Source organism: Siculibacillus lacustris (genome assembly GCF_004328075.1).
Taxonomy (GTDB): Bacteria; Pseudomonadota; Alphaproteobacteria; order Rhizobiales; family Ancalomicrobiaceae; genus Siculibacillus; species Siculibacillus lacustris.
Genome location: NZ_SJFN01000015.1, coordinates 1 through 57,057 on the forward strand (window position 1 = coordinate 1; position 57,057 = coordinate 57,057).

The 57,057-nt window shown below is 69.8% G+C and carries 48 protein-coding genes, 1 tRNA gene and 1 pseudogene (1 of these 50 only partly in view); 36 read left to right on the forward strand and 14 right to left on the reverse strand.

Going from position 1 to position 57,057, the window contains the following annotated elements; all coding sequences use genetic code 11:
- A pseudogene (locus EYW49_RS23605) lies at positions 1-3,063 on the reverse strand (hypothetical protein); the annotation flags it as partial.
- Between the two features lie 410 nt (positions 3,064-3,473).
- Here EYW49_RS23605 and EYW49_RS11275 point away from each other — a divergent pair.
- The 7 genes from EYW49_RS11275 to EYW49_RS11305 all read left to right on the forward strand — a co-directional run bounded on the left by EYW49_RS11275 (position 3,474) and on the right by EYW49_RS11305 (position 11,032).
- The gene (locus tag EYW49_RS11275; RefSeq protein WP_131309658.1) at positions 3,474-3,857 is read left to right on the forward strand and encodes a phasin; all 384 of its coding nucleotides are present in this window, start codon (positions 3,474-3,476) and stop codon (positions 3,855-3,857) included.
- Between the two features lie 345 nt (positions 3,858-4,202).
- A complete protein-coding gene (locus tag EYW49_RS11280; RefSeq protein WP_131309660.1) occupies positions 4,203-4,955 on the forward strand; it encodes a phasin in 753 nt (250 codons plus the stop codon).
- A 427-nt stretch (positions 4,956-5,382) separates the two neighbouring features.
- Positions 5,383-5,459 (forward strand) — tRNA-His (locus tag EYW49_RS11285).
- Between the two features lie 814 nt (positions 5,460-6,273).
- Positions 6,274-7,056 (forward strand): 3-hydroxybutyrate dehydrogenase, encoded by a 783-nt coding sequence (locus EYW49_RS11290; protein WP_165498215.1) that lies wholly within the window; start codon positions 6,274-6,276, stop codon positions 7,054-7,056.
- A gap of 101 nt (positions 7,057-7,157) precedes the next feature.
- Positions 7,158-8,555: a GntP family permease gene (locus EYW49_RS11295; RefSeq protein WP_131309662.1), complete on the forward strand. Its 1,398-nt coding sequence runs from the start codon at positions 7,158-7,160 to the stop codon at positions 8,553-8,555.
- 43 nt (positions 8,556-8,598) lie between these two features.
- Positions 8,599-9,537: a BKACE family enzyme gene (locus tag EYW49_RS11300; RefSeq protein WP_131309664.1), complete on the forward strand. Its 939-nt coding sequence runs from the start codon at positions 8,599-8,601 to the stop codon at positions 9,535-9,537.
- 757 nt (positions 9,538-10,294) lie between these two features.
- Entirely contained in the window at positions 10,295-11,032 is a 738-nt protein-coding gene (locus EYW49_RS11305; RefSeq protein ID WP_131309666.1) for a GntR family transcriptional regulator, read from the forward strand.
- Here EYW49_RS11305 and EYW49_RS11310 read toward each other — a convergent pair.
- Positions 10,982-11,944, reverse strand: coding sequence for a LysR family transcriptional regulator (locus EYW49_RS11310; protein WP_131309668.1), 963 nt, complete (start codon positions 11,942-11,944; stop codon positions 10,982-10,984). The two genes, EYW49_RS11305 and EYW49_RS11310, sit on opposite strands and share 51 nt — an antisense overlap.
- A 189-nt stretch (positions 11,945-12,133) precedes the next feature.
- Here EYW49_RS11310 and EYW49_RS11315 point away from each other — a divergent pair, with 189 nt between their 5' ends.
- From EYW49_RS11315 to atzF, 8 genes are all read left to right on the forward strand, one after another.
- The gene (locus EYW49_RS11315; protein ID WP_131309769.1) at positions 12,134-13,435 is read left to right on the forward strand and encodes an MFS transporter; all 1,302 of its coding nucleotides are present in this window, start codon (positions 12,134-12,136) and stop codon (positions 13,433-13,435) included.
- A 351-nt stretch (positions 13,436-13,786) separates the two neighbouring features.
- Positions 13,787-14,989: an amidase gene (locus tag EYW49_RS11320; RefSeq protein WP_265937395.1), complete on the forward strand. Its 1,203-nt coding sequence runs from the start codon at positions 13,787-13,789 to the stop codon at positions 14,987-14,989.
- Positions 14,986-16,584, forward strand: a complete 1,599-nt coding sequence (locus tag EYW49_RS11325; protein ID WP_131309671.1) for an ABC transporter substrate-binding protein — start codon at positions 14,986-14,988, stop codon at positions 16,582-16,584. Before EYW49_RS11320 ends, EYW49_RS11325 begins: the two co-directional genes overlap by 4 nt.
- Before the next feature lie 88 nt (positions 16,585-16,672).
- Positions 16,673-17,620 carry an ABC transporter permease gene (locus EYW49_RS11330; protein ID WP_131309673.1) on the forward strand — a complete coding sequence of 316 codons (948 nt, stop codon included), beginning with the start codon at positions 16,673-16,675 and terminating at the stop codon, positions 17,618-17,620.
- 23 nt (positions 17,621-17,643) lie between these two features.
- On the forward strand, positions 17,644-18,537 hold the full coding sequence (locus EYW49_RS11335; RefSeq protein WP_165498216.1) for an ABC transporter permease: 894 nt from the start codon (positions 17,644-17,646) through the stop codon (positions 18,535-18,537).
- Positions 18,534-19,577, forward strand: a complete 1,044-nt coding sequence (locus tag EYW49_RS11340) for an ABC transporter ATP-binding protein (protein ID WP_131309675.1) — start codon at positions 18,534-18,536, stop codon at positions 19,575-19,577. The genes EYW49_RS11335 and EYW49_RS11340 overlap by 4 nt, the downstream gene beginning before the upstream one ends.
- Positions 19,570-20,550, forward strand: a complete 981-nt coding sequence (locus EYW49_RS11345) for an ABC transporter ATP-binding protein (RefSeq protein WP_131309677.1) — start codon at positions 19,570-19,572, stop codon at positions 20,548-20,550. Before EYW49_RS11340 ends, EYW49_RS11345 begins: the two co-directional genes overlap by 8 nt.
- Positions 20,551-20,827: 277 nt before the next feature.
- Positions 20,828-22,642, forward strand: a complete 1,815-nt coding sequence (atzF, locus tag EYW49_RS11350; protein ID WP_131309679.1) for an allophanate hydrolase — start codon at positions 20,828-20,830, stop codon at positions 22,640-22,642.
- 7 nt (positions 22,643-22,649) lie between these two features.
- Here atzF and EYW49_RS11355 read toward each other — a convergent pair whose 3' ends face one another.
- The gene (locus tag EYW49_RS11355; RefSeq protein ID WP_131309681.1) at positions 22,650-23,375 is read right to left on the reverse strand and encodes a GntR family transcriptional regulator; all 726 of its coding nucleotides are present in this window, start codon (positions 23,373-23,375) and stop codon (positions 22,650-22,652) included.
- Between the two features lie 144 nt (positions 23,376-23,519).
- Here EYW49_RS11355 and EYW49_RS11360 point away from each other — a divergent pair, with 144 nt between their 5' ends.
- The 12 genes from EYW49_RS11360 to EYW49_RS11415 all read left to right on the forward strand — a co-directional run bounded on the left by EYW49_RS11360 (position 23,520) and on the right by EYW49_RS11415 (position 34,814).
- Complete coding sequence (locus EYW49_RS11360; protein WP_131309683.1) at positions 23,520-24,470, forward strand: isopenicillin N synthase family dioxygenase; 951 nt, start codon at positions 23,520-23,522, stop codon at positions 24,468-24,470.
- A 282-nt stretch (positions 24,471-24,752) separates the two neighbouring features.
- Positions 24,753-25,865, forward strand: coding sequence for a BMP family ABC transporter substrate-binding protein (locus EYW49_RS11365; RefSeq protein ID WP_131309685.1), 1,113 nt, complete (start codon positions 24,753-24,755; stop codon positions 25,863-25,865).
- A 97-nt stretch (positions 25,866-25,962) separates the two neighbouring features.
- The gene (locus EYW49_RS11370) at positions 25,963-27,057 is read left to right on the forward strand and encodes an ABC transporter permease (RefSeq protein WP_228259582.1); all 1,095 of its coding nucleotides are present in this window, start codon (positions 25,963-25,965) and stop codon (positions 27,055-27,057) included.
- Complete coding sequence (locus tag EYW49_RS11375) at positions 27,054-27,974, forward strand: ABC transporter permease (protein ID WP_131309689.1); 921 nt, start codon at positions 27,054-27,056, stop codon at positions 27,972-27,974. The genes EYW49_RS11370 and EYW49_RS11375 overlap by 4 nt, the downstream gene beginning before the upstream one ends.
- Before the next feature lie 10 nt (positions 27,975-27,984).
- On the forward strand, positions 27,985-28,674 hold the full coding sequence (gene biuH / locus EYW49_RS11380; RefSeq protein ID WP_131309691.1) for a biuret amidohydrolase: 690 nt from the start codon (positions 27,985-27,987) through the stop codon (positions 28,672-28,674).
- A complete protein-coding gene (gene atzD, locus EYW49_RS11385; protein WP_131309693.1) occupies positions 28,671-29,777 on the forward strand; it encodes a cyanuric acid amidohydrolase in 1,107 nt (368 codons plus the stop codon). The genes biuH and atzD overlap by 4 nt, the downstream gene beginning before the upstream one ends.
- Positions 29,774-31,318, forward strand: a complete 1,545-nt coding sequence (locus tag EYW49_RS11390; protein ID WP_206365449.1) for an ABC transporter ATP-binding protein — start codon at positions 29,774-29,776, stop codon at positions 31,316-31,318. Before atzD ends, EYW49_RS11390 begins: the two co-directional genes overlap by 4 nt.
- Positions 31,318-31,989: a cysteine hydrolase family protein gene (locus EYW49_RS11395; protein ID WP_131309695.1), complete on the forward strand. Its 672-nt coding sequence runs from the start codon at positions 31,318-31,320 to the stop codon at positions 31,987-31,989. Before EYW49_RS11390 ends, EYW49_RS11395 begins: the two co-directional genes overlap by 1 nt.
- Positions 31,986-32,180 carry a DUF4089 domain-containing protein gene (locus EYW49_RS11400; protein WP_131309697.1) on the forward strand — a complete coding sequence of 65 codons (195 nt, stop codon included), beginning with the start codon at positions 31,986-31,988 and terminating at the stop codon, positions 32,178-32,180. The genes EYW49_RS11395 and EYW49_RS11400 overlap by 4 nt, the downstream gene beginning before the upstream one ends.
- Positions 32,177-33,589 (forward strand): AtzE family amidohydrolase, encoded by a 1,413-nt coding sequence (locus EYW49_RS11405; protein ID WP_131309699.1) that lies wholly within the window; start codon positions 32,177-32,179, stop codon positions 33,587-33,589. Before EYW49_RS11400 ends, EYW49_RS11405 begins: the two co-directional genes overlap by 4 nt.
- 5 nt (positions 33,590-33,594) lie before the next feature.
- Positions 33,595-33,984 carry an oxalurate catabolism protein HpxZ gene (gene hpxZ, locus EYW49_RS11410; RefSeq protein WP_131309772.1) on the forward strand — a complete coding sequence of 130 codons (390 nt, stop codon included), beginning with the start codon at positions 33,595-33,597 and terminating at the stop codon, positions 33,982-33,984.
- Between the two features lie 29 nt (positions 33,985-34,013).
- Entirely contained in the window at positions 34,014-34,814 is an 801-nt protein-coding gene (locus tag EYW49_RS11415; RefSeq protein ID WP_131309701.1) for a 5-formyltetrahydrofolate cyclo-ligase, read from the forward strand.
- On the opposite strand, the gene EYW49_RS11420 is transcribed toward EYW49_RS11415, so the two are convergent.
- The 10 genes from EYW49_RS11420 to EYW49_RS11465 all read right to left on the reverse strand — a co-directional run bounded on the left by EYW49_RS11420 (position 34,804) and on the right by EYW49_RS11465 (position 45,830).
- A complete protein-coding gene (locus tag EYW49_RS11420; protein WP_131309702.1) occupies positions 34,804-36,045 on the reverse strand; it encodes an ABC transporter permease in 1,242 nt (413 codons plus the stop codon). The genes EYW49_RS11415 and EYW49_RS11420 overlap by 11 nt on opposite strands.
- Positions 36,042-36,779 (reverse strand): ABC transporter ATP-binding protein, encoded by a 738-nt coding sequence (locus EYW49_RS11425; protein WP_131309703.1) that lies wholly within the window; start codon positions 36,777-36,779, stop codon positions 36,042-36,044. Before EYW49_RS11425 ends, EYW49_RS11420 begins: the two co-directional genes overlap by 4 nt.
- Complete coding sequence (locus EYW49_RS11430) at positions 36,754-37,245, reverse strand: hypothetical protein (protein WP_131309704.1); 492 nt, start codon at positions 37,243-37,245, stop codon at positions 36,754-36,756. Before EYW49_RS11430 ends, EYW49_RS11425 begins: the two co-directional genes overlap by 26 nt.
- 8 nt (positions 37,246-37,253) lie before the next feature.
- The gene (locus EYW49_RS11435; RefSeq protein ID WP_131309705.1) at positions 37,254-38,993 is read right to left on the reverse strand and encodes an alkaline phosphatase; all 1,740 of its coding nucleotides are present in this window, start codon (positions 38,991-38,993) and stop codon (positions 37,254-37,256) included.
- 165 nt (positions 38,994-39,158) lie between these two features.
- The gene (locus EYW49_RS11440; protein ID WP_131309706.1) at positions 39,159-40,166 is read right to left on the reverse strand and encodes a dipeptide ABC transporter ATP-binding protein; all 1,008 of its coding nucleotides are present in this window, start codon (positions 40,164-40,166) and stop codon (positions 39,159-39,161) included.
- On the reverse strand, positions 40,163-41,170 hold the full coding sequence (locus EYW49_RS11445; RefSeq protein ID WP_131309707.1) for an ABC transporter ATP-binding protein: 1,008 nt from the start codon (positions 41,168-41,170) through the stop codon (positions 40,163-40,165). The genes EYW49_RS11440 and EYW49_RS11445 overlap by 4 nt, the downstream gene beginning before the upstream one ends.
- A gap of 3 nt (positions 41,171-41,173) precedes the next feature.
- Positions 41,174-42,070: an ABC transporter permease subunit gene (locus tag EYW49_RS11450; RefSeq protein ID WP_131309708.1), complete on the reverse strand. Its 897-nt coding sequence runs from the start codon at positions 42,068-42,070 to the stop codon at positions 41,174-41,176.
- A complete protein-coding gene (locus EYW49_RS11455) occupies positions 42,060-43,070 on the reverse strand; it encodes an ABC transporter permease subunit (protein WP_131309709.1) in 1,011 nt (336 codons plus the stop codon). Before EYW49_RS11455 ends, EYW49_RS11450 begins: the two co-directional genes overlap by 11 nt.
- A gap of 184 nt (positions 43,071-43,254) precedes the next feature.
- The gene (locus EYW49_RS11460; RefSeq protein ID WP_131309710.1) at positions 43,255-44,853 is read right to left on the reverse strand and encodes an ABC transporter substrate-binding protein; all 1,599 of its coding nucleotides are present in this window, start codon (positions 44,851-44,853) and stop codon (positions 43,255-43,257) included.
- 308 nt (positions 44,854-45,161) lie between these two features.
- Positions 45,162-45,830 carry a YHS domain-containing (seleno)protein gene (locus tag EYW49_RS11465; RefSeq protein ID WP_131309711.1) on the reverse strand — a complete coding sequence of 223 codons (669 nt, stop codon included), beginning with the start codon at positions 45,828-45,830 and terminating at the stop codon, positions 45,162-45,164.
- A gap of 157 nt (positions 45,831-45,987) precedes the next feature.
- On the opposite strand from EYW49_RS11465, the gene EYW49_RS11470 reads away from it, so the two are divergent.
- From EYW49_RS11470 to EYW49_RS11505, 8 genes are all read left to right on the forward strand, one after another.
- Entirely contained in the window at positions 45,988-46,602 is a 615-nt protein-coding gene (locus EYW49_RS11470; RefSeq protein ID WP_131309712.1) for a DUF1134 domain-containing protein, read from the forward strand.
- A 93-nt stretch (positions 46,603-46,695) separates the two neighbouring features.
- The gene (locus tag EYW49_RS11475; protein ID WP_131309713.1) at positions 46,696-47,877 is read left to right on the forward strand and encodes a coiled-coil domain-containing protein; all 1,182 of its coding nucleotides are present in this window, start codon (positions 46,696-46,698) and stop codon (positions 47,875-47,877) included.
- Between the two features lie 198 nt (positions 47,878-48,075).
- The gene (gene chpT, locus EYW49_RS11480; protein ID WP_131309714.1) at positions 48,076-48,756 is read left to right on the forward strand and encodes a histidine phosphotransferase ChpT; all 681 of its coding nucleotides are present in this window, start codon (positions 48,076-48,078) and stop codon (positions 48,754-48,756) included.
- A 397-nt stretch (positions 48,757-49,153) separates the two neighbouring features.
- On the forward strand, positions 49,154-51,850 hold the full coding sequence (locus EYW49_RS11485) for a hybrid sensor histidine kinase/response regulator (protein ID WP_131309715.1): 2,697 nt from the start codon (positions 49,154-49,156) through the stop codon (positions 51,848-51,850).
- A complete protein-coding gene (locus EYW49_RS11490) occupies positions 51,847-52,314 on the forward strand; it encodes a chemotaxis protein CheW (RefSeq protein WP_131309716.1) in 468 nt (155 codons plus the stop codon). The genes EYW49_RS11485 and EYW49_RS11490 overlap by 4 nt, the downstream gene beginning before the upstream one ends.
- Positions 52,315-52,341: 27 nt before the next feature.
- Positions 52,342-52,707 (forward strand): response regulator, encoded by a 366-nt coding sequence (locus tag EYW49_RS11495; protein ID WP_131309717.1) that lies wholly within the window; start codon positions 52,342-52,344, stop codon positions 52,705-52,707.
- 13 nt (positions 52,708-52,720) lie between these two features.
- Complete coding sequence (locus tag EYW49_RS11500) at positions 52,721-53,929, forward strand: protein-glutamate methylesterase/protein-glutamine glutaminase (RefSeq protein ID WP_206365450.1); 1,209 nt, start codon at positions 52,721-52,723, stop codon at positions 53,927-53,929.
- Positions 53,926-54,834 carry a CheR family methyltransferase gene (locus EYW49_RS11505; RefSeq protein WP_131309718.1) on the forward strand — a complete coding sequence of 303 codons (909 nt, stop codon included), beginning with the start codon at positions 53,926-53,928 and terminating at the stop codon, positions 54,832-54,834. Before EYW49_RS11500 ends, EYW49_RS11505 begins: the two co-directional genes overlap by 4 nt.
- Before the next feature lie 201 nt (positions 54,835-55,035).
- On the opposite strand, the gene ctrA is transcribed toward EYW49_RS11505, so the two are convergent.
- Complete coding sequence (gene ctrA / locus EYW49_RS11510; RefSeq protein ID WP_131309719.1) at positions 55,036-55,740, reverse strand: response regulator transcription factor CtrA; 705 nt, start codon at positions 55,738-55,740, stop codon at positions 55,036-55,038.
- Between the two features lie 386 nt (positions 55,741-56,126).
- On the opposite strand from ctrA, the gene fliI reads away from it, so the two are divergent.
- Positions 56,127-57,057 carry the 5' portion of a flagellar protein export ATPase FliI gene (gene fliI, locus EYW49_RS11515; protein ID WP_131309774.1) on the forward strand. It continues 383 nt past the right edge of the window, so only the first 931 of its 1,314 coding nucleotides appear in the window; its start codon is at positions 56,127-56,129; its stop codon lies off the right edge, out of view.

The following is a 57,057-nucleotide window of genomic DNA, read 5'->3' on the forward strand; positions in this document are numbered from 1 at the left end:
GGCGTCGGCGGCATCGCTCGACGGGGTCGGCGGCGCGGCGGTGGTCTCGGGCCCGAGCCGGGCGGCCAGCGCCGCGGCAATGGCGGACACCGCGGCGGGGCCGGCGGCGGACGGCAGCGGCGGCGGGGCGGCGGGCACGTTCGGGCTCAATGTGGCGTGCGGCGGCTCAGTGATCGGGTGCGGCTCCGAAGGGGCGAGCGAGGTTGCGGGAAGTGGGGCCGTTGCCTGCACCTCGGCCGCGCGTTCCGGCGGACGCTCGTTGAGTGTCGGAGCGGCGGTCGCGATCGGCGCCGCAGCCGGCGCTTCCACGGACGTCGATTCGTCCGTCGGCGTCCGGCCGGCAATTTCGGGTGCGTCGGGAGCGCGGGTGACGGGCTCGCCGGTCTCGCCGCCGAAGGCGCCGTCGCCACCATCACCGCCGTCGGGGCGGGCGGGCTCGTGCGGGTGGGCGACACCGGCGGATTCGCCGTCGCCCGGCCAGGCCGGCGGCTCGGAGCGATCGATCGCCGGGGCGTCGCCTGCCGGCTGTTCGGGGGCGGGGACCGGCGCCGGCGCGGCGTCGGGGTCGGCGGAGGCGAGGGGCGCGATCTCGGCGACGGGTGCGGCGGCGGTGGCGAGGGGCGCGATCTCGGCGAGGCGCTCGACGGTGTCGATCTCTGCCGGGACGACGGAGGCGGCCGGGGTCTCAGGCATCGCCGGGGCGATCGGCGCGGGCCGATCGTCGGCGGGTGCGGCCGGGGCGTCGACGGTGGGGGTGACGCGGGCGGCTTCGGCGGCGAGGCGCCGGCCGGTGGCGGTCGGATCGGGGACGATCTCTTCGGCGCGGCAGGTGCCGAAGCCGCGGAAACCGGCGAAGACGCGGCCGCGGTCGAAGGCGGGGAGCGCGGCGAGATCGATCGGCAGGCGCAGCGCCTCGCCCTCGATCGGCCACAGCACGGTGCGGCCGCTCCAGGTGTCGCGGCGATCGAGCGCCGCAGCGACGCGGCCATCGCCATCGAGGCCCCAGCGGCGCGCGACCTCGCTCCAGGTCAGGCCGACGACGGCTGCCGCGGCCGGGCCGACCGCCGCCGCCAGTTCCTCGGAGACCAGGGTGAAACGCCGGTCGGCGTCCATCTGCCAGACGAACTTGACCGCCCGGTCGAGCGGCGCGAAGGCGAAGGTCGAAGCCTCGGAGGCGTCCTCGGCGGTGGTGTTCGCGGCGTCCTCCTTGATCGCGGTCGCAGCGTCGTCGGACGGGTTGCCCGTCCCCACCGGGGTCGGGTGGACGTCGGCGTCTGCAACGGTGGTTGGGGCGGTGTGGGCCTCGGACGGACCCGCGACCGGGGCGGCGGGCTCGTCGGGAGTTGCGATCGCGACCGGGGCCGAAGGCTCGGCCGTTGCCGCGATCTCTTCCGGGGCGTCGACGGGGGCGGGAACCGCGACCGGCGGTGCGTGGTCGAGGGTGGTGGGCACGCGGTCGGTCGGCGCCGCGGCGGCGATGGTGGAGACCGCGGCGTCGATGTCGGCGATCGTCGCCCCGGGGGCGACGTGGACGGTGGTCGGCGTGATGACGGCGCGCACGACCTCGGGGGCCACGGTCGCGACCGCGGCGATCGGTGCGACGTCCGACCCGAGGGGGAGCGCGGGCGCCGAAAGCGGGGCGGTCGAGCGGTCGACGGCGACCGAGGACTCGACGCGCTGTGCCGGCGCGGCAACGGCAGTGGTGGCGGTCACGAGATCGGCGACGGCGATGTCGGACGCCGGCGACGTGGCCTCGGGGGTCGGGGTGACGACCAGCGTCGCGACGGGGGCGGGACGGGCGGCGAGCGGCGTCGCGGCTTCGGCGTCGATCGCCGACGGCAGGGCCGCGGCTTCCGCGACGAGGGGCGCCGCGGTCGCGGCGGCAGCCGGGATCGACCCGGCGAGATCGTCGAATTCGTGGTCTTCGGCGCCCGGCGACATCGGCGCGAACAACAGTACCGCCTCGACATCGTCGAACGGATCTTCGCCGAACGAGGCGGCGTCGCTCGGGGCGGCGACGATCGCCGCGGGGGCCGCGGTCGCGGTCGCCGTGATCGCCAGGGCGCCGGCCAGGGCCGGGATCTCGCCGATCGGGGCGGCCGGAATCGCTTCGGGTTCGGCCATGGCGCTCTCGGCGGTCGCCACGGCTTCGGCCGGGGCGGCGGTGGGAGCGGTTTGCGCGAGGGGGGGCGCGGTCTGCGCTTCGGCCTCCGGATGCGCCGGCGCTTCGGCCAGAGGCTCGGCCGGGCCGGCCTCGGGTGCGATCCCGGCGATTTCCGCGGCGCGCGTCGCTTCGGTCTCGATCGGTGCGGGGGGCGTCGGCGGGAGCGCTGCGATCGGGGCGTGCGGGTGCTGCGCCGGGGCCTCGGCGAGCGGGGTCGCCGGCTCGGCTTCGACGGCGACGGGTTCGGCCGCGACCTCGTCGGCGACCGGGCGGACGACGAGCAGGCGGCGGGCGTCGGCGGCGACGCCGAGGCGCACCAATACGACGTCGCGGCGCCGGCCGGGGGCGCCGAATCGACGTTCGATCGGCGCGGAATCGTCTTCGTCGAACAGCGCTTCGATGGAGTCGTGCAGATCGTCGAGGGCGGCATGATCGCCGATCGCCGCGGCGACGTCGCCGTCGGCGTCGAAGATCACCGCGAGGCCGGCCGGGCCGGCGAGCGGGGCGAGGCTGTCGGCGAGCGTCGGCGCGGCGGCGTCGGCGCGCGGCTCGTCGATCTCGACGCGGACCAGCGCCGGTTCGCCGAGCGGGCGGCGGACGACCATCGACAGGAGGCGCGGGCGCAGGCCGTCGGGCAGGCGCAGCAGTTCGCGAGCTTCTTCGCCGGGGGCGGCCCGGGCGGCGAAGCGGGCCAGCCGGTCGGCGACGCGCGAATCGAGCGCCCCGGCGGTGCCGAAGGCCTCGGCGCCGGTGCCGAGGAAACGCAGGCCGGCGGCGTTGGCGAAGATCAGGGTCCGGCCGTCGGCGGCGACGACGAATCCCGGCTTGGACGAGCCGACCAACTCGCCGATACCGTCGCGGGGCAATGTCCGCCAGATCGACTGCAGCTTCTCGTCCATCGCCGGTACGGGCCTCCAACTCAGCTACTGACCGCGGCGCCGTCCCGCGTCGTCGCGGGAAGTCGTGCGGGGGGCGACGGCGAACGAGGACTCCGGGACGACCTCCGGATTGTCCCGCCACCGGCGGCGATCATGAAGAGACGATCATGATCGTGTCATTAACACTCTGTTAATATAGGTGAACCCTCGGTGGGGTCCACTGCTCAGACGCATCCCCCGGCGGCGATCGTCGGGCAGGGTTAATCCCGGACCGCCTGACGCTACGTTTTATGTTGCACTGCAACATAGATTCTGCTATCAAGATCCTGCCTCGCGACGCCATCCGCGGTCGATCCGACCGGGGCCGGCGGGTCCCTCGACGAGGTCCCGACTTTTCGCGGCGCCCGGCGCCGCTCCCAAGGAGACGTCCCATGGCCACCGACAAGACCTTCGAGATTCCCGAGCAGATCCGCACCTTCGCCGAGAAGAGCGTCGAGCAGGCCAAGAAGGCCGTCGACGACTTCATCGCCGCGACCCACGAGGCCGTGGCCAAGGTCGAATCGTCCTCGGCCACCGTCCAGAACGGCGCCCTCGACCTCAACAAGAAGGTCCTGTCGCTCGCCGAACAGAACCTCACCTCGGCCTTCGAACACGCCCAGAAGCTGATCCACGCCAAGGATCCCCAGGAGCTGCTGGCGCTGCAGAGCGAGTTCCTGAAGGCCCAGGCCGCCTCGTTCGGCGAGCAGGTCCGCCAGATCGGCGACGCCGCCGCCAAGACCGTCGCCTCGATCACCGAGAAGGCGACCAAGGGCTGATCCTCGCCCGCGGTCGTCCACCGAGCCGAACACGCGGGCGGGGTCGTCGAAAGACGGCTCCGCCCGAGTTGTGACAGGGGGGCGTCGTCGCCTCCGCGACCTTCCGAGACCCGACGCCGATCCTCGCGGAGGGCGTCGCGAAGCCGAGGTCGACTATTGTGCAATGCAATATAATATTGCGATGCAGCAGAAGCAGCGCTATGGTTCGCAAGGGCGATCCGAACGGGGGTCGCCGGGCGTGAACTCTGCCGAGCGGAGGCTGCGCCGGGGGAGGCGCCGGTCGTCTCCGAGGCCGGAAGGGCCGCCGAGAGGCGTCGGCCGGAACGACAACCAGGAGAGAACAGCATGACCCAGGCGAAGACCCCGACCAAGCGCACCGCCAAGGCGCCGAGCGCGCGGGCGATCCCGTCGCAGCCGGCGGCGACCGAAACGCCGGCCGCCGTGTCCGCGCCGATCGCGGCCGCACCGGTCGAGCCCGCGCCGGTCGAAGCGCCGGTCGCTCCGGCACCGGTGGTCGAAGCTCCGGCGGTCGCCGCCGCGCCGGTGGTGCCGCCGAAGCCGGCCGCCGCGCCCGCGCCGAAGCCGGCCGCGGCGCCGGTGGAGACCGCGGCCTTCGCCCTGCCGACGTTCGAACTGCCCAAATTCGATCTGCCGGCCTTCGACCTGCCCAAGGTCGATCTCGGCGCGCTCAACCAGGCGCAGGTTCCGGCGGCGTTCCGCGATTTCGCCGAAAAGGCGGTGGCTCAGGCCAAGGCCAATTTCGAGAAGCTGCGCGATGCCGCCGAAGAGGCGACCGACACCATCGAGGACGTCTGCGAGACGGCGCGGGCCGGGCTCTCCGAGCTCAACAGCCGGTCGATCGACGCGATCAAGGCCAACAGCGATGCGGCTTATGCCCACGCCAAGGACCTGTTGGCGGTGAAGACGGTGGCCGAGGCGATCGAGCTGCAGGCGTCGTTCCTGCGCCAGCAGTTCGAAGCGGTGGCGGCCCAGGCCAAGGGCCTGCAGGCGACCGCGACCAAGCTCGCCGGCGAGGCGGCCCAGCCGACCAAGGACGCCTTCGACAAGGCGATCCAGGCGCTGAAGCCCGAGCGCTGAGCGCGATTCGCGGCCGGCGGTGCCTCGCGCGCCCCCCGTTGGGGGCGGCTTTGGCCGGCGGGCTGCGGAGGTGGTGACGGCCGGGCGGCCGTCGTGGAGGTGGGGGGCCCAGGGCCGGTTGGTCCCATGGGAGGTCCGTCGACTCTGGCGAGCGCGGTGGCGGCGGCACCAGGCGGCGGCAAGCAACGGCCGGGCGGCTCGTGGAGGCGCGGGCCCCGGGCTTCACCGGCCCGATGGGGGCGTCCAGAGGCTCTGTCGAGCGCGGAGGTGGCGGCGGGCTGCGGCGACGGTCGAGCGGCGGGCGGAGGCGCGATTTCGCCCGAGGCGGCGGCGAGAGGGCACCGTACGACATGGGGATGACAGATCGCCGGCATCGGCCCTTGCCAAGCCGGGCGTCATATCCTATCAGGAGCGCGTTCGAAGGTGAGCAGCTGTAGCTCAGTTGGTTAGAGCGTCGGATTGTGGCTCCGAAGGTCGGTGGTTCGAGCCCACCCAGCTGTACCATCGAACCCTCTGAAAACATTGAAACTTCGAAGCCGCCGCAAGGCGGCTTTCGTCGTTCTGGGGGGCACGGAACCCCCGGGCAATCCCGGGCGAGGGGTTCCGTCCGCGGCCGGCCGACCGGTGCCGCCCGAGCGCTCGGCCGGCCAACCGCCGTCGGCGCCTTCCCTTCGCCCTCGCGCCAGAGTTCCCCGACGCGCCGCCCGAAGGCGACCCGGAAGCGCCGGATCGACTTCGCCGAGGGCGGATCTCGACCGCTCGCCCGATCTTCTGTTCGTCAGTTCCTCCGCTCTTCCGAACTTCGCGACCCCATCGGGTCGAGGGTCTCGGCGCGAATGCCGGAGGGCCGCACTTTCCTCGCGTAGCGAGTCGCCGTGCCCGCCGTCCCGCCGCTGCCGGCCGATCGACCGACCGCCGACCGAATCCTCGGGGTAGGGGGCAGCGGGCACCCCGTTTCTCGGGTGACCGCCGCGGGTGATCGACCTGGGCAGACACCGCGGGCGGGCATCGCTCGGGCGGGATCCAGGCGATCGGTGCAGCTGATCTACGCAGGCGGACCCCGCGTGCGGATGTCACGGGCGGCAGAGCGGGCGTTCGCCGCAAGCGTTCGGCACGAGCGGTCGCGACCGGAGCTGCCGTCGGCCTCGGAGCCGACCTTTTCGCGCGCAGACCGCCCTGGTGGTCCCCTGGGGGCTGCCCCGGACGGCTGTCCTCATCTCATCCTAAGTGTGATCACAGATCACAGATCATAGATCTTGAATCCCGATTCGGACGGTGAGAGAGTGCGCCGCGGTCGGAAACGCCGGAGGACAAGAAAATGTTGAAGAATCGAAATGCAATCGTCACGGGTGCCACCAGTGGCATCGGGCTCGGCATCGCCCAGGCGCTCGCCGCGCAGGGCTGCAATCTGATGATCGGGGGATTCGCGCCGGCCGGTGTGCCCGAGCGGCTGTGCCGCGAGATCGCCGAGGAATTCGGCGTCAAGGTGATCTACTCCGGCGCCGATCTCAGCAAGCCGGCGGAGACGCGCGGGCTCGCGGCGCAGGCCCTCGAGGCCTTCGGCAACATCGACATCCTGGTCAACGACGCCGGGCTGCAATACGTCGCCCCGATCGTCGATTTCCCCGACGAGAAGTGGGAGCTCCTGCAGGCGGTGTTGCTCGACGCGCCGTTCCACCTGACCAAGGCGGTGCTGCCCGGCATGCTCGAACGCAAATGGGGCCGCATCGTCAACGTCTCGTCGGTGATGGGTATGATCGCCGCGCCGCACAAGCCCGCCTATGTGGCGGCCAAGCACGGCCTCGCCGGTCTGACCAAGTCGGTGGCGCTGGAAGTCGCCGAGCACGGCATCACCTGCAATGCGATCATGCCGGCCACCGTACTGACCAATGTGATCCTCAGTCAGCTGCCCAACCAGGCCAAGGTGCTCGGCTGCACCGAAGAAGAGGCGATGGACCGCGTGTTCACCCAGAACATGCCGACCCATCGGCTGATCGATCCGTGGGAGATCGGCGCGACCGCGGTGTTCCTGTGCAGCGAAGGCGCCAAGTCGATCACCGGCGTTCTGCTCCCGGTCGACGGCGGCTATACGGCCCGCTGAGTCGAAGACGATAAAATCAACCCGAAGCGACTGCTCGACGGAGACGTGCCGCACGGCACTCTCCGAGCGGCTGGTCGTGTGCTCCGCTGACGGAGGGCATGATGAGTTTCCTGGTCTGCATCCTATCGCTCGCTCTGCTGATGTTCGTCGCCTATCGCGGCTTCAGCGTCATTCTGTTCGCACCTCTGTGCGCTCTCGGCGCGGTGTTCATCACCGAGCCGACCTTGGTCATGCCGGTCTACAGCGGCCTGTTCATGAGCAAGATGGTCGTCTTCGTCGAAAACTACTTCCCGCTGTTCCTGCTCGGGGCGGTGTTCGGCAAAGTGATCGAAATGTCGGGCTTCGCCCAGTCGATCGTCGCCGCGGTGGTGAAGATCATCGGCGCCCAGCGGGCGATCCTGGCGATCATCCTCGTCGGTGCGATCCTGACCTACGGCGGCGTGTCGCTGTTCGTGGTGGTGTTCGCGGTCTATCCGTTCGCCGCCGAACTGTTCAAGCGCTGCGACATCCCGAAGAACATCATTCCGGCGGTGGTCATCGTCGGTGGTGCGACCTTCACCATGGACGCGCTGCCCGGCACGCCGGCGATCCAGAACGTCATCCCGACCACCTTCTTCAAGACCACCATCTATGCCGCGCCGATCCTCGGCATCATCGGCGCGATCTTCATCTTCGCCTCGAGCTACGCCTATCTCGAATGGGTCCGGCGGCGCGCCGTGGCCAAGGGGCTCGGCTATTCCGGCGCCTGCCAGCTGCGCGAAGAGCCCGCGACGCTCGCCAACGACAGCCTGGTCAATCCGTGGGTGGCGGTCAGCCCGCTGGTTCTGGTCGGCGTGCTCAACTACGTCTTCACCAAGATGCTGCCGGTCTGGTATCCGGCGGAAATCAACGTGACGATGAACGCCATCACCAAGCCGTTCGTGGTCAAGCTGAGCAGCATGCTCGGCCTGTGGTCGGTCGAAATCTCGCTGACCATCGCGATCATCCTGGTCTGCATCATCTCCTTCAAGACCATCAAGGAGAAGTTCGCCGGCGGCAGCTACGCCGCGGTGCAGGGGGCGCTGCTCGCCACCATGAACACCGCGACCGAGTACGGTTACGGCGCGGTGATCGCCGCGCTGCCGGGCTTCATCGTGATCCGCGACGCGCTGACCTCGATCCCCAACCCGCTGCTCAACGAAGCGATCACCATCAACGTGCTGGCCGGCATCGTCGGTTCGGCTTCGGGCGGCATGGGCATCGCGCTCGCCGCCATGGCCGACAGCTTCGTCGCCGCCGCCAACGCCGCCCACATCCCGCTCGAAGTGCTGCACCGCGTCGCCTCGATGGCCAGCGGCGGCATGGATTCGCTCCCGCACAACGGCGCCGTGATCACCATCATGATGGCCTGCGGCCTCACCCATCGGGAAGCCTATCCGCACATCTTCGCGGTCGTCTGCTGCAAGACGGTCGCCGCCTTCGCGATCATCGCCGTCTACTACATGACCGGTCTGGTCTGAGACGAGCGAATACTCCTCCAAAACTCTAGTTGGACATGAAGCCATGAGCAAACTCGTCATCACTGCCGCGATCACCGGGGGCGTCCACGTTCCCAGTCTGTCGCCCCACTTCCCCTACCTGCCCGACATGGTGATCGAGCAGGCCGTGGGGGCCGCCGAGGCCGGCGCCGCCGTCCTCCACATCCATGCCCGCAATCCGGTCGACGGCCGTCCGTCGAGCGACATCGGGGTGTTCCGCGACATCGCCGCGGCGATCCAGTCCCGGTGCGACGCGGCGCTGTGCATCACCACCGGCGGCGGCCTCGGCATGACCCCCGAGGAGCGCGTCAGGCCGATCGGCATCCTGCGGCCGGAACTCGCCTCGCTCAACGCCGGCTCGATGAACTTCGCGATCCATCGCCTCGCCGACAAGATCACCGCGCCGAAGTTCGATTGGGAACTGCCCTATCTGCGCTCCACCGAAGACCTGATCTTCCCGAACACCTTCCGCAGCATGGGGGCCTTCACCGAGGCGATGCAGGCGGTCGGCACCAAGCCGGAGCTCGAGATCTACGACGTCGGCATGATCAACAACGTCAAGTATCTGATCGATACCGGCGTGCTCAAGGCGCCGGTCTATCTGCAGTTCGTGATGGGCATCCTCGGCGGCATCCCGGCGGCGCCCGAGAATCTGCTGTTCATGGTCGAGACGGCGCGCAAGCAGATCGGTCCCGAGAACTTCGTGTGGTCGTGTTGTGCGGCCGGCAAGGCGCAGATGGCGACCGTGCTGCTCGCCATGACCATGGGCGGCAACGTCCGGGTCGGGCTCGAAGACAACCTCTACATGGGTCCCGGCCGGCTCGCCAAGAGCAGCGCCGAGCAGGTCGAAAAGGTGGTCCGCATCGCCCACGAGCTCAGCTACGAGATCGCCACACCGGACGAGGCGCGGGCGATCCTCGGCCTGAAGGGAAACACGAAGGTCGGTTGGGCCGAAGCGGCCTGACGCCGGCCGGCGACACGTTCGGGCCGTGCCCCTTCCCTTCGGTTCGGACGTGTCGCCGTCTTTTTCGGTCGGCGACCGCGAAGAAGAGCCCGTTCGCGCCCCCGCGAGCGGGCCTCGGCGGATGTGCCGTTCGTCGTCGGGCCCTGGGGGAGCTGGTCGGCGGATCTCGATCCGGTGCTCCGCCTGGTGATCGCCGGCCGCACCGTCGCGAGCGCGCCGTGGCTCGCCGATCCCTCGATCGCATTCGGGATGTCGATGGGCCTCGCCGGGGTGACGTCGATGACGCCCCGCACGGGCGATCGTCCGCGGCGGTGATCCTCGGTCGTGATCTGCGGGCGCCGAGGCCCTCGCGAGGGCCGAGCCCGAACGCCGCGTGCCGATGGCTGCGGCCGACGCCGTCCCGCCGCGTGCCGATCAGGCGCTTTCGACGCGCTGCGGAGCTCGCGACCTCCGGCCTCCGCATCGCCCGCCGGCGTCGTCCCGCGCGGGGCCGTTGGCATCAGCCCACCGGCGGCCGAACCCGAGGCCCGGCGCGCCTCCCACGCGCCCACCGTCGGACAGCTCCGCCGACGCGGCACCTCTGCACTGCCGGCCGGGGCGGCTTCGGTTCTTGAACACACGACTTCAAAGACATACATGGGGAGGGCATCACCTCGACGCGAGGACGTGAATTCGCTCGCATTCCCGCTTTTTCGTGAAGGCGCCGCCGACCGTGGCAGATCGACCGCGAGCCGCCGGCCCCCCGGACCCTCAGCCCATGTACGATTCCCTCCCTTCGGTCGACGTCTCCAGCCTCCAGGAGAGGGTCTATCAGAGCTTGCGCCAAGCCCTGCTGAGCGGACATTTCAAGCCCGGCGACATTCTGTCGATCCGCAAGCTCGCCGAATCGCTCGGCACCAGTGCGATGCCGGTGCGCGAAGCGTTGAAGCGCCTGATGGCCGAGAAGGTCCTCGTCCAGTCGCCCAACCGCCAGATCCGAGTGACGCCGTTCGACCCGCGGCTGCACGAGGAATTCGTGCGGATCCGCATGCGGCTCGAGGGCTATGCCGCCGAACGGGCGGCGCTGATGCGCGACCCCGTGGTGATCCCCCGCCTCGAGGTGCTGAACGTCGAGATGATCGAGGCCGCCCTGGCCTCTCAGAGCGACGCGGCGCTGGAAGCCAATCAGAAGTTCCACTTCGAGATCTACCGGGCCACCGGCTATCCGCAGCTGGTCGACATCCTGGAGAACCTGTGGTTGCGGACCGGTCCGTTCCTGGCGACGATCGGCGAGCGGCCGGCCAATCTCCCGAAGTTCTTCGAAAACGGTTTCCAGTGTCACAAGCGGGCGATCGCCGCGATCCTGGCGCGCGACGGCAAGGCGGCGCGGCACGCCATCGCCCTCGACATCCGCGCCGGGACGCTGTTCCTGCGCAAGAACTACGATCCGCTCAGGCCGTCGCGCTCACCGGTCGGCAGTCCCTTCGAGTCGTTCGAGGGATCCCGATCGCTCTGAGCCGCGGATCGCGGCCGGCGGCGACCGGAAGGACTCGAAGATCAGCCCGCGCAGCCAGCGATGGCCGAAATCGGCGTCCATGCGCGGATGCCAGATCTGCGAGACGACGATCTCGGGGGTGGCCACCGGCAGTTCGAACAGGGCGATGCGCCCGCCGAGATCGGCCGGGCTGAACGAGCGCGGCACCATGCCGATCAGATCGGACTCCGCTGCCACCGCCACCACAGCCGGAAAACTCGGCACCACGACACGAACCACCCGCGAAAGCCCGAGTGCGGCGAGCGCCGGGTCGACGCCGCCGACGAACTGCCGGCGCCGCGAGGCGACCACGTGCCCCCAGGCCACGAAGTGCTCGGCGGTGAGGGGATCGGCCGTCAACAACGGATGCCCCGCCCGCACGATCCCGACGAACCGGTCGCGAAACAGCGTCTGGGCGCGCAACTCCGCGCCGTCGCCGGCGACGACCCCGATGTCGAGGTCGATCGTCCCGTCGCGCAGCGACTGGATCTCCTTGTCCGGCTTGGCGACGAAGCGCAGCCGCACGCCGGGTGCGGCGGCCATCACCGCGGCCGCGAGGCGCGCCGCATGCAGTTGCACGAAGGCCTCGTTGGTGCGGAGGGTGAAGTCGCGCTTCAAGGTGCGGATGTCGAGTTGCGGCGGTGGCGAGAGGACGGCGCGGACGGCGATGGTCAGCGATCGCACCTCCTCGGCGATCGCCTCGGCCCGGGGCGTCGCCACCAGGGCGCGTCCGGCCGGAACCAGCAGGGGATCGCCGGTCGCCGCGCGCAGCCGTGCCAGGGTGCGGCTCATCGCCGAAGTGCTCAGCCCGAGTTTGCGCGCCGCCGCCGACACGGAGCGGTCGCGCAGCAGCGCGTCGAGGGCGACCAGCAGGTTGAGGTCGAGATCGGGCATGCGTTCTCCCTAACGAGGAGAGGCGTTCGGTGCAATGGTGATTTGATTTCGTTGCGTCTGGCGCGGGGTTCGGGGCCCGGCTATCGATGAACCACGCCAACTCGCGAGGTCTCCCCGATGTCCGTCCCGTCCGCCCCGATCCCGTCCGACGACGGTCTGCCGACCCCGCGACGATACCTGGCGATCGGCGTGCTGCTGATGTCGCTGGTGCTCGTCGTGCTCGACGGGGCGATCGCCAACATCGCACTCCCCACCATCGCCGCCTCTTACGGGGCCGCGGCCGGCGACACCGTATGGGTGGTGTCGAGCTATCAGCTCGCGGTGCTCGTGGCGCTGCTGCCCTGCGGGGCGCTCGGCGAGATGTTCGGCCCGCGGCGGGTGTTTCTGACCGGGGTCGCGGTGTTCACCCTGGGTTCGGCGGCCTGTGCCTTCGCCGGCAGCCTGCCGGTTCTGGTGGCGGCGCGGTTCGCGCAAGGGCTCGGCGGCGGCGCGATCATGGGGCTGGTGGCGATGAATCTGCGCTCCGCCGTGCCGCAACGGCTGCTCGGCACCATCATCGGCTTCAACGCCATGGCGATCGCGATCTCGTCGGCCGCCGGCCCGGGTCTCGCCGGGGCGATCCTGGCGGTGGCGTCCTGGCCCTGGCTGTTCGCGGTCAACATCCCGATCGGCATCGCGATCCTCGCCGGTGGCCGCCTGCTCGCGCGGATGCCGGGCGTGAAACGGCCCTTCAGTCTCGTGGTGCTGGTCGCCAATACGCTGATGTTCGTCCTGTTCTTTTCGGGTGCCGAGCGGATGGCGAGCGATCCGGGGATCGGCGCGGTGCTGATCGGCGCCTCGGGCCTGTGCCTCGTCACGCTGCTCCGCCTCGAACGCCGCAGCGCCACGCCCTTGATCCCGACCGATCTCCTCGCCGAACCGGCCTTCCGGGTGGCGGTGATCGCCTCGATCGCCTGTTTCACCGGCCAGATGCTGAGCTATGTCGCGCTGCCCTTCTATCTGCAGCACAACCTCGACATGACCCCGGTGCGGGCCGGGCTCTACATGATGCCGTGGCCGGCGGCGGTGATCGTCGTGGCGCCGATCGCCGGACGGTTGGCCGATCGGGTCAAGACGGCGTGGCTGTGCGCCGCCGGCGGCGGCCTCTTGGCCCTCGGTCTGGCGATCGTCGCCCTGTGCCCACGCGATCCGAGCGGCGTGACCTTCGTGATCGGCGCGGTGATCGCCGGCAGCGGTTTCGGCCTGTTCCAGACCCCCAACAATCGCCTGCTGCTGCTCTCCGCGCCCAAGGCGCGCAGCGGTGCGGCGGGGGCGATGCAGGGCACGGCGCGTCTGCTCGGCCAGACCTTCGGGGCGATCTCGATGTCGATCCTGTTCGCGATCGTACCGGCGGCCGCGGCGCCCGAGATCGCGCTGCTGCTGGCCGGTGCCTGCGCGGTGGTCGCCAGCCTCGTCAGCCTCCGCCGGGCGCGCTGGGAAGTGGTGGGGTAGCGCCCTGACGGGGCCTTCGCCGGCCGCGGTCGGCAGGGGCGGTTTCTCCCGGCCCCGTTCCGACGGCGAGGATCGAGGCCGCGAGGAGCGGAACGGCGGCGCTGCGAAGCGGCGCGATGGTGGAAATCCATGCTCGAGAATTCATCAGGCGATCGTCCGTGAGGCACGGCGGCGCATTTGTCGCGCCGTCGCATGCGAGCCTTCGTCCGCGAATTCGCCCGATCGCCAGGGATCCGCCGCGGCGGCGGCGATTGGCGCGGCAGTTGCACAGACGGCGAAGGTCTCGACGATCCCTCGGATCCGGGGAGGGGACCGGCGGGATGTCGGATGATCGATCGGTACGGAGCCTTCGTGGATCCAGAGTTCCGCCTCGCCGGGTCCGGCGAGGGCGCGCTGGTGGGATCGACCTTCGCCGTCAAGGATCTCTATGACATCGCCGGCCGCGTCACCGGCGCGGGCAACCCCGATTGGCGGCGCACGCACGCCCCCGCTTCCCTGACCGCGACGGCGGTCGAGACCCTGCGCACGGCCGGCGCGACGCTCACCGGCATCACCCACACCGACGAACTGGCCTTCAGCCTCAACGGCTGCAACCATCACTATGGAACGCCGATCAATCCGGCGGCGCCCGAGCGCATCCCCGGCGGCTCGTCGAGCGGTTCGGCGGTGGCGGTCGCCGGCGGGTTGGTCGATTTCGCGCTCGGCACCGATACCGGCGGCTCGGTGCGCGTGCCGGCGAGCCATTGCGGCATCTGGGGCATCCGCACCACGCATGGGCGGATCGACAAGGGCGGGCTGGTGCCGCTCGCCCCGAGCTTCGACACCATCGGCTGGTTCGCCCGTTCGCCGGCGCTGCTGGCGGCGGTCGGCGAGGTGCTGCTCTCCGCCGATAGCGAGGTGACCCCTGCCGCCAGCGGCTTCTTCGTCGCCGAGGACTGCCTCGCCGAGGCCGATCCGGCGGTGCGGGCCGCCTTCGAGGCCTGCGTCGCGACGCTCGCCGCGACCGTCGGGCCGATCGAGCGGGCGCCGCTGCTGCCGCTGTCGGTCGACGCGGCGTTCGATGCCAACCGGGTGCTGATGGTCGCCGAAGCGGCGCACACCCATCGCGCTTGGATCGAGGCGACCCGGCCGACCTTCGGTCCCGGGGTGGCGGAGCGTTTCGCCGCGGCGCTGGCTCGGTCCGACGACGACGTGCCGGCGGCGACCGAGCGGCGCGCCGCGATCGCCGCGCATCTGCGAAGGCTGCTCGCGGGCGGCCGGGTCGCTCTTCTGCCGACCGTTCCGGCGCCGCCGCCGCGCCGCGATGCCGCGGTCGCCGACCTCGAAGCCTATCGTTTCCGCGCCCAACGGCTGACCGCGCCCGCCGGACTGGCCGGGGCGCCGCAGATCAGCGTGCCGGCGCTGGCCGTCGACGGTGTGCCGATCGCCCTCGGTCTCCTCGCCGCGCCGGGCGCGGACCGCCTGCTGCTGGCGACCGCCGCGCGCGTCGCCGCCGCCCTTTCGCTCACCCCCTTCACCGACACCCACCCTCGACTGGACAGGAGCCCCCGATGAAGCTCGGAATTCCCACGAAGCTGGTTCTCGCCGCCGCACTGATGTCGGCCGCCACCGCCGTCCAGGCGCAGGGCATCCTGCGCATCGGCATGACGGCCACCGACATTCCGCTGACCCACGGGTCGCCCGACAACGGCTTCGAAGGCTTCCGTTTCTCCGGCTACACGATGTACGACGCGCTGGTGAACTGGGACCTGTCGTCGGCGGACAAGCCGTCGGTGATCAAGCCCGGCCTGGCGCTCGGCTGGACCGCCGACCCGGCCGATCCGACCAAGTGGACCTTCAAGCTGCGCGGCGACGCCAAGTTCCATGACGGCTCGGCGTTCAATGCCGATGCGGTGGTGTGGAACTTCGACAAGCTCCTGAACAAGGACGCGCCGCAGTTCGATGCCCGTCAGGCCTCGCTGGTTGGCTTCCGCATCGCCTCGGTCGCCTCCTACAAGGCGGTCGATGCCGAGACCGTCGAGATCAAGACCAAGGCGCCGGATTCGTTCCTGCCCTATCAGCTGTCGTTCATTCTGTTGGCCAGCCCCGCGCAGTTCGAGAAGGTCGGCCGCGACTGGTCGAAGTTCGCGGCGCAGCCCTCGGGTACCGGGCCGTTCAAGCTCGACAAGCTGGTGCCGCACGAGCGGGCGGTTCTGATCCCCAACAAGGACTATTGGGACAAGACCCGGGTCGCCAAGCTCGATCGGCTGGAACTGATCCCGATGCCGGAAGCCAACACCCGCACCGCGGCGCTGCTGTCCGGTCAGGTCGACTTCATCGAAGCGCCGCCGCCGGACACCATTCCGCGGCTGAAGTCTTCGGGCATGACGATCACCGCCAACCCCTATCCGCACATCTGGTCGTACCATCTGAGCCGGCTGCCCGACAGCCCGTGGAACGACATCCGGGTGCGCAAGGCGGCCAATCTGGCGGTCGATCGCGAGGGCATCAAGGAGTTGCTCGGCGGCTACGCCGTGCCGGCGTCCGGCCATCTGCTGCCGAGCAGCCCGTGGACCGGCAAGTCAAGCTTCGTGGTCAAATACGACCTCGAAGCGGCCAAGAAGCTGATGGCGGAAGCCGGCTACGGCCCGACCAAGCGGATCAAGACCAAGATCCTGATCTCGGCCTCCGGCTCCGGCCAGATGCAGCCCCTGCCGATGAACGAGTTCATTCAGGAGAACCTGAAGGAGATCGGCATCGACATCGAGTTCGACGTGGTCGACTTCACCACCCTGACCAACCGCTGGCGGGCCGGGGCCAAGGCCGACCAGAACGTCGGGATCACCGGCCTGAACTATTCCTACGCGATCGTCGATCCGTTCAACGCGCTGGTCCGCTACGTCAAGAGCGACCTGCACGCCCCCAACGGCGTCAACTGGGGCTTCTACTCGTCGCCGGAGATGGATGCGCTGGTCGCCAAGGCCCAGAACACCTTCGATCCCGCCGGGCAGAACGAGATCCTCGGCCAGATCCACGCCAAGATGGTCGACGAAGCGCTGTTCCTGTGGGTGGTCCACGACGTGGCGCCGCGCGCCATGACCGCCAAGGTCAAGGGCTTCGTCCAGCCGCAGAACTGGTTCCTCGACCTGACCACCGTCAGCGTCCAGTAACCGCGACCGGATCTCGGCCGGGGTCGCGGGCTCGTGCCCGACCCCGGCCGGGGTCGACCGGGGCGTCGCATCGGGGGGCGGAGACAGCATGCTCAGTTACATCGTCCGACGGGTTCTCTACGCCGTCCCGATCGCCGTGGGCGTGACGCTCCTGGTGTTCGCGCTGCTGCACATGGCGCCGGGCGATCCGGTCAATGCGGTCGCCGGCCCCGACGCGCCGGCCGACGTGGTCGAAGCGCTGCGGCGGGCCTACGGCTTCGACAAGCCGCTGCCCTATCAATATCTGCTCTATCTCGGCCGGGTGGTCGGCGGCGATCTCGGCGTATCGGTGGCCACCGGCCGGGCGGTCGCCGGCGAACTGGCGCAGGCCTTCGCCAATACGCTGGTGCTGGCGCTCGGCGCGGCGGTGGTCGGCTTCGTCGCCGGCATCGCGCTCGGCGGCGTCGCCGGCTGGCACAAGGGCACGGTGGTCGACCACCTCGCCACCGTCGTCTCGCTGATCGGCGTCAGCGTGCCCCATTACTGGCTCGGCATGGTGATGGTCATCCTGATGGCGGTCGAGCTGAACTGGCTGCCGGCGATGGGCATGGCCTCGGGCGACGCGCCGCTGTTCGGGCTCGAGCAGGTCCGCCACATGCTGCTGCCGGTGCTGACCATGGCGGTGATCCCGACCGGCATCGTCGCCCGCTCGGTCCGAGCGGCGGTCGGGGAGACGCTCGAGCGCGAATTCGTCCAGGCGCTGAAGGCCAAGGGGATGCGCCGCGGCGCGGTGATGCGGCACGTGGTGCGCAACGTCTCGCCGACGATCATCGCCGTGCTCGGCCTGCAGTTCGGCTACCTGCTCGGCGGATCGATCCTGATCGAGACGGTGTTCTCCTGGCCGGGCACCGGCTTTCTGCTCAACGAAGCGATCTTCAAGCGCGATCTGCCGGTGCTCCAGGGCATCATCCTGATGCTCGCGCTGTTCTTCGTCCTTCTGAACCTGGTGGTCGACGTCGCCCAGGCGGCGCTCGATCCGCGCATGCGGCGCACCTGACCGCGCGGCCCCGGAGCGAACCCTTGGACACCACGGCCCTTCCCCGGATCCCTCCGGACCAAGTCAAAGTCAGCCGCTCGCCGGGCTATTGGGCCACGGTCGGGCGGCGGATCCTCGCCGATCGGGTGACCCTGGTCTGCCTCGTGCTCCTGGCGACGATCGCGCTGGCCGCGGTGTTCGCCGATGTCCTGGCGCCGCTCGATCCCTTGAAGACCAGCATGGCCAAGCGCTTGCGGCCGATCGGCACGCCGGGCTTTCCCCTCGGCACCGACGAGCTCGGCCGGGACATCCTGTCGCGCCTGCTCTATGGCGGCCGCATGTCGCTGCTGATGGGGTCGTGGCCGGTGGCCAATGCCCTGGTGATCGGCGGCACGCTGGGGATCGTCGCCGGCTTCTTCGGCGGGCGCCTCAACATGGTGATCATGCGCACCGTCGACGTGTTCTACGCCTTCCCCTCGGTGCTGCTCGCCGTGGCGATCTCCGGGGCGCTCGGCTCGGGCATGAAGAACGCCATCGTGGCGCTGACCATCGTCTTCGTGCCGCCCCTGGTGCGCATCGCCGAGACCGTCACCACCCAGGTCCGCAACCTCGATTTCGTCGAGGCGGCGCGGGCCTCCGGCGCCGGCAGCCCGACGATCATAAGGGTGCACCTGCTGCCCAACGTGATGGGGGCGATCGTCGTCTATGCCTCGGGCCTGTTCAGCGTCAGCATCATCCTCGCCTCGGGGCTCAGCTTCCTCGGCCTCGGGGTCGAGCCGCCGCAGGCCGAATGGGGGTTGATGCTCAACACCTTGCGTCAGGCGATCTATGTCCAGCCGTGGGTGGCGATCCTGCCGGGGATGATGATCTTCGTCACCTCGATCTGCTGCAATCTGGCGAGCGACGGGCTGCGCGCGGCGATGGAGATCAAGCAATGACCGTCGTCCACACCCTGCCGCCGGCGCCCGACGTCGGCGGGCCGGCCGAGCCGCTGCTCAAGGTCGAAGGCCTGACCAAGCATTTCCCGGTGCGCGGCACCGGCTTCTTCGCGCCGAAGCTGGTCGCCCGGGCGGTCGACGGCATCACCTTCTCGATCGCCAAGGGCGAGACGCTGGGGGTGGTCGGCGAATCCGGCTGCGGCAAGTCGACCACGGCGCGGCTGCTGATGCGGCTGATCGAGCCGGATTCCGGCAGCATGATCTTCGACGGCGAGCTGGTCGGGGGCGAGCTCTCGCTGCGCGACCTGCGGCGGCGGATGCAGATGGTGTTCCAGGATTCCTATGCCTCGCTCAATCCGCGCCTGACCATCGCCGACAGTCTGGCCTTCGCCCCCGTGGTCCACGGCATCCCGCACGGGGAAGCGATGGCCGCGGCCGCCGATCTGCTCGAACAGGTCGGGCTCGATTCGGCGACGGTGCTCGGCCGCTATCCGCATCAGCTGTCCGGGGGGCAGCGCCAGCGGATCAACATCGCCCGCGCCCTGGCGCTGCACCCGCGGTTGGTGATCCTCGACGAGGCGGTGTCGGCGCTCGACAAGTCGGTCGAGGCGCAGGTGCTCAACCTGCTGGTCGATCTGAAGCGCAGCTTCGATCTGACCTACATCTTCATTTCGCACGACCTCAACGTCGTCCATTACATCGCCGACCGGGCGATGGTGATGTATCTCGGCAAGATCGTCGAACTGGGGCCGGTCGACCGGATCTATGCCGCGCCGGCCCATCCCTATACGCGGGCGCTGTTCTCGGCACGGCTGTCGAGCGATCCGGAGCGCCGCACCGTGGCGGTGGCGATCGAAGGCGATCCGCCGAACCCGATCAACCCGCCGTCCGGTTGCCGCTTCCGCACCCGCTGCCCGATGGCGGCGGAAGTCTGCGCGGCGCACGAGCCGGCGGCGATCGATCTCGGCTTCGGCCATTCGGTCGCCTGCCACCTGCATGATCCGGCCTCCGGCCACGCGGAGGCGCGCGCCCATGTCTGACCCGACGCCCTTGCTCTCGGTCACCGGACTGAACGTCGCCTTCCAGACCCCGCGTGGCACCGCCCAGGCGGTCAACGGCATCGACTTCACCCTCGCGCGCGGCGAGGTCCTCTGCCTCCTCGGCGAGTCGGGGTCGGGCAAGAGCGTGACCTTGCGCGCCCTGATGCGTCTCCTGCCCGAGCAGCGCAGCCGGATTTCCGGGCGGGTGACGATCGCCGGCGAGGACCTCTACGGGCTGCCGGAACGCCGGGTCGAGGACCTGCGCGGCAAGGTCGTGTCGATGGTGTTCCAGGAGCCGATGCTGGCGCTCGATCCGGTCTATACGATCGGCGCGCAGATCGCCGAGACGATCGTCCGCCACGAGCGGGTGTCGAAGGCCGAAGCGGGCCGGCGGGCGCTCGAACTCCTGGAGAAGGTCCAGATTCCCTCGGCCAAGCGGCGGCTCGAGGCCTATCCCCACGAGATGTCGGGCGGCATGCGGCAGCGGGCGATGATCGCCCTGGCGCTCGCCTGCAATCCGGCGATCCTGCTCGCCGACGAGCCGACCACGGCGCTCGACGCCACGGTGCAGATGCAGGTGCTGCTGCTTCTGCGCCGCCTGCAGGCCGAGACCGGCATGGCGGTGATCATGGTGACCCACGACATCGGCGTCGCGGCGGAGACCGCCGACCGGGTGGCGGTGATGTATGCCGGCCGGATCGTCGAGCAGGGCACCGCGGCGCAAGTGTTGAAGACGCCGCAGCACCCCTATGCGACGGGGCTGTTCGCCTCGACCGTGCATGCCGGGCTCAAGGACCGGCGGCTCGACGCGATCCCCGGCGCGCCGCCGGATCTGACCGCGTTGCCGCCCGGCTGTGCCTTCGCCCCGCGCTGCGCCCGCCGGCGGGAGGCCTGCGACGTGGGCCAGCCGCCGAAGATCCGGATGGCCGACGCGCGTGAGGTGCTGTGCGTCGACGCGGTGGCGGCGGGCTGAGCGCGCGGGGAGGGGGCGGTCGCGGGGTGGGCTCCGCCGGTGTCGCGTCGCCGAGCCCGTGGTCCGGCGTCCTGCCGGAATTGCAGCGAGCTGCTCAATTCGGCGCCATTTCTGATCGTTCGAGCGGTTAGCGGCCGCCGGTGTCCTACGAAAGATGGTTGAAAACAAATCTTAAAACGGCGAATTTCGGCCTGTATGCAAAATGGTCTCCATGGCATGGGGCTTGCTGAGTGGGAGTACCCACCGCGATCGCTCCCGCGCCACCAGGACCTCGTCGATGCCCGTTTCCGTGCCCGTCTCTCTCGATCTCGCCTCTCTGCGCGCGGCCTATGCCGAAGGGTTCGATCCGCGCGATCTGATCGCCGCGGTGGCGGCGCGGATCGCCGCGCACGACGATCCGGCGCTGTTCCTGGCGCGGCCGAGCGCCGAGGCGTTGGCGGCGCGGGCGGCGTCGCTCGCCGGGCTCGATGCCGAGGCGCGGGCCGCGCTGCCGCTCTACGGCGTGCCCTTCGTGGTCAAGGACAACATCGACGTGGCGGGGCTGGCCACCACCGCCGCCTGTCCGGCCTTTGCCCGCATGCCGCCGGCGAGCGCCACGGTGGTGGCGCGGCTCGAGGCGGCGGGGGCGATCGTCGTCGGCAAGGCCAATCTCGACCAGTTCGCCACCGGTCTGGTCGGGGTGCGCTCCCCCTACGGCACGCCGCGCAATGCATTCGACGCGAGGCTCATCCCGGGCGGATCGTCGTCGGGCTCGGCGACTTCGGTGGCGGCGGGGCTGGCGGCCTTTTCGCTCGGCACCGATACCGCCGGGTCGGGGCGGGTACCGGCCGGGCTCGGCAATCTGGTCGGGCTGAAGCCGACGTTGGGGTTGATCTCGACCAGCGGCGTGGTGCCGGCCTGTCGCACCCTCGATTGCGTGTCGATCTTCGCGCTGACCACCGACGACGCCTTCGCGGTGCTGGAGGTCGCGGCCGGCTGGGACGCGACCGACGCCTTCTCGCGGCGGATCCCCCTCGGGCGGGTCGGGCCGCGCCCGGCGGTGGTGCGGGTCGGGGTGCCGCAGCCGCGCGACCGCCGGTTCTTCGGCGACGTCGCCGGGGCGGCGGCCTTCACGGATGCGCTCGACGGGCTCGCGGCCCAGGGCTTCACGCTCACCGAGATCGATTTCGAGCCGTTGTTCGCGGTCGCCCGGATGCTCTACGAGGGGCCGTGGGTGGCCGAGCGGATGGCGGCGATCGAGGACTTCCTGACGGCGCAGCCGGAGGCGCTCCATCCGGTCACCCGGACGATCATCGAGGGTGCGCGCGGCCGCACCGCCGTCGAGGCCTTCCGCGCGACCTACCGGCTGGCGGAAGCCGCGCGCGCGGCGGAGGGCCTGTGGCGCGACGTCGACATCCTGGTGGTGCCGACGGTGCCGCGGGCCTGGACGGTGGACGAGGTCGAAGCCGATCCGATCACCACCAATTCGGCGCTCGGCACCTACACCAATTTCGTCAATCTGCTCGGCCTGTCGGCGCTGGCGGTGCCGGTGGCGATCCGCGCCGACGGCGTGCCGGCGGGGATCACGCTGATCGGTCCGGGCGGCGGCGACGCGGCGTTGGCCGGGCTCGGGCGGTCGATCGAGGCGGCCTTCGCGCCGCCGCTCGGGGCGACCGGGGTGGCGCGGCCGCCGCTCGTGCCGGTCGTGGCCGCGCCGCAGGGCGACGAGATCGGTCTGGTGGTGGTCGGCGGCCATCTCTCGGGGATGGCGCTCAATCACGAACTGACGGCGCTCGGGGCGCGATACTTGCGCGCGGTCACCACCGCGCCGGTCTATCGGCTGCATGCGCTGGCCGGCGGGCCGCCGTTCCGGCCGGGGATGGTGCGGGTGGCGCAAGGCGGCGCGGCGATCGCTGCCGAGGTCTGGGCACTGAGCCCGGCGGCCTTCGGGCGTTTCGTTGCCGGCATCCCGGCGCCCCTCGGGATCGGCACGGTGGAGCTCGCCGACGGCGCGCGGGTCAAGGGCTTCCTGTGCGAAGCGGCGGGGCTCGACGGCGCAGAGGACATCACCGCGTCGGGCGGCTGGCGGGCGCACATGGCGGCGCGGCGCTGAGGAGGGGTCAGTGGCGGTCGCGCAGGATGCCGTAGGAATGGCGCGAGGACTCGAGATGCGCCCGCATCTCGCGCGCCGCGGCTTCGCGATCGCCGCGCAGCATCGCCTGGACGACGCGGTCGTGTTCGCCGTGGCTGACCGCCAGACGGCCGAGGTTGTGGAATTGGGCGCGGCGGAAGGCATTGACCCGGCGGCGCACGCCGAGCACCGTTTCGGCCAAGAAGCCGTTGTGGGTGGCGGCGTAGACGAAGGTGTGGAAGCGGTCGTTGGCGGCGGTGTAGCCGGCGAGATCGCCGATCCGCACCAGCTCGGCGGCGGCGATGTGCATGTCGTCGAGGGCGGTGCGCTCGATCGCGGTCATGGCGGTGGCGGCGAGGCCGGCGCACAGCGCTTCGAATTCGGCCATCACCGTGAACATCTGATCGAGCCGGGCGGCGTCGACCTCGGCGACCACGGCGCCGCGGTGGGGGCGGCTCTCGACCAGTCCCATCGCGGTGAGCTCGCGCAGGGCCTCGCGCACCGGGGTGCGCGACACGCCGAAACGTTCGGCGAGCTGGGTCTCGTCGAGGGCGGTGCCGGGGGCGAGTCGGGCGCAGGCGATGTCGTCGGCGAGTTCGGTGCGCAGGCGTTCGGTGTGGGTGATGCCGGCCCGGATGCGTGCGACCCGCGGTTGGGGCCGCGGCGCACCGTCGTCGCGACGGGCGGAACGGAAGGGGTCGCGCGTCCGGGGCATGCGTCCTCGCTGGGGCGGCTCGATTCGCCGCGCGGGGCGCGGCGGCAGGCTCCGGTTTGGCGGGCTTGCCGGGGGTTCGTCAAGTCCGTGTGGTGACGCTCCCCCCGGTCGGGGGACGCGCGGCGAGCGAAGAGAGGCGGGGTGATGGACGGGTCTCTACCGGTGATCGATCTGAGCGACCTCACCGCCGCGGCACCGGGGGCGCTCGAGCGGGTGGCGGCGGCGATCGGCCGCGCCGCCCGCGAGGTCGGGTTCTTCTGGGTGACCGGTCACGGGGTGTCGCCGGCGGTGAGCGCCGCGGCCTTCGCGGCCTCCGAGGCCTTCTTCGCGCTGCCGCGGGCGCAGAAGGCGGCACTGGCGATCGACCGGGTCGGCGCCAACCGCGGCTATGTCGGGGAGGGGGCGGAGTCCCTCGATCCGAGCCGGCCGCCGGACCTCAAGGAGGCGTTCAACATCGGCTTCGATCTTCCCGAGGGCGATCCCGAGCGGTTCGACGCCGCCGGCCAGCGCGGGGTCAACGCCTGGCCCGAACTCGCCGGTTTCCGGCCGGCGGTCGAGGCCTATTTCGCGGCGGTGCTGGCGCTCGGTCGGCGGCTGCATCGGGCGATCGCCCTCGATCTCGGAGCCGATCCGGAGTTCTTCGCCGACAAGCTCGACCGGCCGATGGCGACGCTCAGGCTGCTGCATTATCCGCCGCGTCCGGCGGCGATGGCGCCGGGGCGGCTCGGCGCCGGTGCGCACACCGACTACGGCAACCTCACCCTGCTCGCCACCGACGCGGTCGGCGGGCTCGAGGTGCGGCGGCGCGACGGGGTGTGGGTGGCGGCGCCGCCGATGCCCGGGGCCTTCGTGGTCAACATCGGCGACTGCCTGATGCGCTGGTCGAACGACGTCTATGTCTCGACGCCGCACCGGGTGGTCAATCCCGAGGGCCGCGAGCGCTGGTCGATCGCCTTCTTCCTCGATCCCAATCCGGAGGCGGTGGTGACGGCGCTGCCGGGCTGCGTGGCGCCGGGCGAGGCGCCGCGCCATCCGCCGATCACGGCGGCGGCGCATCTCGCCGCCCGCCTGGCCGCGACCTACGGCGGCGCCTGAGCGGGGCGGCTGCCCATCTTGCATACAATGATGCAGAAATATGCACATTAATGCGGCTTGGACGTAAACTGCATCCGATACGAGCGGCGCCGCCCGCCGCCCGGGCCTCGAGATACGGGTTCATCCTTAGGAGGCAAGCCTCTGCCGGCAGGGCGAAAACCGCTCTCGGCGCCGAAGTTCCGTCGGGACGTCAGGGGTTTGGCACAGGGCTTGCGACGAGGAAGGGAGTTCCCGTGCTCTTGCATACAACGCCGGGCCCGACCGACTCGAAGGGATCGTTCCATGACCAAGTTCACCCTCTCCCGCCGCAGCCTCCTGAAGTCCGCCGCCGCCGGCCTGGTCACCGCGCCGGTGTTCGGGATCGAGCGGGCCGCCGCCGCCGGCCTGACCATCGGCATCATCTACGTCGGCCCGCGTGACGACTACGGCTGGAACCAGGCCCATGCGGTCGCCGCCAAGGCGCTGAAGCTGGTGCCCGGCGTCACCGTGGTCGAAGAGGAGAACGTGCCGGAGACCATCGCCGTCCAGAAGACCATGGAATCGATGATCCAGCTCGACGGCGCCAAGCTGATCTTCGCCACCTCCTTCGGTTACTTCGACCCGCACATGGTCGAAATGGCCAAGAAGTTCCCGCAGGTCGAGTTCCGGCATGCGATCGGCCTGTGGCAGAAGGACAAGCACCCGTCGAACGCCGGGTCGTACTACGCCTATCTCCATCAGGCCCATTACGTCGACGGCATCGCCGCGGGGCTCTCGACCAAGACCGGCAAGCTCGGCTTCATCGCCGCCAAGCCGATCTCCTCGGTGCTTTCGAACATCAACGCCTTCGCCATGGGCGTGCGCAAGGTCAACCCGACCGCCACCGTCCAGGTGATCTTCACCGGCGACTGGGCGCTGCCGGTGCGCGAGGCCGAAGCCGCCAATGCGCTGGCCGATTCCGGTTGCGACGTGCTGACCTGCCACGTCGACAGCCCCAAGGTGGTGGTCGAGACCGCCGAGAAGCGTGGCGTCAAGTCCTGCGGCCACAACGCCTCGCAAGCCTCGTTGGCGCCCAAGGGCTTCATCACCGGCGCCGAATACAAGTGGGAGACGGTCTACAAGTATTTCGCCGACCTGCTCGCCAAGGGCCAGAAGCTGCCGAACTTCGAGCGCGGCGGCTACGACAAGGACTATGTCCAGAACACCGCCTTCGGGGCGGGCGCGACCGAAGAGGCCAAGAAGGCGGCAGCCGCGGCGATCGCCGATCTCAAGGCCAACAAGCCCTATGTCTCCGGTCCGCTCAAGGACAACAAGGGCGTGGAAGTCCTGGCCGCCGGCAAGGTCGTCGACAATTACGACGTCTTCCTGGAGACCACCAACTACCTCGTCGAGGGCGTCGTCGGCTCGATGACCTGATCGCCCGTCTCCCGCCGCGGGCCTTCCGGCTCGCGGCGGCGTCCGCCCTCCGTCCCGACGCAGGAGATCCGAGACCTTGTCCGAGACAACCACGTCCCTGGAAGCCGGCGGCGGTGTCGGCGGATTGACCGTCGATCGTCTGGCCGGCCTGTTGCGGGCCGCCGAGGCGATCGTCATCCCGATCGGGGCCGTGGTGGTTTCGGCGGCGATCTTCTCGCTGTTCCTGCTGGCGCTCGGCAAGTCGCCGGTGACCTTCTTCGATCTCCTGTGGCGCGGCGGCTACGGCTCGGCCTTCTCCTGGCAGAACACCCTGGTCAGGACCGCGCCGCTGATCTTCACCGCGCTGTGCGTGGCCGTGCCGGCGCGGCTCGGGCTGGTGATCATCGGCGGCGAGGGGGCGCTGGTGCTCGGCGGCTTCGCCGCGGCGGTGGTGGCGCTGCCGCTCCTCGGCCATGCCCCGCCGTGGGTGGTGATGCCGGCGATGTTCCTCGCGGCGATGCTCGCCGGCTCGGTATGGATCGCCATCGTCGGGGCGTTGCGCCATCACCGCGGCGTCAACGAGACCATCGCCTCGCTGCTGATGTTCTATATCGCCGTGGCGATCCTCAACTTCTTCGTCGAGGGAGCGCTGCGCTCGCCGGTCGATCCCAACAAGCCGTCGACCACCCCGATCGGCCCGACCAACATGGTCGGCGAGATCCCCGGGCTCGGCGTCCATTGGGGCCTCGCCTTCGGCGTCGTCCTGGCGATCCTGTGTCACGTGCTGATGACCCGCACCACCTTCGGCTTCGCGGCGCGGGTGGCCGGCGGCAACGTCCGCGCGGCGCGGGCGCAAGGCCTGCCGGTCGGGCGGCTGATCGTGATCTCCTGTGCGCTCGCCGGGGCCTCGGCCGGCATCGCCGGCTATTTCGAGGTGGCGGCGATCCTCGGCAAGGCCAACGCGTCGCTGGCCGCCGGTTACGGCTTCACCGGCATCCTCGTCTCATTCCTGGCCCGTCACAATCCGCTGGCGATCCCGCCGGTGGCGGTGCTGTTCGGCGGGCTGGCGGCGGCCGGCGGGCTGATCCAGCGGCGGATGGGGCTGCCCGACGCCACCGTGCAGGTGCTGCAGGGGCTGATCTTCGTGGTGATCCTGATCTCGGAGACGCTCTACGGGCGCTTCGCGATCTTCGACCGGGAGGCCAAGCGATGAGCGACGATCCGTTCTTCACCGTCGCGGTGGCGATGTTCGCCGGGGCGATCCGCGTCTCGACGCCGTTCCTGTTCGTCAGTCTCGGCGAGTGCCTGACCGAGAAGTCCGGCCGCATCAACCTCGGCCTCGAGGGCACCCTCGTCTTCGGGGCGATGAGCGCCTATGCGATCTCCTATCTCTCCGGCAGTCCGTGGCTCGGCGTGGCGGCGGCGGGCTGCTCGGGGGCGGTGTTCGGAGCGCTGCACGGCTTCATCTGCAAGCTGCCCAAGGTCAACGACATCGCCATCGGCATCGCCCTGATGCTGTTCGGCTCGGGGCTCGCCTTCTTCTTCGGCAAGAGCTTCATCCAGCCGACCGCGCCGCGCCTGTCGGCGATCGACTTCGGATTTCTGACCTCCAATCCGCAGATGAAGGTGGCGCTGCAGATCAACCCCCTGTTCTTCGTCGGGCTGGTGGCGGCGCTGGCGTTGTGGTGGGCCTTGCGCAACACCCGCTTCGGCCTCGTGGTGCGGATGACCGGCGACAGCGCGGCCACCGCGCGAGCGATGGGCACCTCGGTCGATCTTGTGCGCTTCCTCGCCACCACCATCGGCGGCTTCTCGGCGGGAATCGGCGGCGCCTTCCTGTCGCTCTACTATCCCGGCTCGTGGAACGAAGGCCTGTCCTCGGGCCAGGGCCTGATGGCGGTGGCGCTGGTGATCTTCTCGCGCTGGAACCCGATCGCCTGCGTCGCCGCGGCGCTGCTGTTCGGGGCGGCCGGCGCGCTCGGGCCGGCGCTGCAGTCGGTCGGCATCTCCCAGGGCTACCACTTCTTCAACGCCGCGCCGCACATCCTGACGCTCGCCATCATGATCGCCTCGACCTCGCCGAAGCGCTCGCTGAAGGGCGCGCCGGGCGAATTGTCGATCACCAAGTGAGGGACAGTCGATGACCGCCGCGCCCCGCACCGTCGCCGCCGCGCCCTATCTCTGGCCCTTCGACGGCGACCTGCGCCCCGAGAACACCGCGCTGATCGTCATCGACATGCAGACCGATTTCTGCGGGGTCGGCGGCTATGTCGACACCATGGGCTACGACATCGCCCTGACCCGGGCGCCGATCGAACCGATCGCCCGGCTGCTCGACGCCTTCCGGGCCGGCGGTTTCACGGTGATCCACACCCGCGAGGGCCATCGCCCGGATCTCGCCGACCTGCCGGCCAACAAACGCTGGCGCTCGCGTCAGATCGGCGCCGGCATCGGCGATCCCGGACCCTGCGGGCGGATCCTGGTGCGCGGCGAACCGGGCTGGGAGATCATCCCGGAACTGGCGCCGCTGGCCGGCGAAGTGGTCCTCGACAAGCCGGGCAAGGGCTCGTTCTGCGCCACCGATCTCGAACTGATGCTCAGGCTCGCCGGCATCCGCAATCTGGTCTTGACCGGCATCACCACCGACGTCTGCGTCCACACCACCATGCGCGAGGCCAACGACCGCGGTTTCGAATGCCTCTTGGTCGAGGACGCCTGCGCCGCGACCAAACTCGCCAACCATCTGGCGGCGATCGACATGGTCAAGATGCAGGGCGGGGTGTTCGGCGCGGTCGCCACCTCCGCGGCGCTCCTGGAGGCGATCGGATGACGCGGCAGGCGCGGGTCCATCGGCTGTCGATGCGCGGCCCCGACGACGTCGCGCCGCTCGCCGCGGCGATCGCCGCGGGACGCGTCGTGCCGGGGGCGATCGTCGCGATCCTCGGCAAGACCGAGGGCAACGGCTGCGTCAACGACTTCACCCGCGCCTTCGCGGTCGCCTCTCTGCGGGCCGCACTCGCCCCTCATCTCGCGCCCGCGGCCCTCGGCGGCGTGGCGATGGTGATGTCGGGCGGCACCGAAGGGGCGCTCGCCCCGCACATGCTGGTGCTGGAGGCGATCGAGACCGACGCGCCGCCCGGTGCGATGCCGGCCCTGGCGATCGGCGCGGTGCGCACCCCGGCGCTGGCGGCGGCCGATCTCGGCGGCCCCCGCCAGATCGCGATGGTCGCCGACGGCGTCGCTGCGGCGATGGCCGCGGCGGGGATCGCCGATCCCGCCGACGTGCATTTCGTCCAGATCAAATGCCCGCTGTTGACCTCGGCGCGGATCGCCGCGGCGCGCGCCGCCGGTGAGAGCGTGGCGACCACCGACACGCTGAAGTCGATGGGCCTGTCGCGCGGCGCTTCGGCGCTCGGCGTGGCGGTGGCGCTCGGCGAGGTCGAGCGCGCGCGGGCCGCGGCGGCGCGGATCGGCGGCGACGTCGACCTGTGGTCGGCGCGGGCCAGCACCTCGGCCGGGGTCGAGCTCGACGACCACGAGATCGTGGTGCTCGGCATGAGCGCGGCATGGTCCGGCCCGCTCGCCGTCGACCATGCGGTGATGACCGATCAGATCGACGTGGCGCCGGTCGCCGCGGCGCTGCGTCGGCTCGGGTTTTCCGCGTCCTCGCCGATCCCGACGGGCGAACGCGACCGCCTCGTCGCGCTGCTCGCCAAGGCCGAGGCCGGCACCTCCGGGCGGCTGCGGGACAGACGCCACACCATGCTCGAGGACAGCGATCTGTCGTCGACCCGCCATGCCCGCGCCTTCGTCGCCGGCGCCCTGGCCGGGCTGGTCGGCCATGCCGAGATCTTCGTCTCGGGCGGCGCCGAACATCAGGGTCCCGACGGCGGCGGTCCCGTCGCGTTGATCGCCAGGAGAGACACGCCATGACCGCGTCCGCCGCCGCCACGCTCGCGCCGATTCCTGCCCTGGGGGTCGAGACGATCGGCATGACCAAGATCTTCGGGCCGCTTGTGGCGCTCGAGGACGTATCGATACGGGTCGAGCCGGGCACGCTCCATGCGCTCCTCGGCGAGAACGGCGCCGGCAAGTCGACGCTGGTCAAATGCATGATGGGTTTCTATCAGCCGACCCGCGGCGAGATGCGGGTCGACGGCCACGAGGCGCTGGTCAAGAACCCGCGCGACGCGATGCGGCTGAAGCTCGGCATGGTCTACCAGCACTTCACCCTGGTGCCGTCGCTGACCGCCGCCGAGAACCTGATCGTGTCGCGGCCCGATTGTCCGGCGGTGATCGACTGGCGCGCCGAGACGCGCACCCTCGAGGCGTTCATGGCGACCATGCCGTTCTGGGTGCCGCTCGACGTGCCGGTGGCGAGCCTGTCGGCGGGCGAGAAGCAGAAGCTCGAGATCCTCAAGCAGCTCTATCTCGACCGCCGTTTCGTAATCCTCGACGAGCCGACCTCGGTGCTCACCCCCGACGAGGCCGACGAGATGCTCGGCCTGCTCAAGGGCATGACCACCCGCGGCGAACTGACCATCCTGATGATCACCCACAAGTTCCGCGAGGTGACGGCCTATGCCGACGCGGTGTCGATCCTGCGGCGTGGCCGGCTGGTCGGCGGCGGGCGGGTCGGCGAGATCTCGGTCGCCGAGATGGCGCGGGCGATGATCGGCGACACCGAGATCCGCGAACGGTCGGCCCGCGCGGTACACGAGGCGCGGCCGACGGTGCTCGAGCTCGCCGCGCTCTACGCCAGCGACGATGCCGGCCTGCCGGCGCTGACCTCGGTCGATCTCAAGGTCAAGGCCGGTGAGATCGTCGGCATCGCCGGGGTGTCGGGCAACGGCCAATCGGCACTGATCGAGGTGCTGTCGGGGCAGCGCGATCTCGACGACGGTCGCATCTTCGTCCACGGCCAGCCGTTCGAGCCGGTGCGCGACGAGATGGACCGGCTCAAGGTGTTCTCGCTGCAGGAGGAGCCCTTGCGCAATTCGGCGGTGCCGCGGATGAGCGTCGCCGAGAACATGGCTCTGCGGACCTTCGACAAGCCGCCGATCTCGTCGCTCGGCTGGTGGCTGTCGCCGCATCCGATGCGCGAGGCGGCGCGCGAGCTGATCGCCCGCTACCGGGTCAAGACGCCGTCGACCGACACGCCGATCGAGAACCTTTCGGGCGGCAACGTCCAGCGGGCGGTGTTGGCGCGCGAACTGTCGGGCGACGTCGACGTGCTGATCGTCGCCAATCCGTGCTTCGGGCTCGATTTCGCCTCGGTCGCCGAGATCCGCACCCAGATCATGGAACAGCGCAACCGCGGCGCCGCGGTGCTGCTGGTGTCCGAGGATCTCGACGAGATCCTGGAACTCGCCGATCGGGTGGCGGTGATGTCGGGCGGGCGAATCACCCTGATGTCGCCGATCGGCGAGACCGATCGGGCATCGATCGGCCACGCCATGGCGGGGGGACACTGATGATCGAGGTCGCGGCGGCACCGTTTCCCTATCCGTTCGATCCCGCCACGACGGCGCTGATCGTCATCGACATGCAGCGCGACTTCGTCGAGCCGGGCGGTTTCGGCGCGGCGCTCGGCAACGACGTCGAGCGGCTGACGGCGATCGTGCCGACGGTGGCGGCCCTCCTGGCGCTCGCCCGGCGCCACGGGCTGACCATCGTCCACACCCGCGAATCCCACGACGCCAGCCTCGCCGACTGCCCGCCGGCCAAGCTGACCCGCGGCGCGCCGAGCCTCAGGATCGGCGACGTCGGGCCGATGGGGCGGATCCTGGTGCGCGGCGAGCCGGGCAACGCCATCCTCGACGCGGTGGCGCCGCTCGACGGCGAAATCGTCCTCGACAAGCCGGGCAAGGGCGCCTTCTACGCCACGGCGCTCGGCGACATCCTGCGGCTGAAGGGCATCACCCATCTGATCTTCGCCGGGGTCACGACGGAGGTCTGCGTCCAGACGACGATGCGCGAGGCCAACGACCGCGGTTACGACTGCCTGCTGATCGAGGATGCCACCGAGAGCTATTTCCCGGCGTTCAAGGCGGCGACGCTCGACATGATCCGCGCCCAGGGCGGGATCGTCGGCTGGACCGCGCCGCTCGCCGCCCTCGCGGCCGCTCTGGAGACATCGGCATGACCGAGCCTGCGTTCGACGCCGAATCCCATGTCCGCGCGATGACCGCCAGCCTCGGCCTGACCGTCGAACCGGCGTGGATGCCGGAAGTGGTCGCCCATCTCGCGGCGATCCGCGCCGCGGCGCAGCTGGTGGAGCGCTTCGCGCTCGCCGACGAAGCCGAACCGGCGCCGATCTTCGAGGCCGGCCGATGACCGCGGACGAACGCCTGCTCGGATCGGCGAGCGCCATCGCCGCGGTGGTGACCGCCGGCCGGGTCTCCGCGACGGCGATGACCGAAGCGGCGCTCGCCCGCATCGCCCGGCTCGATCCCGGGCTCGGGGCCTTCACCGACGTCACCGCGGCGCGGGCGCGGGCGACCGCCGCGGCGATCGACGCCGACCGCGACGCCGGCCGGCCGCTCGGGGCCCTCGCCGGTGTGCCCTTCGCGGTCAAGAACCTGTTCGACGTCGAAGGCCTGCCGACCCGCGCCGGCTCCAAGATCAACCGCGAACGGGCGCCGGCTTCGCGCGATGCGACGCTGGTGGCGCGGCTGGAGGCGGCCGGAGCGGTGTTGGTCGGGGCGCTCAACATGGGCGAATGGGCCTACGACTTCACCGGCGAGAACGCCCACGACGGGCCGAGCCGCAACCCGCACGATCCGACCCGCATGGCCGGCGGCTCGTCGGGCGGCTGCGGCACGGCGCTGGCCGCCGGCATGGTGCCCCTGGCGCTCGGTTCCGACACCAACGGCTCGATCCGGGTGCCGTCGTCGTTCTGTGGCGTCTTCGGGTTGAAGCCGACCTATGGGCGGCTGAGCCGGGCCGGGACCTTCCCCTTCGTGTCGTCGCTCGACCATCTCGGGCCGTTCGCGCGGTCGGTGGCCGATCTCGCCCTGGCCTTCGACGCGATGCAGGGCGACGACCGTGCCGATCCCCATCTCGCCCGGCGCCGGCCGCTCGCCACCTCGACGACGCTCGGCGGTGGGCTCACCGGCCTGCGTTTCGGGGTGCTCGGCGACCATTTCGCCCGCAACGGCCACCGCGAAGCCTTCGCGGCGGTGGCCAAGGTGGCCGAAGCGCTCGGCCGACCGCCGACGGTGTTCCTGCCGGAAGCGGCGCGGGCGCGGGCTGCGGCCTATGTGATCACCGCGGCGGAAGGCGCGGCGCTGCATCTCGAGCGACTCAGGACCCGGGCCGGCGACTTCGATCCCGACACCCGCGACCGCTTCCTCGCCGGGGCGACGGTGCCGGCCGCCTGGGTGATCCGGGCGCAGACCTTCCGGCGATGGTTCGCGGAGGCCGCCGAGCGGCTGTTCGACACCGTCGACGTGGTGATCGCCCCGTCCACCCCCTGCGTCGCGCCGGTTTCGGGGACCAAGCGGCTGGTGCTCGACGGCGTCGATCTGCCGCTCCGGCCCAACATCGGGGTCTATACCCAGCCGATCTCCTTCGTCGGCCTGCCGGTGGTGGCGGTGCCGGTGTGGCTGCCCGGCGCCGGGCTGCCGATCGGCGTGCAGATCATCGCCCGTCCCTGGGCCGAGGACGTGGCGCTGCGGGTCGCGGCGGCGCTGGAGGCGATGGGCACGGTGGCGGCGCCGGTCGCCGCCGAGGAGGGGACATGAGCGCGCTGGAGATCGATCGGCCGGAGATCGTCGCCGAGGTACGGGCGGTGTTCGAAACTTACGAGGCGGCGCTCACCGGCAACGACGTCGCCACCCTCGATCGCCTGTTTCTCGAAGCGCCGACGACCATCCGCTACGGGGTCGGCGAGAATCTTCATGGATTTTCCGAGATCGCCGCCTTTCGCGCCGGGCGATCGCCGGCGGGATTGGCGCGGCGGCTGGAGCGGACGGTGATCACCACTTTCGGTACCGACTTCGCGGTGGTCTCGACCCTGTTCCGGCGCGACGCCACCCCCGCGCGGGTCGGGCGCCAGATGCAGACCTGGGTTCGCACCGCCGAGGGCTGGCGGGTCGCCGCCGCCCATGTCAGCGTCATCGACGACCCGCGCCCCTGATCCGCAGCCGTCCGAGGAGACCGAACCCCATGACCACCGACCCGATCGAACGCTGGCGCGGCCGCAACGAGAGCAAGGACGACCTGCGCCGCGGGGTGTGGGCGGCGCTCGAGGCGGCCGGGGCGTCGGAGGGCTCGCCGTGGAGCCGGATCCCCGACTATCTCGGCAAGGAGACGGCGGCCGAACAACTGGCGACGCTGCCGGAATGGAAGGCGGCGCGGATCGTCAAGGCCAACCCCGATCCGGCTCAGATCCCGGTGCGGCGCAAGGCGCTGGAGGCCGGGAAGCTGCTCTATGCGCCGGTGCCGGAACTGGTGAAGCCGTTCCCCTTCGTCGAGCTCGATCCGGAGGATCTGGCACGGCGCGGCATCGCCTTCGCGGACGCGGCGCGGTCGGAGGTCTTCGTCGAGGTCGGGCGGCCGATCGCTTTCGAGGAGATGAAGCCGATGGACTTCATCGTGGTCGGTTGCGTCGCGGTGACCCGTTCGGGCGGGCGCACCGGCAAGGGCGGCGGCTTCGCCGATCTGGAGCTCGGGATCTTCCGCGAGCTCGGCCTGGTGCCGGCGACCGCCCGCATCGCCACCACCGTCCACGATCTGCAGATCGTCCACGATTCGCGCCTGACCATGCTCGGCCACGACCAGCCGCTCGACTTCGTGGCGACGCCGAGCGAGCTGATCGTCACCGAGACCGCCTATCCGACCCCGACCGGCGTCGCCTGGGAGGCGGTGCAGCCCGACCAGTACGCGGGTATCCCGTTCCTCACGGCGCTGCGCCGAGACATCGAGCGCCGCGCGGCGCGGGCGGCGGTGACCGGGCTCAAGAGCTGAGGCCGTCGATCACCGAACCGCGGCCGGCGACCCAGGCCGGGATCAGCGCGAACAGGCTGCCGGCCAGCGCCACCGCGCCGGCCCACAGAATCTCCGGCGCGCCGATCGTCACCGGCACGGCGAGGCCGGTGTCGCCGGCGATCAACTGCGACACGGCGATCGCCGCGCCCCAGCCGAGGCCGAGGCCGAGGCTCGCGCCGGCGACCATCAGGACCGCCGCGGCGCCCCAGACGGTGGCCAGCACGAAGCTCTGCGGCGCCCCGAGCGCCCTGAGCACCGCATAACGGCGGCGGCGCAGGCCGACCACGGTGACCAGCAGCGCGGTCACGGCGAGGAACACCAGTCCGTCGTCGAGCGCCGAGGCGACCAGCAGGATCTGTTGGACGTCGCCGAGCGCGACGTGGAGTTCGACCAGGACTTCCGCCGGAAACAGCGCCTGGGTGACGCCGCGCCGCCATTCGCCGCGCAGCTGATAGGCGGCGGCGAAGCTCTTCGGCTTTACCACGATCGCCGGCACGTCGGGCACGGTCGCCGCGTCGAAGGGCGGGCCGATGCGTTCGATCCCGGGGGCGTGGCCGTTGCCGAGCCCATGGGTCTCCCACACGGTCTCGACCGGCACGATCACCGCGCGATCCCAGGGGCCGCCGGTCGGGGCGAGGCGGCCGACCACCTTGTAGTGCGCGCCGGCATGGACATGGGCGGCCTCCTCGGTGCCGACATGGCCGAGGTCGGTCGGCCACACCGCGCCGGCATGGCCATGGGACGGCTTGAGGTCGTCGCCGATCGCCAGGCGCGCGTCCGAGCCGATCACCGCTTCGTTCTCCGCCGCGAACATCCGCCCCTCGATCGGCGCGAGGCGGCCCCAGCGACCGGCGAAGGCGGCGGTGGTGCCGATCACCGGATGGCCGGCGACGACGTCGCCGAAGGCGATCGGCGCGACCGCGGCGACCCGCTCGTCGGTGCCGAGCCTGGCCAGCGCCGCGCCGTTCATCAACGGCAGCGCCTCGAGCCGGAGATAGACCGAGGTCAGGACCAATTGGGTGTTGCTGCCGGCGGCGCCGATCAGCAGCGGAAAATCGTCGGCGGCGCGGGCCGAGGCGTGGCGGAAGGCGCGTTCCTGGGCGCCGAGCGCGATGCCGACGGCGACCGCCACGGCGACCAGCACGACCACCACCACGGCGTTCCAGCGCAGGCCGCGCAGGTCGGCGAGGATCATCGGCAGCGGGTTCATCGACGCTCCTCGGCGATCAGGCGGCCGCCGGCGAGGCGATGGACGGTGTCGAGTCGTTCGAGCAGGGCGGGATCGTGGGCGACCACCAGGAGGGTCGCGCCGTGCTCGCGGGCGGCGTCGACGAGCAGGCCGGCGACGGCGCGGCCGGCTTCGGCGTCGAGGCTGGCGGTCGGTTCGTCGGCGAGGATCAGGCGAGGCCCGAGCAGCAGGGCACGGGCCACCGCGACCCGCTGACGCTCGCCGCGCGACAGCTTGGCGGCGCGGCGGCGGGGATCGTCGAGGCCCATGCGGGCGATCAGCGCGTCGGCTCGGGCATGGAGGGCTTGCCGGTCGGCGATGCGGCCGAAGCGGGCCGGCATCAGCACGTTGTCGCGCACCGTGAGCTCGTCGACGAGGTGGAAGTCCTGGAACACGAAACCGATGGTGGCGCGGCGCCAGCGACCGTGCGCCGCCTCGCCGAGCGTGTCGAGGCGGGTGTCGCCCCAGGCGACGCGGCCGGTGGAGGGCACCGCGAGGCCGGCGACGACGTGGAGCAGCGTCGATTTGCCGGCGCCGGAGGGACCGGCGAAGCCGACCCGGGCGCCGGGCGGCACCTCCAGGCTTTCGATGTCGAGGGCCCGGAACGGCGGCTCGCGGCCGCGGCGGTGTTCGACCACGACGCCGTCGAGGCGGAGCGCGGCGGCGCGCGGTCCGTCCGCCGCCGCGGGCTCAGCGGGTGCGGCGGAAGTCGGCATCGACGATCCTCATCTGGCTGACGAATCCGGTCGTCGGGTCGGTCTTCGACCCGACCTCGAGGCGGCCGGAGACGGTGACGCGGGTGCCGGCGGAGACCAGCGGCGTCGCCGCGGCGAGGGTCACCACGACGATGTCGACCGGCCAATCGGCGTCCGATTGGCAGAAGGGGCAGATCGCCATGGGTTCGCGGGTCAGCACGAAGAAGGTCGCCTCGGCCTGGAGCGGCGGCGCCATGTAACCGGTCAGCGACACCGGCCGGCCGGCGGCGCCGAGGACCAGCGGCGAGAAGGTCAGGCCGCGCACTCCGAAGCTGGCATAGAGCTGCTCGAAGGTCAGGACCACCGGATCCTCGGCGGCGGCGCGGCCGGGGCGGAGAAACGCGGCGAGGGGAACGGCGAGACACGCGGCGGCGAAGTGCCGCCGCGTGAGGAGACGATCGGCCGATCCGCGGGTCGGATGCGGCATGGCCACGGTCACTTGGCGAGACCGAGGGCGGTCGCCATGGCGCGGAACACCCGGGTGTTGTCGAGGCGGCCGTGGAAGACCTCCGAGCCCGGGCCCATGGCGGTCAGCACCACGTCGTCGCCGGCGTGGACCGCCTGGTTGGCGTCGAAGGGCAGGTTGCCGGTGATGTGGACGGCGCCGGGACGCTCGCAGTTCTTGGGGTTCTCGACATAGGTGTCCTTGGTGGCACCGGCCACCGCGGGTACGTTCTCGCCCTCGAGATAGGGCTTGGAATTGAAGCAGGTGTCGGGCGAGGAGCCGAAGGCGACGGCGATCCGCTTCGACACGTCGACCGACTTGGGATAGCCCTCGGCGTCAACGTCGTAGACCGGAACCTTGGCGTCGGCGTAGGTGCCGAGCTTCTCGCGCGGGGTCTGGCCCGGGCGGTCGTCGTCATAGGTGCCGATGATCGAGACGGCATGGGCATGGTCGGCGACGACGATGATCATCGTATCGTCGGCCTTGGCGGCGAAGTCCTTGGCGACCTTCACGGCGTTGTCGAGCATGATGACGTCGAACAGCGCCCGCTCGGGGTCCATCGAGTGGCTGTACTTGTCGATGCGGGCGGATTCGACCATCAGGAAGAAGCCGTCCTTGTTCTTCGACAGGGCTTCGATCGCCGCCTTGGTCTCTTCGGTGACGTCGGGCTGATCAGGGAACTTCGAGACCGTGCCCTTCTTGAGCAGGCGCAGGTCGAGGGCTCCGTCGACGTTGCCGGTGTTGTAGAGGCCGAGGATCTTGGTCTTGCCGTCGGCGACCGCCTTGTTCATCTCGGTCTTGGTCGAGACGAAGCTGTAGCCGGCGCTCTCGAACTGCTTGATGTAGTCGACGTCGTCGGGGCGCTTGGAGCCCGGAGTCGACTTGGCCAGGAAGAAGGGCGAGCCGCCGCCCATGATCACATCCGGCTTGACGTCCCAGAACATCTTGACGATGTCGTTGTAGTCGGAGCGCTTACGGGTGTGGGAGACGACGCCGGCCGGGGTGGCGTCCTCGATCTCGGAGTTGGTGACCACGCCGACGGCCATGCCGGTCCGGCGCTTGACCAGTTCACCGATGGTTTCGACCTTCGGATGCTCGAGGGTGTTCTTGTTCTTGGCGCAGTAGACGCCGAGGGCGTTGACGCAGGACTTGTGGCCGGTGGTATAGGCGCTCATCGAATTGGCGCTGTCGGTGACGATCGAATCGGTCCCGGCGGTCGAGATCAGCGCCATGTGCGGCATGTCGTCGATCGCGAACTCGCCGCCGTAGCGGCCTTCGACCATGCCCTTGGACATGATGCGGGCGGCGGTGCGGTGGGCGACCGAGAAGCCGTCGCCGATGAACAGAATGACGTTCTTGGCGACCCGGCCCTTGGGGGTGTCGAAGACCTCCCAGGCGACCGCCTTCTTCTTGTCGCCGGCGGTGGCTTCGATCTTGACGGTGCCGGGCTTGGCCAGCGAGACGTCGCGCAGCCAATAGGCGGTCAGATCGTTGCCGTCCTCCTTCTCGATCACCGTCGGCTTGGCGCCGAACACCTCGGCGGCGTCCTTGCCGTCGATGGTGACCTCGAGGTGGGCGGCGGCAGGCGCGCCGGGGAACTCGACCTTGAAGTCGAACTTCGACCCGGCGAGGATCTCGGCGCGGTTCAGCGGGTAGATCGTCTGCGCCTGGGCGGCGGCGGCGAGGCCGGCCGACAGGGTGGCGGCGAGGAGAGCGGAGCGCGGGAGCATGGTGACCTCGGCTTGATGAATCCGGGCGCACCGCGAAAACGGCGCGCTCCTTCATCAACACCGCGCACATTGCATATTTGTGACATGCGTCACGGGCGCCGGCCCCGTCCGCCTCCCGACCCGCGCACCGTCTCGACGGCGCGTGGGGGCGATCGCCCGGGCGCCTCACATGGTCTCGGCTTCGACGGCGTGGCAGGCGGCGACGTGGGTGGCGCTGCCGCGCGGCTCGGGCTTTTCGACGCGGCAGCGGTCGAAGGCGATCGGGCAGCGCGGGTTGAACACGCAGCCGGGCGGCGGCGCGAAGGGCGAGGGCAACTCGCCGGTCAGCACGATGCGCTCGCGCTTGCGGGTCGGGTCGGCGACCGGCGTCGCCGACAGCAGGGCGCGGGTATAGGGGTGGCGGGGATCGGCGAAGATCGCCTCCTTGGGCGCCCGCTCGACCACTCGGCCGAGATACATCACCAGCACCTCGTCGGCGATGTGGCGCACCACCGACAGGTCGTGGCTGACGAACACATAGGCGAGGCCGAACTCCTCCTGGAGATCGGCGAGCAGGTTCAGCACCTGGGCGCGCACCGACACGTCGAGGGCGGAGACCGGTTCGTCGAGGACGATGATCTTGGGGTGGAGCATCAGCGCGCGGGCGATGGCGATGCGCTGGCGCTGACCGCCGGAGAACATGTGGGGATAGCGATCGGCGTGTTCGGGACGCAGGCCGACGTGGGCGAGCATCGCCAGGGCGGCGGCGCGGCGTTCCTCGGGGGTCTGGTCGGTGTTGACCAGCAGCGGCTCCTCGAGCGTCTTGCGGATGGTCTGACGCGGATTGAGCGAGCCGTAGGGATTCTGGAACACCATCTGCACCGAGCGGCGCAGCATCTTCAGGCGATGCCCGTCGACGCCGGTGACGTCGATGCCGTCGATCGCCAGATGGCCGGCACTCGGCGGCTCGATCAGCGCCAGCATGCGGCCGAGGGTCGACTTGCCGGAGCCGGATTCGCCGACCACCGCGACGGTCTTGCGCGGGGCGAGCTTCAGCGACACGCCGGTGACGGCGCGCACCGTGCCACCCTTGGAGAACAGCCCGCCGCCGACCTCGTAGGTCTTGACCAGATCATCGGCGAACAGCACCGGGGTTTCGCTGTCGGCGGGCACGGGAGAGATCGCGGGGGTCATGCCGGCACTCCATCGAGGGAACGGTCGAGGGCGACCGGACGGCCGGCGACGAGCGGGGTGTGACAGAGGGCACGGCCGAGCTCCGGGCCGGCGCGGCGCGGCGGCTCGGTCGAGCAGATCGGCAGGGCGAAGCCGCAGCGCGGGGCGAAGACGCAGCCGGCGAGGCGGTCCCACTGGCCCGGCACCATGCCGCCGATGGCCGGCAGGCGGCGACCGGTGGCGCGTTCGGGCAGGGCGGCGAGCAGCGCCGCGGTGTAGGGATGGTGGGGATCGCGGAACAGATCGATGGTGGTCGCCTGCTCGACCTGGCGACCGGCATATTGCACCACCACCCGCTCGGCGGTCTCGGCGACCACGCCCATGTCGTGGGTGATCAGCACCAAGGCCATGTCCTGCTCGTCGCGCAGGCGCACCAGGAGGTCGAGGATCTGGGCCTGGATGGTGACGTCGAGGGCGGTCGAGGGCTCGTCGGCGATCAAGAGCTTCGGTGAGCAGGAGATCGCCATGGCGATCATCACCCGCTGGCTCATGCCGCCGGAGAGCTGATGCGGGAAGGCGTCGAGCCGACTCTCGGGGGAGGGGATGCCGACCTGTTCGAGCAGTTCGATCGAGCGGGCGCGGCGGGCGGCGCGGCCGAGGCCGAGATGGGTGGCGAGCGCCTCGCCGATCTGGAAGCCGACCGTGAAACACGGGTTCAGCGACGACATCGGCTCCTGGAAGATCATGGCGATGTCCTTGCCGATCAGCGAGCGACGGGCGCTCGGAGACAGGCCGAGGAGATTTTCACCGGCGAAGGTCAGGCGGTCGGCGGAGACGCGGGCGGTCTTGGGCAGGAGGCCCATGACGGCGAGCATGGCGACCGATTTGCCGGAGCCGGATTCGCCGACGATCGACACGATCTCGCGTTCGTCGACGGCGAGCGAGACGCGGTCGACGGCGCGGAACAGATGCCCGGAGCGGGTTTCGAACTCGACGGTGAGGTTCTCGATCTCGAGAAGGGACATCGGTCAGCTCCGCTTCAGCTTCGGATCGAGGGCGTCGCGCAGCCCGTCGCCCATCAGGTTGATCGACACGACGGTGATCAGGATGGCGACGCCGGGCAGGGTCACGACGTGGGGCGCGCGCTGGATGAACTCGCGGGCCGACGACAGCATGGCCCCCCATTCGGGGGTCGGCGGCTGGGCGCCGAGGCCGAGGAAGCCGAGGGCGGCGGCCTCGAGGATGGCGTCGGAGATGCCGAGCGCCGCCTGGACGATCAGCGGTGCCATGCAGTTGGGAAGCACGGTGACGAAGGCGAGGCGGAACGGGCCGACGCCGGCGGCGCGGCTGGCCGTGACGTAGTCCTTGGACATCTCGGCCTGGGCGGTGGCGCGGACGATGCGGACATAGCGCGGCATGTAGACCACGGTGACCGCGACGATGGTGTTGGTCAGCGAGGGGCCGATCACCGCGATCACCACGATCGCCAGGACCAGCGACGGCACCGACATGATCAGGTCCATCAGGCGCGAGATCATGGTGTCGACGATGCCGCCCATGAAGGCCGCGGCGAGGCCGAGGCAGACGCCGACGGCGAGCGACACGACCACCACCGAGAAGCCGATGAACAGCGAGTAGCGGGCGCCGTGGACGATGCGCGAGGCCATGTCGCGGCCGACGTCGTCGGTGCCGAGCGGGAACTCCCAAGTGCCGCCGGCCCAGACCGGCGACTGCAGGACATGGGCGCGGAACTGCTCCATCGGATCGTGGGACGAGATCACGTCGGCCCCGGCGGCGAGCAGGAGGACCAGCGAGATCAGCGCCAGCCCGAGCACGGCGCCGCGGTTGGTGGAGAAGTCGGCCCACAGGAGGCGCAACGGGTTGGGCGGGGTGAGCGCCTCGGCGGCGGTGGACTCAACGGCCATGGCGGATCCGCGGGTTGATGGCGGCGTTCAGGATGTCGACGCTCATGTTGACGATGACGAGCAGGGTGGAGATCAACAGGACACCGCCCTGGAGCGCCGGATAGTCGCGCCGGAAGATCGCCTCGATCAGCCATTTGCCGATGCCCGGCCAGGCGAAGATGGTCTCGGTGAGCACGGCGCCGGCGAGCATGGTGCCGCCCTGCAGGCCGATGGTGGTGACCACCGGGATCAGCGCGTTGCGCAGGGCGTGCAGGCCGATCACCCGCCACGGCGGCAGGCCCTTGGCGCGGGCGGTGCGGACATAGTCCTCCTCCAGCACTTCGAGCATCGAGGAGCGGGTCATGCGGGCGATGGCCGCGAGCGGGATGGTCCCGAGCACGATCGCCGGCAGGATCAGATGGGAGATCGCCGAGGAGAAGGCGCCGTCCTGACCGGACAGCAGGCTGTCGATGGTCATGAAGCCGGTGACCGGCTCGAAATAGAAGAGGAGATCGATGCGTCCCGAGACCGGGGTCAGGTCGAGCTGCACCGAGCAGAACAGCACCAGCAGCAAGCCCCACCAGAACACCGGCATGGAATAGCCGAACAGCGCCACGCCCATGATGCCGTGGTCCCACACCGAGCCGCGCTTGACCGCGGCGAGGATGCCGGCCGGGACGCCGAGCAGGACCGCGAACAGGGTGGCGAAGAGCGACAGTTCGACGGTCGCCGGGAACAGGGTCAGGAACTCGTGCAGCACCGAATCCTGGCTGATGATCGAGATGCCGAAATCGCCGTGCATCAGGCTCCAGACGTAGTCGAGGAACTGTTTCCACACCGGCTGGTCGAGACCGAGCTCGTGGCGGAAGAACTCCAGACGTTCCGGGGAGATGCCGCGTTCGCCGCGCCGAACCTCGATGGGATCGCCCGGAACCAGACGAATCGCCATGAAGGTGAGGAAGCACAGAGCGATCAGGGTCGGGACCGTCAGGCTGATGCGGCGGACGATGAAGGCCAGCATTTCGAAGACTCCAGGTCCCACGTCGTCGGGATGTCGCTCGCGGGCGGCACGGCATACACCATCCGCGGCTTCGCCGCGAGTTGCAACGCGGCCGATCGCGAGGCGATCGACCACGGGCGGTTCGACAAACACGACCCCCGGCGTGTCGAAGACACGCCGGGGGTGCGAGCCGAGAGGCGATCGTTCACTTCAACTCGACGCCGTAGAACTCGTGGCGACCGAAGGGCGAGATGCGGTAGTCCACGACGTTCTTGGTGGTCGCCTCGAACACCACCGAATGGGCGATGTTGTAGGACGGCATGTCGTCGTGGGCGATCTGCTGCATCTCTTCGTAGAGCTTGGTGCGGGCCGCCTTGTCGGTGAGCTTCTTGGCCTGGTTCAGGCGGTCGTCGAAGTCCTTGTTGCACCACTTCGACAGGTTCTGGCCACCGGGACGCGCCGCGGCACAGCCGAGCAGGAAGAAGAAGTTGTCCGGATCGCCGTTGTCGCCGGTCCAGCCGAGTTGGCCGGTCATGTGCTCACCCTGCTGCAGGCGCTTGCGATATTCGCCCCACTCGTAGGTGACCAGCTTGGCGTTGATCCCGATCTTGGCGAGGTCGGCCTGCATCATCTCGCCGATGCGCTTGCCGTTCGGGTTGTAGGGACGCTGCTTGGGCATGTACCAGAGGTCGATGTCGAGCGGCGTGGTCACCCCGGCCTTGGCGAGCAATTCCTTGGCCTTGGCGGTGTCGTAAGGATAGTCGACGACCTTGTCGTTGTAGGACCAGATGGTCGGCGGGATCAGGTTCTTGGCGGCCTGGCCGGCGCCCTGGTAGACGTCCTTGAGGATGGCGTCCTTGTCGATCGCCATGGCGAAAGCCTGACGAACTTCCTTCTTGTCGAAGGGCGGCTTCTGGGTGTTGAAGGCCCAGTAGGCGATGTTGAGGCCCGGCTTGTTCAGAAGCACGAGGTCCTTGTCTTCGCCGATCGCCTTGAGGTCGGCCGGGTTCGGGCCGAACATCACCTGGCATTCACCCTTCTTCAGCTTCGCATAACGCGAGGTCGCATCGGCGGTGATGGCATAGACCAGATCGTCGATCTTGGCCTTGCCGCCCCAGTAGTCGGCGAAGGCCTTGTAGCGGATCACCGCGTCCTTCTGATAGGCGACGAAGGAGTACGGGCCGGTGCCGACCGGGATCTGGTCGAACTGCTCGGGCTTGCCGGCCTTCAGCAGGAAGTCGGCGTATTCGGCCGAATGAATGGTGGCGAAGTCCATGGCGAGGTTGGCCAGGATCGGCGCGTTGGGCTCGGAGAGCACCAGCTTGACGGTGAGATCGTCGACCTTCTCCAGGGACTTGATGAGGGTCGGCATCTCCATGTCGGAGTAGTAGTCGTAAGCGCCGCCCGACACCTTGTGGTAGGGGTGGTCGTCCTTCGACTGGCGGTTGAACGAGAACAGCACGTCGTCGGCGGTGAGCGTCCGGGTCGGCTTGAAGCCGTTGACGCCGGTGTGGAACTTCACGCCCTTGCGGAGATGGAAGACGAAGGTCAGGCCGTCGGGCGAGACGTCCCAGGACTCGGCGAGGCCGGGGACGACGTTGGTCGATCCACGCTCGAACTCGACGAGCTGATTGTAGACCGGACGGGCGGCGTCGAGGGACGTACCGGTGGTGTTGAGGGCCGGAGTGAAGTTCTCCGGGCCACCTTCCGAGCAGTACACCAGAGTCTTGGCCTGGAGCGCCGTGGCACCGAGCGCGATCATCGCCAGGAGAGTGGCCGCGCCGGTCGTGAGTGTCCGTTTCATCGAGTTCGCTCCTTGGAAAATCCGGAGTGGGTGAGCCGTGTCGTCAGTGGTGCGGGAGCGAGGTCGCCCTCGCGGAAAATCCTTCCCGAAACCCGCGTCTGCGCGGCACGTCGGATCGGTTCCGCGGCCACGAGGCGCGGGGCTCGCCCGCAAAGCGGCGTTCGGTGAGAACCGATCGGTCGCTTCCTGATCGTCCGATCAAATCGCAACGCCGCCGGATGTGCAACGGGAGAAACGAGGCAATCGACGCTGCGTCGCCCGAGACGTACCGGACGCGCGCCGATGTCGCGGGGGACGGGAGGATCGGGTCACGGCAACTCGGCGGCCAACGCCGGCCAGCGGCCTTCGGCTTCGGCGATCAGACGATCGGGATCGGCCAGGAAGGCGACGCGCGACAGCGGATCGGCGAACAGCAGGAGGCGCCCGTGCCACAGGAGCGGCACCAGGGGCGAGCCTTCGGTCGGGCGGCCCTGCGACACCGCGAAGACGCAGTATCCGGCGAAGCGCGGCGCATAGACCTCGGGCGAATCGCGGAAGGCGGCGAGATTGCCCGGTCCGGTGAAGCGCCAGGTGGTGCCGCCCCAGTCGAGTTCGTTCTCGGGGCGCCCGAGCACCGGCTTGCCTTCGAGAAAATAGGCGACCGGATCGTAGCCGCCGAGCGCCAGCCCGGTGAAGGCGTCGGCCAGCCAGTGGACGCGAGGAATCGGCGCGGGGGCGGCGATCGGGCCGTTGAGCACCGGCGGCGGGGGCGGCGGCGGGCGCGGCTTTTCCACCGGCGGCGGCGGTTCGGCCGGGGCGGCGGGCGGCGGCGGGGGTGCGGCATCGTGTCCGCCGCCCGAGGCCGCGGCGGGGCCGGCGGCGACGAAGAGGGCGAGGACGAGGAGGAGGCCGACGCCGATCGGGCGGGCGGGCGCCCGGTCCTGGTCGCGGTCCCGCTTCCGCCGCGTCTTCGCCCGAATTCCGCTAAACTGGTCCATGTACGATTCGATCCGTCGAAAGGTCGTCGATCGGCCCGGTTCACCGCGGTCGCGGTGCCGGATCCGGCCCCCTGCGGGGGCGCCCGGAGCGGATCAGGTCGGACCGGACGAATCGAAGGGGGCGCTCCCGCCCCCAGCAAGACGGGGAAGCCCTAAGATGCGCAAGTTCGTCGTGACCAAGACCTTCGGGCCGGTGCTCGGCCTGGTGGCCGGCCTGGTGCTGAGCGGCCTCCTCGGGGTGGCGGCGTCGACCCTCGGCGCGGCGCCGGCGGCGGCGCAGAACCGCGGCGGCACCTATTCGACCCAGGAGTTGGTGCGCACCGGCCACCAGTTCTTCGGCACGGTGTCGGGCGGCCTCGCCACGGTGATCGAGCAGGCGGTGTCGCGCTACGGCCAGCCCAACGGCTACATCCTCGGCGAAGAGGGTTCGGGGGCGGTGATCGGCGGCCTGCGCTACGGCGAGGGCCAGATCAACACGCGCGATCGTACCCCCCGCAAGGTGTTCTGGCAGGGCCCGTCGATCGGCTGGGACTTCGGCGGCGAAGGCTCGCGCACGATGATGCTGGTCTACAACCTGCCGAGCGTCGACGCGCTGTTCCAGCGCTTCGGCGGGGTCGACGGGTCGGCCTATTTCATCGGCGGCTTCGGCATGACGGCGCTGGTCGCCGACCGCATCTACGTGGTGCCGGTGCGCTCGGGCGTGGGGCTGCGCCTCGGCGTCAATCTCGGCTATCTGAAGTTCACACCCCAGGCGACCTGGAACCCCTTCTGAGGCCGGCGGCGACATCGAACCGGCGGCGGGCCGTGCGGGCGTCGGCGGAAGATGCTATCGAGGCGGCGTCGGCACCATCGGGAGACGAGCGGCATGGTCATCGAGTGGGCGATGTACTTCGCACTCGGCTTTCTGACGGCCGGGCTGGTGGCCCTGGTGGTGATGTCGGCGCTGTGGCGGCGCGCGGTGCGCCTGACCACGCGACGCGTCGCGACCGCGATTCCCCCGGACGTCACCACCGCCCGCGCCGAACGCGACCTGCAGGCGGCGCGCTTCGCCCGCGACGTGCGGCGCGTCGAACTGGCGCTGTCGGAGGCGCGGCGGCGGGCGGCGGAGGAACGCATCGAGGTCGGTCGCCAGCGCGCCGCCCTCGACCGCATGACGGTCGCCCGCGACGCCGAGATCGCCCGAGTCGGCGAGGGTCTGGCCCGCGAGGCGGGGCTCTCGGCGGAGATCGCCGAACGCGACCGCAGGCTCGCGGCGCGGGCCGCCGAAATCGACGCGGCGGCGGCGCAGATCGCCCTGCTCGAAGAGCGGATCGCCGACGACGCCGAGACCATCGTCCGGCTGGAGACCGCGCTCGACGAGCGGGCGGTGGAAGTGGCGGCGCGCGGCACCGAGATCGAAGCGCTGTCGGTGCGGATCGAGGGCCTGGAGAGCGAGTTGCGCGGCCGCGCCGATCGCATCGACGCGCTGGTCGCCGCGGAAGGCCGGGCGATCACCCTGGCGCAGCAGGAAAAGGATCGCGCCGATCGTCTCGACCGGCGGATCGAGCGGCTGGTCGCCGACGTCGCCGATCGCGAGGAGGTGGCGGATCGCCGCCAGCGCGAGTTGGCGCGCAGCCGCGAGGCGCTGGCCGGGGCCAGCGCCCGGATCGCCGCGCTGACCGGGCGGACCGTCGACGATCGGGCGGTCGCGGCCGGCGACAACCTCAACCGCAGCGTCGAGGCACTCGAAGCCGAGAACCTCGGCCTGCGCACCCGGCTCGCCGCGGCCGAGGCCGAACGCGACCGGCGCGGCCCGGCCGGGCCGTCCGGCCCGCCGGCGCCGATCGATCCGGTGCGCCGGCAGTTGCGCGAGGACATCGCCGATCTCGCCGCGGAAGTGGTGCGGCTCACCGGCGCGGTGGGCGGCGGCGGGGCGACCATCGATCGGCTGCTCGCCGAACCGGAGCGGCCGTCGTCGCCGGGGTCCCCGCCGAGCCTCGCCGAACGCATCCGCCGCCTGCGCGGGACCGGGCCGACGCCCGCCGACGCGCGCTCCGAGCGGGGCTGAGCACGCGTCGCGCCGGGGACGACCCCACCGGCCGGGAAGCCGCGTCCGGCGGGTGGTTTGAATTGTGGCGCCGCGCCCTATAGTCCTTCGAGCGGCCGCTGCCGTCCGATTCGAGTCCCGGGCCGGACGCGCCCGGTCCTCGACCGATCTCGGTGCGAGCCCCGCGTCTTCCGTTCCCCACCCGAGGAGCCATCGTCCATGGCCGACACTTCGGACATCGCCGCTCTCGATCTCGCCGCGCTGATCGCCAGCCGCGTGTGCCACGACATCATCTCGCCGGTCGGAGCGATCAACAACGGCCTCGAAGTTCTCGCCGAAGAGAGCAACGAGGAGATGCGCGAATTCGCCATGGACCTGATCCGCAAGAGCGCGCGGCAGGCGTCCGCCAAGCTGCAGTTCGCGCGGCTGGCCTTCGGGGCGGCCGGCTCGGCCGGCGCGTCGATCGACCTCGGCGACGCCGAGACGGTGGCCAAGGGCTTCATGGCCGGCGAAAAGGCGTCGCTGGAATGGTCGGCGGTCCGCGTGCTGATGCCCAAGAACCTGGTCAAGCTGCTGCTCAACCTGATTCTGGTGGCCGGTCACGCGATTCCGCGCGGCGGGGTGATCCGGGTGGTGGTGACCGGCGCGGCCGAATCGCCGACCTTCACGGTGACCTGCACCGGCTCCAATGCCCGCATCCCGGCCAACGCCGAAGCCTTCCTGAACGGCGAGAGCGCCGATCAATCGCCCGACGCGCACATGATTCAGCCGATCTATGCCGGACTTCTCGCCCGCGCGGCGGGGATGACGATGGCCATCGACAAGGACGGCGACACCGTCGTGTTCACCGCGACGCCGAAGATCGCGGCGGTCGATGCCGCGACGACGCCCGCCGCCTGAGGCCCCGCGGCGGCGCCGACGCCACCCGCGGTGGTGGCAACGTTGCGGGTTCATCGCTGCGGCCGCCGAGACGGGGCCGCGGCCCTGCCTCGACTGTTCGGTTGACATTTCAACAGACATCGATGTGGCCGGCGGTTTCGACGCTGAAGTCGTAAATTCGATCGAATTATTGTGTGGGACTACGTATCCCTTGCCGCGATCGGCGGTGGTCGTCCCGGACACGACTGCCGCACGCCGAAGGACGCACTCCGGCTTCTTGCGCAAATCTTCGCCGCCCCGGGGAAACCGACCGATCTCGGCAATCCTCTCTTAACGCTTTGTCTCGATACTCCCTTCCTGAGATTGGGGTTTTACCCCCGCGACGGTTCCCGTCGCCGATCGCACGCAAGGTGGGGCCATGGACGATCTGCTTCGAGAATTCCTCACGGAAACCAACGAGAGCCTCGACGTCGTCGACGTCGAGCTGGTGAAGTTCGAACAAGATCCGAACAACGAAAAGATCCTCGGCAACATCTTCCGGCTGGTCCACACCATCAAGGGGACCTGCGGGTTCCTCGGTCTGCCTCGCCTGGAAGCCATCGCACATGCCGCCGAAACCCTGATGGGGCGGTTCCGCGACGGCGTGCCGGTGACGGAAGCCGCGGTGACGCTGGTCCTCCAGTCGATCGACCGCATCAAGCAGATCGTCACCGATCTGGAGGCGACCGAGCAGGAGCCCACGGGATCCGACGGGGACCTGATCGGCCAGTTGGAACGGATGTCGGAGGCCGGCAAGGTGCCGGTGGCGATTCCCGAACCGCCCAAACATGCCGAAGGCGAACTGGTCTTCCAGGTTCTGGAGCGCCAGCTGCGGCCGGGCGAGGTTTCGCTCGACGATCTGGAGCGGGCCTTCCGCGAGACCGTGCCGGAGCTGCCGCCGGTCGCCGAGGTCAAGCCGGCCCCGGCCAAGAAGGCCGCCAAGGCGGCGGTCGAGAAGCGCGAGCCCAAGGAAAAAGATCCGGAAGCCGATCCCAAGGCCGGCAGCGTGTCGTCGCAGACGATCCGCGTCGCGGTCGAGACCCTCGAACACCTGATGACCATGGTGTCCGAGCTGGTGCTGACCCGCAATCAGCTCCTGGAGATCGTCCGTCGTCACGAGGACAGCGAATTCAAGGTGCCGCTGCAGCGCCTGTCGAACGTCACCGCCGAGCTGCAGGAAGGCGTCATGAAGACGCGCATGCAGCCGATCGGCAACGCCTGGCAGAAGCTGCCGCGGGTGGTGCGCGACCTGTCGAACGAACTCGGCAAGCACATCGAACTCGAGATGGTCGGTCAGGACACCGAACTCGATCGTCAGGTGCTGGAGCTGATCAAGGATCCGCTCACCCACATGGTGCGCAATTCCGCCGACCACGGGCTCGAGACGCCCGAGGTGCGCAAGGCCGCCGGCAAGCCCGACAAGGGCACGATCAAACTGTCCGCCTATCACGAGGGCGGCCACATCATCATCGAGATCTCCGACGACGGCCGTGGCCTCGATCTCGATCGCATCCGCACCAAGATCGTCGACAACGGACTCGCCACCGAGTTCGAACTCGAGAAGATGACGGAAGCGCAGATCTACAAGTACGTCTTCGCGCCGGGCTTCTCGACGGCGGCGAAGGTGACCAGCGTGTCGGGCCGCGGCGTCGGCATGGACGTGGTCAAGACCAACATCGACGCGATCGGCGGCACCGTCGACCTGCGCTCGGTGCCCGGTCAGGGCACCACCTTCACCATCAAGATCCCGCTGACGCTGGCCATCGTCTCGACGCTGATCGTCGAATCGGCCGGGGATCGCTTCGCCATCCCGCAGCTGTCGGTGGTCGAACTGGTCAGGGCGCAGCAGAACTCCGAGCATCGTATCGAACGCATCCGCGACACGCCGGTCCTGCGCCTGCGCAACAAGCTGTTGCCGCTGGTCCATCTCTCCAAGCTGCTCGGCATCACCACCATCGGTGGCGAGGCCAAGGAGCCGGTGAGCGAGGAGGACGGGTTCATCGTCGTCATGCAGATCGGTCAGCAGACCTTCGGCGTGGTGGTCGACGCGGTGTTCCACACCGAAGAGATCGTCGTGAAGCCGATGTCGACCATGCTGCGCCACATCGGCATGTTCTCGGGCAACACCATCCTCGGTGACGGTTCGGTGATCATGATCATCGACCCGAACGGTATCGCTCAGGCGGTCGGTCCGACCCAGGCGGTGTCGAGCATCGACGAGGCCGAACACGACGAAGATCGGGCCCGCGAAGACACCCAGACGATCTCGCTGCTCCTGTTCCGGGCCGGCGACGACCATCCCAAGGCGGTGCCGCTGTCGCTGGTCACCCGCCTCGAAGAGTTCTCGGTCGACAAGGTCGAGCGCTCCAACGGTCGCGATCTGGTCCAGTACCGTGGCACGTTGATGCCGCTCGTCTACTTCGACGAATACGCCCAGCGCAAGACCGAGGGCGGTCTGCCGATGCTGGTGTTCTCCGACGCCGGCCGTTCGATGGGCCTGGTGGTCGACGAGATCATCGACATCGTCGAAGACCGGCTGGAGATCGAGGTCGGGTCGGAACGTCCCGGCGTGCTCGGCTCGGCGGTGGTCAAGGGCAAGGCGACCGAGGTCGTCGACATCGGCCACTTCCTGCCCCAGGCCTTCGAGGACTGGTTCCGGCGCAAGGAGATCTCGGCGGAGGCGCTCACCCGCACCCTGCTGTTCGTCGACGATGCGCCGTTCTTCCGCAACATGCTCGGTCCGGTGCTGAAGGCCGCGGGCTACCGCGTCACCGTCTGCGCTTCGGCCGGTGAGGCGCTCGAGATGCTCGAGAACGGCCGTCGCTTCGACGTGATCGTGTCCGACATCGAGATGCCGGAGATGAACGGCTTCGAGTTCGCCGAGAACGTCAAGCGGCACCCGCGTCTCCGGTCGATCCCGATCCTGGCGCTGTCGTCGATCTGCACGCCCGCCTCGATCGAACGCGGCCGGCAGTCCGGCTTCGACGACTACATCGCCAAGTTCGATCGGCCCGGCCTGATCGCCGCGCTGAAGGAAGTCACCACCTCCACCATGGAATACGGAGTCGCGGCATGACCGACGAAGTCAACGGGCTCAACGAGAGCATCCAATACGTGACGGTGGTGATCGGCGGGCAGCTGTTCGGGCTGCCGATCTCCCGGGTCCACGACGTGTTCGTCCCCGAGTCGATCACCCGGGTACCGCTGTCGCGGCCGGAGATCGCCGGGGTGCTCAATCTGCGCGGCCGCATCGTCACCTCGATCGACATGCGTCGGCGTCTGCATCTGCCGGCGCGCAGCGACGGCGGCACGGCGATGGCGGTCGGCATCGAGCACAAGGGCGAGTCCTACGGCCTGCTGATCGACAACGTCGGGGAAGTCCTCGACCTGCCGTCGAGCGGCCGAGAACCCAATCCGGTCAACCTCGACCCGCGTTGGGCCGCGATCTCCGGCGGCGTGCATCGCCTCAACGGCCAGCTGATGGTCATCCTCGACGTCGATCGTGTCCTCGGTGGCATGTCCGAAGCGATCGCCGCCTGATCCGCCTGCGCTCTGGAGTGGTATGCCATGAAGAACTGTCTGGTCGTCGACGACTCCAGCGTCATCCGAAAGGTGGCGCGACGGATTCTCGAAGATCTCGCCTTCGAGACTTCGGAAGCCGAGGACGGGATGAAGGCCCTCGACATGTGCCGCAAGGAGATGCCGAGCGCCATTCTCCTCGACTGGAACATGCCGGTGATGGACGGCCTGGAGTTCCTGGCGCAGCTCCGGCGCGAGCCGGGCGGTGAAAAGCCCAAGGTGGTGTTCTGCACCACCGAGAACGACGTCGCCCACATCGCCAAGGCGATGCGCGCCGGCGCCGACGAATACATCATGAAGCCCTTCGACCGCGAGATCGTAGAAGCGAAGTTCGCCGAAGTCGGCCTGATCTGACGGAGGGGACCTCATGGCTTATGGTGCCAATGCCGCGCAGGAGCGGCCACAGAAAACCGTGTCCGATCCGGTCCGGGTGATGGTCGTCGACGACTCGGTCGTCGTGCGCGGCCTGATCGGTCGGTGGCTCGACGAAGACCCGGGCCTGACGGTGGTCGCCAGCCACCGCAACGGCAAGCTCGCCGTCGACGATCTCCTCAAGTCCAATCCGGACGTGGTCGTGCTCGACGTCGAGATGCCGGAGATGGACGGCCTCACCGCCCTGCCGCTGCTGCTCAAGCAGAAGCCCGGCCTGGTCGTGGTGATGGCCTCGACGCTCACTCGTCGCAACGCCGAAGTCAGCCTGAAGTGTCTCGCGCTGGGCGCGGCCGACTACGTGCCGAAGCCGGAATCGAACAGCGGCGTGACCACCTCGGTCGACTTCCGCAACGAGGTCATCCAGAAGGTCCGCACCCTCGGCCAACGGGCCCAGGCGCGGGCCGGCCGCTCGTCGGCGCCCGCCGCCCGCCCGGCCGCACCTGGCCCGTCGAGCGCGCCCGGATCGGCGGCGCCCGCCGCTCCCGCCCGCAGCTTCGCACCGTCGCAGCCGCGCGTCGCCGCGCCGGCCGCCCCGGTCAGCCTGCGATCCTATTCGTCGGTGCAGCCGCGTCTCCTGCTGATCGGCTCGTCGACCGGCGGGCCGCAGGCCCTGACCAAGCTGTTCGGTGAGATCGGCTCGGCGATCACCAACGTTCCGGTGCTGGTCACCCAGCACATGCCGCCGACCTTCACGGCGATTCTGGCCGAACACATCACCAAGGCCTCGGGCCGCCGCGCCGCCGAAGGCGTGCACGGCGAACCCTTGATGCCGGGCCGGATCTACGTGGCGCCGGGCGGCAAGCACATGACGATCGGCAAGCAGGGCTCCGAGACGGTGGTCCTGCTCAACGACCTGCCGCCGGTGAACTTCTGCAAGCCGGCGGTCGATCCGCTGTTCGAAAGCGCCATTCCGCTGTTCGGCGGGGCGATCCTCGCCTGTGTCCTCACCGGCATGGGCCACGACGGCGCGGCCGGGTCGACCAAGATCGCCAACGCCGGCGGATCGGTGATCGCCCAGGACGAAGAGTCGAGCGTGGTGTGGGGCATGCCCGGTGCGGTCGTTCAGGCCGGGGCTGCGGCCGAAATCCTTCCGCTCGACCAGATCGGCGGCAAGATCATCCGGATCCTGGGGGGACGTCGATGACGCCGTTCGAGTACGACTATCTCCGCGGCTTCCTCAAGCAGCGTTCCGGCCTGGTTCTGTCGAACGAAAAGCAGTATCTAATCGAGAGCCGCCTGTTGCCGGTCGCCCGCAAGGCCAGCCTGCCGTCGATCTCGGCGCTGGTCGCCAAGATGAAGGAACCGGGCGCGGGCGTGCTGTGCGATGCGGTGGTCGAGGCGATGACCACCAACGAGTCGTTCTTCTTCCGCGACAAGGTGCCCTTCGAACACTTCACCAACACGATGCTGCCGGCGATGCTCGACGCGCGCGCCCGCGATCGGCGTCTGCGGATCTGGTGCGCCGCCGCCTCGACGGGGCAGGAGCCCTATTCGCTGGCGATGTGCCTGAAGGAAGCCGAAGCGCGGCTCGCCGGCTGGCGGATCGAGATCATCGGCACGGATCTGTCCAACGAAGTGCTGGAGAAGGCCCGGGCCGGCGTCTATTCGCAGTTCGAGGTCCAGCGCGGGCTGCCGATCAACCATCTGCTCAAGCATTTCGTCCAGAACGGCGACACCTGGCAGATCTCGTCGACGCTGCGCGGGATGGTCCAGTACCGCAAGCTGAACCTGCTCGAGAACTTCTCCTCGCTCGGCCAGTTCGACATCGTGTTCTGCCGCAACGTGCTGATCTATTTCGACAACCAGACCAAGATCGACATCCTCGGGCGGATCGCCAAGATGCTCCCGGCCGACGGTTTCCTGGTGCTCGGAGCGGCCGAGACGGTGGTCGGGCTGACCGACGCCTTCAAGCCGATGACCGACAAGCGCGGCCTCTACCAGACCGCCGCCGCGGGTGCCGCGCCCTCGACGCAGCGCTACGGCACCACCGGTGCGGCGACGCCGGCGCCCGCGCCCACGCCCTATACGCGGTTGGCGACGGTGCGCTGAACCGAGCCTTCGTGACCACCTCGAAACGGGCATCGGAGCGATCCGGTGCCCGTTTCGCCGTGTGGCGACGTGGCGGGGCGGTCGTGCACGACCCGTCTGGCGATCGCCTGGGGCAAACGACGAACCCCGCCTCGGAGTGCGAGGCGGGGCGAAAGAGGCGCGGACGAGGCTTGCGCGGGGGCGAGGTCGCGCGGGAAGGTCTCAGGCGATGTCGGCGTATATGTCGGCTTCGTCGGGCTCGCGCAGCACGTAGCCGCGGCCCCAGACCGTCTCGATGTAGTTCTTGCCGCCGGTCGCCGAGGCGAGCTTCTTGCGCAGCTTGCAGATGAACACGTCGATGATCTTGAGTTCCGGCTCGTCCATACCGCCGTAGAGATGATTGAGGAACATCTCCTTGGTCAGGGTGGTGCCCTTGCGCAGGCTGAGCAGCTCGATCATCTGATATTCTTTGCCGGTCAGATGGACGCGCTGGGCGTTCACTTCGACGGTCTTGGTGTCGAGATTGACCACCAGGTCGCCGGTGGTGATGACCGACTGGGCATGACCCTTGGAGCGACGGACGATGGCATGGATGCGGGCGACCAACTCGTCCTTGTGGAAGGGCTTGGTCATGTAGTCGTCGGCGCCGAACCCGAGGCCGCGGACCTTGTCTTCGATGCCGGCGAGACCGGAGAGGATCAGGATCGGGGTCTTGACCTTGGAGACGCGCAGGGTGCGCAGCACCTCGTAGCCCGACATGTCGGGCAAGTTCAGATCCAACAGGATGATGTCGTAATCGTAGAGCTTGCCGAGGTCGATTCCCTCTTCGCCGAGATCCGTCGTGTAGACGTTGAAGTTCTCGGACTTGAGCATCAACTCGATGCTCTGCGCGGTGGCGCTGTCGTCTTCGATGAGCAGTACGCGCATGCCAATCCCCTTTGTCGCCTCACCCGGGCTTGGCGCATCGGCCCTCGCCGGCCGTTGCGAACGATACCCCATCAACCCCGACTCGGAAGCCTACCGGACAATGGTTAACAGAATCTGATTCGCGTGGGCAAGCCTCGCTTCGAGTCCGAGCGACGAAACTTGTCAGAAGGCTGAAACAAAAGAAGAATCTGAGGAATCCGGCGTTGAGAAATCACTTTAAGAAGTGCCCTCAACCGACTCTTCGGAATCGTCTCTCGACGGTCGTCCGGCCAGCTTCGCGTGCGACCCCACATCGCCCGCTCGTTCATATTGTTTGACGAAGGACGTTAACAACGAGTTACTGAGCGGACTCTCTGGGTGTGGATTCCGGAAACCGATTCGACATGATGGATTCCCTGGTTCGTGAGATCGCCGACCTCCCCGCCACCACCACCTTCGGGCGGGTCGTCGCGGTGCGCGGCCTGATGATCGAAGTCTCCGGGCCGGTTCACGAAATGAGCGTCGGGTCGCGGCTGGCGATCGAGGCGCCGTCGGGCCGGACGGTGCCGGCCGAGGTGGTCGGATTCCACGGCGGCCGCGCCCTGTGCCTGCCGTTCGGCGCGCTCGAAGGGGTGCGGCTCGGCTGCCGCGCGCTGGTCGCCGGTGCCGACGGCTCGGTCCGGCCGTGCGAGGGCTGGCTCGGCCGGGTGGTCAATGCGCTGGGCGAACCGCTCGACGGCAAGGGGCCGCTGCCCCAGGGCCCGGTCCTGCGGCATTTGCGCGCATCGCCGCCACCGGCCGGCGAACGCAATCGGGTCGGCGGACCGATCGATCTCGGGGTCCGGGCGCTCAACACCTTCGTCACCTGCTGCCGCGGCCAGCGCATGGGCATCTTCGCCGGCTCGGGCGTCGGCAAGTCGGTGCTGCTGTCGATGCTCGCCCGCTACACCGCGGCGGACGTGGCGGTGATCGGACTGGTCGGCGAACGCGGCCGCGAGGTCCAGGAATTCATCGAGGACGATCTCGGTGCCGAAGGTCTGGCGCGTTCGGTGGTGGTGGTGTCGACCTCCGACGAACCGGCGCTGATGCGTCGTCAGGCGGCGCATCTGACCCTGGCGATCGCCGAATATTTCCGCGACACCGGCGGCGACGTGCTGTGTCTGATGGACTCGGTCACCCGCTTCGCCATGGCGCAGCGCGAGATCGGTCTGGCGGCCGGCGAGCCGCCGACTTCCAAGGGCTATACGCCGACGGTGTTCACCGAATTGCCGCGGCTCCTGGAGCGGGCGGGGCCGGGGATCGGCACGGCCGGCTCGATCACCGGTATCTTCACGGTGC

What these genes read in the sequence shown, in the direction of transcription:
- EYW49_RS11435 (WP_131309705.1), bottom strand. Translation starts at nt 38,993, where the DNA reads ATGCTCCCGCGCTCCGCTCTCCTCGCCGCCACCCTGTCGGCCGGCCTC.
- EYW49_RS11365 (WP_131309685.1), top strand. Translation starts at nt 24,753, where the DNA reads ATGACCAAGTTCACCCTCTCCCGCCGCAGCCTCCTGAAGTCCGCCGCC.
- EYW49_RS11470 (WP_131309712.1), top strand. Translation starts at nt 45,988, where the DNA reads ATGCGCAAGTTCGTCGTGACCAAGACCTTCGGGCCGGTGCTCGGCCTG.
- EYW49_RS11360 (WP_131309683.1), top strand. Translation starts at nt 23,520, where the DNA reads ATGGACGGGTCTCTACCGGTGATCGATCTGAGCGACCTCACCGCCGCG.
- EYW49_RS11450 (WP_131309708.1), bottom strand. Translation starts at nt 42,070, where the DNA reads ATGGCCGTTGAGTCCACCGCCGCCGAGGCGCTCACCCCGCCCAACCCG.
- EYW49_RS11425 (WP_131309703.1), bottom strand. Translation starts at nt 36,779, where the DNA reads ATGCCGACTTCCGCCGCACCCGCTGAGCCCGCGGCGGCGGACGGACCG.
- EYW49_RS11295 (WP_131309662.1), top strand. Translation starts at nt 7,158, where the DNA reads ATGAGTTTCCTGGTCTGCATCCTATCGCTCGCTCTGCTGATGTTCGTC.
- EYW49_RS11290 (WP_165498215.1), top strand. Translation starts at nt 6,274, where the DNA reads ATGTTGAAGAATCGAAATGCAATCGTCACGGGTGCCACCAGTGGCATC.
- biuH (WP_131309691.1), top strand. Translation starts at nt 27,985, where the DNA reads ATGACCGCCGCGCCCCGCACCGTCGCCGCCGCGCCCTATCTCTGGCCC.
- EYW49_RS11400 (WP_131309697.1), top strand. Translation starts at nt 31,986, where the DNA reads ATGACCGAGCCTGCGTTCGACGCCGAATCCCATGTCCGCGCGATGACC.
- chpT (WP_131309714.1), top strand. Translation starts at nt 48,076, where the DNA reads ATGGCCGACACTTCGGACATCGCCGCTCTCGATCTCGCCGCGCTGATC.
- EYW49_RS11340 (WP_131309675.1), top strand. Translation starts at nt 18,534, where the DNA reads ATGACCGTCGTCCACACCCTGCCGCCGGCGCCCGACGTCGGCGGGCCG.
- EYW49_RS11490 (WP_131309716.1), top strand. Translation starts at nt 51,847, where the DNA reads ATGACCGACGAAGTCAACGGGCTCAACGAGAGCATCCAATACGTGACG.
- EYW49_RS11300 (WP_131309664.1), top strand. Translation starts at nt 8,599, where the DNA reads ATGAGCAAACTCGTCATCACTGCCGCGATCACCGGGGGCGTCCACGTT.
- EYW49_RS11475 (WP_131309713.1), top strand. Translation starts at nt 46,696, where the DNA reads ATGGTCATCGAGTGGGCGATGTACTTCGCACTCGGCTTTCTGACGGCC.
- ctrA (WP_131309719.1), bottom strand. Translation starts at nt 55,740, where the DNA reads ATGCGCGTACTGCTCATCGAAGACGACAGCGCCACCGCGCAGAGCATC.
- EYW49_RS11420 (WP_131309702.1), bottom strand. Translation starts at nt 36,045, where the DNA reads ATGAACCCGCTGCCGATGATCCTCGCCGACCTGCGCGGCCTGCGCTGG.
- EYW49_RS11305 (WP_131309666.1), top strand. Translation starts at nt 10,295, where the DNA reads ATGTACGATTCCCTCCCTTCGGTCGACGTCTCCAGCCTCCAGGAGAGG.
- EYW49_RS11440 (WP_131309706.1), bottom strand. Translation starts at nt 40,166, where the DNA reads ATGACCCCCGCGATCTCTCCCGTGCCCGCCGACAGCGAAACCCCGGTG.
- EYW49_RS11465 (WP_131309711.1), bottom strand. Translation starts at nt 45,830, where the DNA reads ATGGACCAGTTTAGCGGAATTCGGGCGAAGACGCGGCGGAAGCGGGAC.
- EYW49_RS11330 (WP_131309673.1), top strand. Translation starts at nt 16,673, where the DNA reads ATGCTCAGTTACATCGTCCGACGGGTTCTCTACGCCGTCCCGATCGCC.
- EYW49_RS11405 (WP_131309699.1), top strand. Translation starts at nt 32,177, where the DNA reads ATGACCGCGGACGAACGCCTGCTCGGATCGGCGAGCGCCATCGCCGCG.
- EYW49_RS11390 (WP_206365449.1), top strand. Translation starts at nt 29,774, where the DNA reads ATGACCGCGTCCGCCGCCGCCACGCTCGCGCCGATTCCTGCCCTGGGG.
- atzF (WP_131309679.1), top strand. Translation starts at nt 20,828, where the DNA reads ATGCCCGTTTCCGTGCCCGTCTCTCTCGATCTCGCCTCTCTGCGCGCG.
- EYW49_RS11355 (WP_131309681.1), bottom strand. Translation starts at nt 23,375, where the DNA reads ATGCCCCGGACGCGCGACCCCTTCCGTTCCGCCCGTCGCGACGACGGT.
- EYW49_RS11415 (WP_131309701.1), top strand. Translation starts at nt 34,014, where the DNA reads ATGACCACCGACCCGATCGAACGCTGGCGCGGCCGCAACGAGAGCAAG.
- EYW49_RS11505 (WP_131309718.1), top strand. Translation starts at nt 53,926, where the DNA reads ATGACGCCGTTCGAGTACGACTATCTCCGCGGCTTCCTCAAGCAGCGT.
- EYW49_RS11395 (WP_131309695.1), top strand. Translation starts at nt 31,318, where the DNA reads ATGATCGAGGTCGCGGCGGCACCGTTTCCCTATCCGTTCGATCCCGCC.
- EYW49_RS11455 (WP_131309709.1), bottom strand. Translation starts at nt 43,070, where the DNA reads ATGCTGGCCTTCATCGTCCGCCGCATCAGCCTGACGGTCCCGACCCTG.
- EYW49_RS11310 (WP_131309668.1), bottom strand. Translation starts at nt 11,944, where the DNA reads ATGCCCGATCTCGACCTCAACCTGCTGGTCGCCCTCGACGCGCTGCTG.
- EYW49_RS11430 (WP_131309704.1), bottom strand. Translation starts at nt 37,245, where the DNA reads ATGCCGCATCCGACCCGCGGATCGGCCGATCGTCTCCTCACGCGGCGG.
- EYW49_RS11280 (WP_131309660.1), top strand. Translation starts at nt 4,203, where the DNA reads ATGACCCAGGCGAAGACCCCGACCAAGCGCACCGCCAAGGCGCCGAGC.
- EYW49_RS11495 (WP_131309717.1), top strand. Translation starts at nt 52,342, where the DNA reads ATGAAGAACTGTCTGGTCGTCGACGACTCCAGCGTCATCCGAAAGGTG.
- EYW49_RS11375 (WP_131309689.1), top strand. Translation starts at nt 27,054, where the DNA reads ATGAGCGACGATCCGTTCTTCACCGTCGCGGTGGCGATGTTCGCCGGG.
- EYW49_RS11485 (WP_131309715.1), top strand. Translation starts at nt 49,154, where the DNA reads ATGGACGATCTGCTTCGAGAATTCCTCACGGAAACCAACGAGAGCCTC.
- EYW49_RS11275 (WP_131309658.1), top strand. Translation starts at nt 3,474, where the DNA reads ATGGCCACCGACAAGACCTTCGAGATTCCCGAGCAGATCCGCACCTTC.
- EYW49_RS11345 (WP_131309677.1), top strand. Translation starts at nt 19,570, where the DNA reads ATGTCTGACCCGACGCCCTTGCTCTCGGTCACCGGACTGAACGTCGCC.
- EYW49_RS11325 (WP_131309671.1), top strand. Translation starts at nt 14,986, where the DNA reads ATGAAGCTCGGAATTCCCACGAAGCTGGTTCTCGCCGCCGCACTGATG.
- atzD (WP_131309693.1), top strand. Translation starts at nt 28,671, where the DNA reads ATGACGCGGCAGGCGCGGGTCCATCGGCTGTCGATGCGCGGCCCCGAC.
- EYW49_RS11445 (WP_131309707.1), bottom strand. Translation starts at nt 41,170, where the DNA reads ATGTCCCTTCTCGAGATCGAGAACCTCACCGTCGAGTTCGAAACCCGC.
- EYW49_RS11500 (WP_206365450.1), top strand. Translation starts at nt 52,721, where the DNA reads ATGGCTTATGGTGCCAATGCCGCGCAGGAGCGGCCACAGAAAACCGTG.
- EYW49_RS11460 (WP_131309710.1), bottom strand. Translation starts at nt 44,853, where the DNA reads ATGAAACGGACACTCACGACCGGCGCGGCCACTCTCCTGGCGATGATC.